This window comes from Rhizobium aethiopicum, from assembly GCF_900094625.1.
Taxonomy (GTDB): Bacteria; Pseudomonadota; Alphaproteobacteria; order Rhizobiales; family Rhizobiaceae; genus Rhizobium; species Rhizobium aethiopicum.
Map to the genome: position 1 here is coordinate 56,691 of NZ_FMAJ01000002.1, position 55,683 is coordinate 112,373.

Below are 55,683 nucleotides of genomic sequence, written 5' to 3' on the forward strand. Positions count from 1 at the left end.
CGGGGCATGCCGGCTACTGAACTCGCTTGAACCGATAAACCTTATTCGCGGGACGGCTTGACGCCGCAGAGCATTTCGCGCTTGCCGGCGAAGCCTTTGCGGCGCTCGACGGCAAAGCCTGCAGCGATGAGGTTGCGGCGCACGAAGCCGGCCGCGGCATAGGTGGCGAAGGTGCCGCCGGCGGCTGTCTTTTCATTGACGCGCCGCATCAGTTCCTCCGACCACATGTCGCTGTTGCGCGATGGGGCGAAACCGTCGAGGTACCAGGCGTCTATGCCAGATCTTGCCGCGGCAACGCCATCGAGCGCGGCGCCGCAGACAACGCTGAGCCGCGTCTGGTCATCGAGGTCGAGCGTGACTGTGCCGGCAGGCGCTTGCGGCCATGCCGCCGCCAGCGCTTCGCGCTCGGCGTCGATCTCCGGCCAGTGCGACAATGCCCGGCCGATTTCCTCGCCGCGCATCGGGTGCAGTTCAAAGGAGATGAAATGCAGCTGCTGGCCGGCTGCGCGATGCAGCTTCCATTGCCGCCAGGTCTCGGCGAAGTTCAGGCCCGTGCCGAAGCCGAGCTCGGCTATGACAAAATCCCGCCGGCCGTTCCAACGCTCCGGCAGGCCGTTGCCGGCGAGGAAGACATGGCCGCATTCCAGCCGGCCATCGGTCTGGCAATAAAAATGATCGCCAAAGACGGTGGAATAGGGCATATCGCCGTCGCGCCATTCGAGCGGCTGCGGCGCGTCCGCGCCAATCTGATCGGGGTTCACGTCTCTCATGGAAAAAGCCGATAGTCCTGCACCGGCGTCCGGTCAATCTTCTTGCGACTTGCTGATCGTTGGCGGCGGCATCATGGGTCTCTGGGCGGCCGTTCATGCCGAACGCTTCGGCATGAACACCATCCTCGCCGACGCCGGCGGCCTGGGCAGCGGCGCGAGCGGCGGCCTGCTCGGCGCGCTGATGCCGCATATGCCGGACCGGTGGTCGGAGAAGAAGCAGTTCCAGTTCGATGCGCTGGTTTCGCTCGAAACCGAAATCGCCGCGCTCGAAGCCGAGACGGGAGTTTCTGCCGGTTACAACAGATCCGGGCGGCTGATCCCGCTGCCGAAGCCGCATCTCAACCGCATCGCCCGCGACCATTCCGAGGATGCCGAACGCCACTGGCGGACCGGAGGGCGCAGCTTTCACTGGCATGTCATCGATAGGTCGCCGGTCGATGGTTGGCCTGACGCGTCCGCCGGCGAGAGCGGCTTCGTGCACGACACGCTCGCCGGCCGCGTTGCCCCCCGCTCATTGATCTCAGCGATCATCGCCTTGCTGCGGCGGGCAAGACACGTGCGCATCATGGAGCATGCGGCCGCCACCGCTCTCGATCCCGATCGCGGCACCGCGCAAATTGGCGGCGAACCCATTGTTTTCGGCCGCTGCATCCTGGCTGCCGGCCATCAGTCCTTTCCAATGCTGCAGGCGGTGACGCCGGGGCCGATGAAGCCGCTCGGCCAGCCCGTGAAGGGGCAGGCGGCGCTGGTGAAAGCCGATATCGACCCGGCGCTGCCGACGATCTTCTTCGATGGGCTCTATGTGGTGGCGCATGAAGGCGGGTACGCGGCAATCGGCAGCACCAGCGAGAACCGCTTTGACGATCCCGGCTCGACCGACGCGCAGCTCGATACGCTGATCGAGGCGGCGCGCGCCATCGCGCCGATCCTTCGCGATGCGCCCGTGGTCGAACGCTGGGCTGGGCTTCGCCCGAAGGCAATCGACCGCGATCCGATGGTCGGCCGCCATCCCGATCACCCGCGCCTGATCGCGTTGACCGGGGGCTTCAAGGTCAGCTTCGGCCTTGCACACCGTCTGGCGGAGGCGGCGATGTGCATCGCAGGCGATGCAGACTGCAGATTTTCGTTGCCGGATAGCTTCGCATTTTCAAGCCACATTGCCGTGGCTTCACGTTAAACGTGAATTAGATACAGCTTCGCTTCGTTATTCTGTCATGCAAATCACCTATTTGCTTGCGCATCGACAGCGCCGAATTTACCGGCGTTCCCTTCCTTTATGGAGGAAAGTGCATGCGCTATGCCATTTGCTTCACGCCTCCGGCGAGCGACCCGTTGTCGCTTGTGGCCGCCAATTGGCTTGGCCGAAACGTGTTTTCGGGCGATATGGTGGAGCCTCCGGCCGTCCGCGGCCTCGGCATTCATGAGATCGCCTTCCATACCGCCGTGCCGCGGCGCTATGGTTTTCACGGCGTTCTGAAGGCGCCTTTCCATCTGTCCGCCGATACGTCCGAGTCGCAACTCCTGCGCGATCTCATGCGTTTTGCCGGAACATACGCACCCTTCCGGATTCCGCGTCTCGAAATCGCCCGGCTCGGCAATTTCTATAGCTTGATGCCGAGCGCCCCCTGCGAGCAGATCCAGTATCTGGCCTCGGCGATCGTTCAGGAGTTCGATCGCTTCCGGGCGCCGCTGAGTGAAGCCGATATCGAACGCAGCGACCCCGATGGGTTGTCGGCGGCGCAATTCGCCAATCTCCATCGTTGGGGCAATCCCTATGTGATGGAGGAGTTCCGCTTCCACATGCCGGTAACAGGGCCTATCAACGCGATCGACATGCCCCGCATCGCGCCGGTGCTGCGAACGGTCTTCGAGCCCGTCTTGAGGGAGCCGGTGATGGTTTCGAACGTGGCGTTGATGATCGAGGAGGGCACCGGCGGTCCCTTTCGCGTCCATTCGCTCCACCCCATGGGCAAGGTCAGCGCGCGCAGGATCGCCTGAGCGCGCGTCAAGCTAAGTTATTGTCTAATAATGATAAATTCCGCTGCGCAGTTTCCGGCTCGACATTCCGGCTGCGGATGATACCGTTCCCCGTCTTTTCAGAAGGTGATTTGATGGTATCCGAGACCTACCCGCGCAATCTCGTCGGCTACGGGCGCCAGACGCCCGATCCGAAGTGGCCGGGCGACGCCCGCGTCGCCGTACAGTTCGTCATCAATTACGAGGAGGGCGGCGAAAGCTGCATCCTCGAAGGCGATCCGGCTTCCGAAAATCTGCTGTCGGAAATCGTCGGTGCTGCCGCCTGGCCGGGGCAGCGCAATCTCAACATGGAATCTATCTACGAATATGGTTCGCGCGCCGGGTTCTGGCGGCTCTGGCGGATGTTCACCAGTCTCAATGTGCAGGCGACCGTCTATGGCGTGACGTTGGCGATGGCGCGCAACCCCGAAGCCGTCGCCGCCATGAAGGAGGCGGGCTGGGAGATCGCCAGCCACGGCTACCGCTGGCTGGAATACAAGGATTTTTCCGAGGATCTGGAGCGCAAGCACATTCTCGAAGCAGTGCGCCTTCATACCGAACTCACGGGTGAGCGGCCTTTCGGGATGTATCAGGGCAAGCCTTCCGACAACACGCTGCGGCTGGTGCAGGAGGAGGGCGGTTTCCTCTACTCCTCCGATTCCTATGCCGACGACCTGCCTTACTGGGTGAAGGGCATCGACGGGAAACCCTTCCTGATCGTTCCATATACGCTTGAAACCAATGACATGCGTTTTGCCACGCCGCAGGGTTTCAACACCGGCGACCAGTTCTTCACCTATCTCAAGGATGCTTTCGACACGCTTTATGAGGAAGGCGAGGCGGGCAGCCCGAAGATGATGTCGGTCGGCCTTCATTGCCGTCTCGTCGGGCGTCCCGGCCGCGCGGCGGCGCTGAAGCGCTTCATCGAATATGTGCTGAAACACGACAAGGTCTGGATTCCGCGCCGCATCGAGATCGCCGAGCACTGGCATAAGCACCATCAGCCGGATGCGCTCTGATGCTGTCGCGCGAGGATTTCGTTTCCCGCTTCGGCGGCGTGTTCGAACATTCGTCTTTCATCGCCGAGCGCGCCTATGACGACGGCGGCGTGAGGGAGCCGTTGACGGCAACTGGAGTGCATGCGGCCCTTGCCGCCGTCTTCCGCACCGCAAGCCATGAGGAGCGCCTTGGTGTGCTGCGCGCCCATCCGGATCTTGCCGGCCGGCTGGCGATAGCAGGCGAACTCACGGAAGACAGCCGCAAGGAGCAGGCCGGCGCCGGCCTCGATCGGCTGAGTGCGGACGAACATGCCCGCTTCACCCAACTTAATTCGGCCTATGTCGAAAAATTCGGCTTTCCCTTCATCATCGCCGTCAAGGGGCTCGGCAAGGACGACATCCTGACGGCCTTCGAAACACGGATCGGCAATGGCCGGGACGAAGAGTTTGCGACCGCGGCCGCGCAGGTCGAGCGGATTGCGCTGCTGCGCCTGACGTCAATGCTGCCGGAGGCCGAATGAAAGAGCGGCGCGCGATCGACTATCTCAATGAGATGTATGAGGCGGCATCGGAAGCACTGTCTTTCGTCGGCGGAATGGATGGGGCGGCATTCGCGGGAGACAAGCTTACCTTCAAGGCGGTTGCCTTTTGCCACTTCATCATCGGTTCCGCGGCGTCCCGTCTGCTGGTGACACATCCGGAATTTGCGACCGAGCATCCCGATCTGCCGTGGACGAAAATCTGCGGCACGGGCAACCGTATTCTCGAAGATGTCTTCGATCTCGATCCCGTCGACATGTGGGAGGCGACATATCGCACACTGCCGGAGCTTCTTTCCGCAATCGACGCCATCCGTAACTGGCATGCCCAAGGCGAGTGAATCCATTGCCCGAATTTCTCGACATTCGCCCGCTTACCAGATCGGCCTTTGCTCCCTTCGGCGAGGTGATCGAAGCCGATCCGGCTTCGATGCGGCTTATAAACGGTGGCACGACCGAACGCTTTCACGCGCTCGCGGCGGCGGAAGCGACGGGCGAAGGCGCACGCGTCATCATCAATCTCTTTCGCGGCCAGCCGCGCAGCTTCCCCTATGATGTCGATATGATGGAGCGCCATCCCTTCGGCAGTCAGAGTTTCTCGCCGGTTTCCGGCCGGCCCTTCCTCGTCGTCGTCTCCGAGGACGAAAGCGGACGTCCGGGCAAGCCGCAGGTATTTTTCGCACGCGGGGATCAGGGCGTGAACTACCGCCGCAATGTCTGGCATCATCCGCTGATGGCGCTCGGCCAGACCTCGGATTTCGTGGTCGTCGACCGCGACGGGCCTGGCAACAATCTGGAGGAATTCTTCTTCAAAACTCCCTATGTCATCAAAGAGCCAGCCACATGACCGGACTCACCACACATGTTCTCGACACTGCCCTCGGCAAGCCGGCCGAGGGTCTCATGATCGATCTTTTCCAGCTTGACGGCGAGATCCGCAGACATCTGAAAACGGTGGAAACCAATGCGGACGGCCGAGTCGATGGTGGCCCGATCCTTGCCGGCGAAAATCTTCACGTCGGCACTTACGAGTTGGTCTTCCACGCCGGCGAGTATCTCAGGGCCTGCGGCACGCCGCTGCCGCATCCGGCCTTCCTCGATCTCGTGCCGATCCGCTTCGGCATTGCCGATGTCACGGCGCACTATCACGTGCCGCTGCTGCTTTCGCCCTATGGCTATTCCACCTATCGGGGCAGCTAGATGCGATTTGCGGCGATCGCCGACATTCACGGCAACTATCTGGCGCTCGAGGCGGTGCTTGCGGATATTCGGGCGCAGGGCATCGAGGAGATCGTCAATCTCGGCGATTTCTTCAGTGGCCCGCTGGAGGCCGGCCGGACGGCTGACATGCTGATACCGCTCGGTCTGACGTCGGTTTGCGGCAATCACGACCGGTATCTGATCGAACAAGACCCGACCTCCATGCACGTCTCGGATGCCGTAGCCTACCGGCAACTGACGCCATCCCACCTCGACTGGCTGCGGGGTCTGCCGTTCGATGCCGTCTATCGCGGCGAGGTCTACCTCTGCCATGCGACTCCGAAAGACGACAATCTCTACTGGCTGGAGTCCGTCTCGCCGGAGGGACATGTCTTCCAGAAGCCGATCGAAGCGATCGAGGCGCTGGCCGAAGGCATCGAGTTGCCGCTGATCCTGTGCGGCCATAGCCATGTGCCTCGCGCCGTCCGTCTCTCCGACGGCCGTCTGATCGTCAATCCCGGCAGCGTCGGCTGCCCTGCCTATGACGACGTACTGCCCTACTATCACAAGGTCGAAGCCGGTCATCCGCTGGCGAGCTATGCCATTCTGGAAAAGACGGCGGCCGGATGGACGTGGCAGTTCCGAACCGTCGCCTATGACCACATGGCGATGTCGGCACTGGCCGCCGAAAGGGGCCGTGCCGACTGGGCGAGCGCACTGGCGACAGGCTGGGTGCGATAGCTCGGACCTGCCTGCGCTGCGATCAATCCTTCTTCGGCGCCTGAGGGGCCATCGGCGTTGCCGGGGCTGCGGCCGATGCTGCGGGCTTTGCCGAAGCCGTGGCCGGAATTGTAGGCCTTGCCGGAGGTGCAGCCGGCTTTGCCGGTTTTGCCCCATCGAGATTGCCAAGGAGGGATGAGATGGCGTTGTCGCCGTCGAAGCCGGCTTCCTTCAACAATTTGTCAAGGATCGGCTTGTTGGCCTGATAGGAGAGCAACTGGCCGGCGAGGCCGTCGCCGAGACCGAGGCCGCTTTCACCGCTCGCGCCGTTTCCGCGGCCGAGCATGCCGCCGGTGTCGAAGATCCTGATATCGGAGATCTTCTCGATCGGTTTGACCGCCTCGGCGAGCGCCTCCGGAATGATGCGGATGCGTTCGCGGGTAATCTCGAACTCGATGATGGTCTGGCTGAGCTTGTTGCGGGCTTCGTTGAGAAGCGCCTCGCTTTCAGCCTGAGCCCGGCCTGTTTCGAGGATGCCCTTGGCCTTGATGATCGCCGCATCCGCTTCGGCGGTCGCAAGCGTCTTGATGGCTTCCGCCTGGTCGATCGCGGCCTGTTTCTCGGCTTCGGCGCCGACGGTGACGGCGGTGGCTTCGGTCTCGGCGGTCTTACGCGCGTCGATCACGGCGATCTGCTTTTCGCGCTCGGCGATTTCGATCGCCTTGGCGGTGCCGACCTTTTCCTCTGCGGCAATCGCCCGGGCGCGGGCCATTTCGGCGGTTGCCTTCGCCTCGGATTCTTCGCGGCTCTTGTTGGCGACGGCAATCGCGCTTTCCTGGGCGACGATCTGAAGGTCGCGCTTGGCTTCGGTATCGCGCTGCTGGACGGCGCGGGCGGCATCGATGTTTGCGCTCTCGCGGGCCTGCTTGGCGGCTGCCTCGCGCTCGGCGATCGCCTGTTCGGAGGCGATGCGGGCCTCCTCCTCGGCACGCTTGGCTGCCTGTTCCTGCTGGGCCGTTTCCGCGCGCGTCGCGGCGGATTTGTTGGCGATGTCACGTTCCTGGTTAAGTTCGGCTTCGCGCTTGGTCCGCTCGATCGCCAGCGACTGCTGACGGGCCTCCAGATCCTTCTGGGCGATGGCGACTTCGGTGTCGCGGACGATTTCGTTTCGCTCCTTCTTGCGGCCCTCGGTGATGCGGGTCAGCGCCGCAAGACCCTGGGCGTCGAAGAAGTTGTTGGCGTTGAAATGCTTGATGTCGGTCTGGTCGAGACGGGTGAGCGACACGGATTCGAGCTCGAGACCGTTGGACTGGAGGTCGGCGCCGACGGCTTCCTGCACGGCCTTGACGAAATCCATTCGCTGCTCCTGCAGCGCGTCGAGGTTCATGGTCGCGGCCACCGAGCGAAGGCCGTCGACGAATTTCGCTTCGATCAGGATGCGGAGCGCCTCGGCATCGTTGGTGCGGCTGCCGAGCGTCTGGGCGGCCAGCGCGATCGAGGAACCGTCGGGTTTGACGCGGACGTAGAACTCGGCGCCGATATCGACGCGCATGCGGTCCTTGGTGATCAGCGCATCGCCTTCGCCGCGCCGAACTTCGAGCCGCAGCGTCTTCAGGTTCACGCGGGCGATCGAATGGAAGATCGGCAGGACGACGGAGCCGCCGTCGAGCACGACCTTCTGGCCGCCGAGGCCGGTGCGCACATAGGCTTCATCACGGCTCGAGCGCGTGTAGAGAGAGGCAAGGACGAAGCCAATGCCGAAAATCAGAACGATGCTAATGCCGGCCGGTAGAATAATGTCGTACATCATTGCTGCTCCCTGAAAGATTGATTGTCCGCTGCGGCGGGATCCGCCAGTGCGGGAATGGCGATAAACACGTCTGCCTTGCGATCGACGAGAAGAACCTCGGTGCCGATCTTCAGAGGGTTCTGGCCTTTGGCAGCCTTGGCTCTCAGCACATGCCAGTTCCCATGCTGGTCCTTGACGCGGACACGCCCCGGCAGTCCCTGGTCGAGCGGGCCGAGCGACACTTCGGCGGTCCTGCCGACCAGCGCGTCGAGATCGACGGCATAGGTCTCGTCGTGCGGCACGATCCGCGCCACCGTCCGGCTTGAGGCCCTGACCATTGGGACTGTGACCAAGATGGCGGGAATGGCGGCGATGGCAGCGGGAAGCGGCGCCCAGAAGGCGTTGGCGACGGCTTGTATGGCAAAACCCGTCATGGCGAAGAAGCCGAGCGCCAGCATGATGAGGATGAGCAGGGGGACGCCGCCTACATTGAGCCAGGACAGATAGCCCGAGAACCCGTCATGGCCATGGAAATCCGGTTTTCCCAGAAATTCCATGATCGAAAAACCCATGACGGTCGCAAGCATTTCGATCGCGGTCAGGCCTGCGAGCACGGCGGCGGCGATAGCGAAGGGAGCACATTCGGGGGCGAAGAAAAGTGCCATCGGCGTTACCGGTTATCCGCCTTGAAGCGTGCGAGACGGGCCTCGATCGCCTGCTCGCGGTGCAATCGGTCGAGTTCGTCCAATTCCGAATTCTGGGTATGGTCGCCTGTAGGAACGCCGGTCATGCGCGAGACCGCCGCGGCGGCGCGGGTCGCACCCGCGCCCGGAGCGGCTCTGCTGTGGCCGGCTACGGCCTCTTCGGGATGCTTGGCGATGCTGCGCTTGAAATCGGCAAGGCGGGCGTCGGCCTCGCGGCGCGTGGCAAGCACGGCCTGCAGGGCTTTCTGGCCTTCGTCCACCTGCTCTTTGGCATCGGCCAACGCCTTGTCGAGCGCGGCGATCTGGGATTCGAGGTCGATCTGGCGGGCGACGCCGGCCTTTGCGAGATCGTCACGCCCTGAGGAAACGGCGAGACGGATCTTTTCATCGAGCGCGTTCATATCCTCGACGATTTCGTCGCGGCGGCTCTGAATGCGGTATTCCTCGGCGCGCGCCTTGCCGAGATCGGTGCGAGCCTCGTCCGCCGCAGCATCGATCTCGCGGATCGCCTGTTCGATGACGGCGATCTTGTTGACGCCTTCCGCTTTGTCGACCGCCGCATTCGCGATGCCCGCGATCAGGCGACCCATGCGTGAAAGAATGCCTTCATTCGTCATGTTTTCCTCCATCTGAGCGGAATTCGGCGTGACGCCGATGTGAATTTCGTAGTGATCCGGGCCGGCAACGAGATAGGCCGGAAAAATGCTTTCCCATCCCCTGGAATAACCGGCGACGTCGAAGGGCACGAAAACGCGTCCATGCACCGTGGCGATCGTCAGGTCGGCGGGCCCCTTGATGGCGAAGAGCTTGTCGTCGAGCGGCAGCTGGGGCGGATTGACGATCATGCCGCGATTTGTTGCGAAATCGCGAAGGCCGAGTGTGACCAGCCGTGCCGGCAGGCCCGTCTCTCCGCGAACGGTTTCATAGGCTAGCTCATGCAGGAGGACGAGATTGGCGCCCGCCTTTTCGTCAACGATTTCGGCGAGGATGTCGATCATCCTGCGATAGGCGGCAATGGTGTCATCAATGGCCTGCCGGGCCTGGTCATCAGGCGCCAGCCTGTAGCGCAGCAGCGATGGGTGAGGTGTCTTACCTGTGTTCGCCATAGGCTAAAACATAAAGCACCGCTTTTGTGCTTTCAAGAGGAGGCGGAAAAAATACAACTTGTGTTTAACATGTGGTTAGGAAGAGGACGGATTGTAAGGAGGGCTTGCTAAACAACTCGCAAGAAACAGCACATTGCGGATGGAAGAACCGCAGCGGATCGGTTCCACATCCTATCGGGGGGCCTTGCGCGCCTCACGAATGCCGGCGCTGATACGGTTGATTGTAGTCCATACGAGAAGCAGAGCCACCGCTGCCCAAAGCCACGACGTCCATGCTGCAAACGTACCGCCAGCGGCGATAAAGATGCCGAGCGCGCCGAATAGCACCGCACGGTCGCTCTTGCCCAGCGGCCCGTCATAACGCCGGCTTGCACCGACCGTTTGACCCAGGACGCCGGCAAATTCCGTCAGAGCCGAGAGGAATATGACGGCCATGACCGGCATCAGATCGTTCGGCTCGATGAGCGCAAACGGCAAATAAAGGGCGGCATCCGACACCACGTCGCCGGTCTCGTTGAGATAGGCGCCCAAAATGCTCTTCTGCCCATGTTCGCGCGCGAGCATGCCGTCAATGGCATTGAGGCCCATGCGCAGGAGAAACCATACAGGCACCAAGAGAAACCAATGCGGAAGCGGGGCGATGCTCAGAAAAAGCCCAAGTGCAACCGAGACGGCGGCAGCAACTGAAGTCACCTGATTGGCGGTAACGCCTCGCGCCGCCAGGGAGCGCACCAGAGGGCGGAGAATATCCTGAAATCGGGACTTCAATTGGTAAACGGACATGCTACCTCAGTGGAGTTTCGTGGCATAGTAATAGTCTATCGGCTCGGACGTGCAGATCGTCGTATTTGTGAGGAAAGTCCCACCTCATGTCGGTCTTCTCAAGGACTTACATTTGCAGCTAGACTTTTGCAATAAAAGCAAATCACTGTTGCCGCCAATGGTTGCAACTCATCCATCGATCAGAATTGGAGAAGACCGTGCTGCAAACTGCCGATAGCGTGCAACCGTCCTCGACGGCCAGACCAGTGCGTGAATCCGAATTTGTCTCGCATGACGGCACTCGACTGTTTTATCGGACGTGGCCTGCGACCGGCGCTGTAGCGAAGGGCGCGATCATTCTTCTCCATCGCGGCCACGAGCACAGCGGCCGCGTCGCCCATCTCGCCACCGAACTCGGCCTCGATGATTTTGCCTTCTACGCATGGGACGCACGCGGCCACGGGCGCTCGCCGGGAGAGCGCGGCTATTCGCCATCCTTTGCGGCCTCGGCGCGTGATCTCGATTGCTTCGTCCGTCATGTCAGCGAGACAAGCGGTACTCCGGTCGAAGACATCGCCGTCATTGCACAGAGCGTCGGCGCGGTGCTGGCCAGCACCTGGGTGCACGATTATGCGCCGCCGATCCGCGCACTCGTGCTGGCCTCACCGGCCTTCAGCGTCAAGCTCTACGTGCCTTTTGCCAGGGAAGGCATTGCGCTTTGGGAAAAGCTCAAGGGAACGTTCTTCGTCAATTCCTATGTCAAGGCGAAGTTTCTGACGCATGATCCCGAGCGCATCGCCTCCTTTGAAGCCGACCCATTGATATCTAGGCCTATTGCCTCCAACATTCTGCTGCAGCTCTATGAGGCGGCAGCCCGTGTCGTCGACGACGCCCGCGCCATCACCGTTCCGACCCAGTTGCTGATCTCGGGCAGTGACTGGGTGGTGCGGCATGCGCCGCAGCACCGGTTTTATGAAAACCTCGGCAGCCGCATCAAGGAACGGCATGTGCTTGCCGGCTTCTACCATGACACGCTTGGCGAAAAGGACCGCGCCATTGCGCTCGCCGAGATCCGCCGTTTCATCGAGGCGCGTTTCGCCGAGCCCCGGGCGCCGGCCGACCTTCACACCGCCCATGTCCAGGGCTATACCAAGGACGAGGCCGACCGGCTTGCGAGCCCTCTGGACGCCACATCCCCACGCGGCATTTATTGGGCGCTCAGCCGTCTCAACATCAGGCTCGGTGCGCTGGTGTCCGAAGGCATAAGGACCGGGGTAAAAACCGGATTTGATTCCGGCTCGACGCTCGATTACGTCTACGAGAACGAGCCGCGGGGGCTCGGTCCCGGCGGGCGATTTATCGACAAGGTGTTCCTCGAGGCGATCGGCTGGCGCGGCATCAGGCAGCGCAAGCTGCATTTGCAGGAACTGATCGATCAAGGGCTCCGGCGCCTGAAGGCGGCCGGCCGCAGTACCCATATGCTCGACATAGCGGCCGGGCACGGCCGTTATGTCCTTGATGCGATCGAGGCGGCTGCCGTGCGTCCCGATAGCGTACGGCTCCAGGATTATTCCCCCATCAACGTCGAGGCCGGCCGCAGCAGCATTGCCGCGCGCGGACTGGGTGATTTCGTGAGCTTCCGCCAGCAGGATGCCTTTGACGGCGAGGGGTTGGCTTCAATCACGCCGGCTCCGGATCTGGCGATCGTCTCCGGCCTATATGAACTCTTTTCCGACAATGCGATGATCGCCGCTTCGCTCGATGGGATCGCCCGCGCGATGCAGCCCGGCGGTTTGCTCGTCTACACCAACCAGCCATGGCATCCGCAACTGGAGATGATCGCTCGCGCGCTCACCTCCCACCGCGGCGGTCAGGCGTGGGTGATGCGGCGGCGCACGCAAGAAGAAATGGACCAGCTTGTCGCTGCGGCTGGTTTCCGCAAGATCGAACAGCGCATCGACCAGTGGGGCATTTTCACCGTCTCGCTGGCGGAGAGGGTTTGAGGGCAAAGCGTTGGGGCAGGCACGTTCTACTCTTTCCCGGACAGCGCCGGTGCAGAAGCGCGCGGCGCTCTGGCTCGCCTTCCTGGCGCCGTTCTTCTATCTGACCTATGGCGGCGCCAATTGGCTGGCATCGCTACGCACCGATGTGCCGAACATCGCCTTCGCATGGGAAGGCGCCGTTCCGTTCCTCGGGTGGACGATCATTCCATATTGGTCGATCAATCTGTTCTACGCACTCTGCCTGTTCATCAACACGACGCCGCGCGATGTGGATATGCTCGCGAGGCGTTACCTGACGATCCAGTTGATAGCCGTCGCGTGCTTCATCGCGTTTCCGCTCGAAGCAACCTTCGTGCGGCCGGCAACCAGTGGCCTGCCCGGTTTCATGTTCGCGGTCCTCGGTGGCTTCGATAAGCCGTTCAACCAGGCGCCGTCGCTGCATATCGCGCTGCTGGTGGTGATCTGGGACCATCTGCGCGGTCGGCTGCCGCGGAAGGCGCGGCTTGCTTGGCACGTCTGGTGCTTCCTGATTGGTGCCTCCGTGCTGACGACGTGGCAGCATCACGTCATGGACATACCGACCGGCGTGCTGCTCGGCCTGTTCGCCGCCTGGCTTTTCCCGCGCAATGCGGCTTCCCCTCTTGCGAATTTTGCTTTGAGCGACGACCCGAAGTCGCGCCGTCTCGGCATCTACTATCTGTGCGGTGCCCTGGCATTTCTCGGCCTTACAGCGCTCTTCACTCCTCGATCGGCCGCAGCGCTTCTGTTGCTCTGGCCGGCCGCTGCGCTGGCAATCGTCGCAGTCGGATATTTCGGCGCCGGCCCGCAGATATTCCTGAAGCGTGCCGATGGCCGGGCCGTGCTTGCCAGCCGCTGGCTACTGGCACCCTATCGGCTGGGCGCTGTCATCAATGTTTGGCTCTGGACCCGGAAAATGCCGCCCTTCGTGGCGATCGCCGACGGCGTCCATCTTGGCCGCTTTCCGCGTCGCCACGAGGCTGACCGTTTTGCCACGGTGATCGACATTACCGGCGAACTTCAGCGCCCAAGCGGGACATCAACGCGCTGGTGCAGCTTTCCGACTCTTGATCTTACAGGCCTCGACAAGATCCAGACGCGAGCCGCGGCGAACCTCATCGAGGTTGCGCGCCACCAGGGGCCGGTTCTCGTCTGCTGTGCGCTCGGTTTCCAACGGAGCGCAGGCGTTATCGTGCGTTGGCTGCTCGTCACCCGACGTTGCGAAAATGCGGCCGAAGCGCTGCGGCTGATCGAAGGGGCCGGGCGGCGTGTTCATCTGCCGGTGGAAAGTATCCATGCGGTGGCGGAGGGCTTGCAATGACGCAGTGGAAAAGCACGGCGGCGGCAGCCGCGCGAAGTCTCGGCCGCAATTCGATCGTCTGCGGCGTGACCGCGCTGCTGACGCTGATTGCCGGCCCGATAACTCAGGGATATCGAGGCTTCGCTCTATCGCCGGGTTGGCTGTCGATGCTCGTTTTCTGCTTGGTCGTCCTTGCGCTGGCGATCCATCTCCTCTTCGATGCGCTGCTGTTTCGCCTCGCGTCGAGCCACGAGACCGAGGCCGCCGGTCTTGCCGCCGTCGACGACCTTTTGTCCCGAATGCAGCTTCGAAAGCCTGACAGGACACCAGCTCGCCTCGAGAGGCGGATTGCCGGATCGCGTCGCATTGTCTGGCAGCAGCGTTTTGCGCTCGCCATCTGTCTCTTGATGTTCGCGGTTCAGTTCACTGCGACGGGTGGCACGCCGTTATGCTGAACAAGGCGGCAGGCGATTGATGCAAGGGCGCGCCGGCCCGGTCGCCTCGATAGGCACACTAGGTCGAGCTCCCGACCATGCCGCACCGAAGGACATCCTGACACCTGCACCTAGGCCGTTGTCCGGTTAGAGCGAGCCTACGGCGAGACGCGGCCATCACAGTGGTTCGCGAGTTGTCACTCTGCGACGGCAGCGCCGGGTATGTTGTCTGGCGGCGTGCCGAACTGCTCCGGAGACCGCGGGAATTTGGCTATCTTATCTTGAGTTCAACCTTGATCTCTTCGATAATCGGCGGGGCGATTTTTGTACCTTCTCGGATGCGCTTGTTTCAACTTCCTGCATGGATGCTCTAACGCAAGCGCCAATAGGGAGCGGTGATGGACACCCACACGAGCCAGCGAGAGAATTCCGCTAAAGCACCGGCGACCGTTGCGTTCATAGATATCGCAGGCTTCAGCGCGATTGCGGACGTTTACGGCGACGCGGCCGCGTTGGACGTGCTCGAGGTATTTGAGAGCATGGTCCGCGACGCCCTCAGCGGCTATGGGCCTCCGATCAAATGGATCGGCGACGAGGCAATGCTCTCGTTTCCTGAGCCCGATACGGCGATCCAGGTACTCGGGACGCTGTTGCAGGCATGCCGTAAAGAGTCGCGGCTGCCACTCACTCGGGCGGGGCTGAACCATGGCCCGGTCATCAACAGAGCAGGCGATCTCTTTGGGTCGACGGTCAACATTGCAGCGCGGCTCGCCGCGCTCGCATCGCCCGGTCAATTGCTTGCCACTCAACCCATTGCCGAGGCGGCTGTTACCAGAGGCATTCTAGTGCGAGACCTCGGAATGGTGGCGCTTAGGTCGGTAGCCGGGGAAGTCCCTCTCTATGAGATCGAGCTTGCTCCGTCGGCCGATCCAGCCTGGATCGATCCGGTGTGTAAGATGCATGCTCCGTATTCATCCTATAGGCGTGCCGGCCTGCAGGGCCCCTGGTTTTGTTCGCCACGTTGTGAAGAAGCATATCGACGGTCACCGCAAACCTATGGGGTGCCCCGGTGACGGTTCAGGACTTTGGCGCGGAACACCTGTTAAACCTGGTCCTCTCCCGCGGATACAAATCTGCTTGAAACTGGATGGATTCGTCGGTTTTCGTTTCGACCCACAACGAAGGCAGTCCCGATCGGGCTTGGACGAGCTGCTTGCGGCCATCCGCGACGCGATTATTCTTCGATCAGACGCTACTTCCCGGCGGGAGCCCTTGCTCGATCAACCTGTCGAGGTAGTCGCGGTAAGGACTGCCCTCATAGAAGGGGTGGGCCGCCGCTCGGACGTATTCCGCATTCAGGTTTGGAAACTTCTTCAACGCATCAGAGATCCAGATCCTCACTTCATCGGTATTGCCCGCCCTGAGGGCGAGCAAGGCTGCCCCAATGAATGGATAATAGGTTGTGCGTTCGAACGATGCGCCTTCCCGTAGATGCATCCGGGCCGTTGAGAGGTCATCGGGCTCGCCTCTCAGCATCAAGCCAATACCGAGTAGTGTCTTGAACGCAAACATAGAGGGATCGTGAGGACTGAGATCGATGGCATTTTGTGCGGCTCTAATCGTCGTATCGGCGTCCCTGAGCCGCACGGCTGCCATTCCGTGTGCGAAATGAAGAAACGCGTAGTTGGGATTTAATGCAAGGCCCTGTTCAGCTACAGGCATGGCCTCAGCCGCTCGCCCGTCCACCGTAAGAAGGAGCGACATCATCGCAAACGCGATATCGCTACGCCTGTCGATTTCCAAGGCCTTCGTGGCGAACGATAGACCTTCCTTGACGGCGACAGGCACGTCTGCGGCACGCCCCCAGAGGACAAGTGCGTATCGGTGGCGAGCCAAATAGGCGTAGGGAAGTGCGAAGTTCGGATCGTGTTCGAGCGCTTGTCGAAGGAACTTTTCGGCAGTGGCTTGTGAACCTGCTTCAAAGGAAAGCAATTCGGCAAGGCCGCGATGGCAAAGTTCCCAAGCAGTAAGGTTGTCCGTCGATTTCGCGAGGGCGAGGCCGCGTTCGTGCGCTCCCAGTTCTGGTTCGATACCCGCGATGATCCGGCGCGTTATCTCGTCCTGCACATCAAAAAAATCGGCGATCGGACGATCCCACCGCTCGGCCCAGATGTGTGCTCCAGACAGCGCGTCGATTAGCTGTACAGTGATCCTCAACCGATCACCGGACCGCCGAACGGATCCTTCCACGACATAACGCACACCAAGTTCCCGGGCGATCTTGCGTACGTCCTTGGCTGTTCCCTTGTAGGCGAAAGTCGAGTTGCGAGCGATCACGAACAACCATCGAAAGCGACTTAACTCCGTGATGACGTCTTCGACCAGTCCGTCTACAAAGTAGTCCTGATCGGGCGTGGCAGACAAATTTTGGAATGGGAGAATCGCGATCGAGGCACGTTCCTGTCCAACGAGCCTAACCGGCCCGGGCGCCGTGCCGTCCAGCTCGACCTGCCACACGTCAATTGGTTCGGGGATGTTTTTAACGGACTGTGGCCCGAGCCACGTCATCCCAGTCTCTATCTTGCCTTTCACATGGTCGTAGATTGCACGAGATATGCAGATGCCTCCGGCCGGTGCGATGGTTTCTAAACGCGCAGTGATGTTGACACAGTCGCCGAGGATGTCGTCCCCATCGACCACCACGTCTCCGAGATGAATACCAATCCGGAAACGCAGCCGTCGGTCTTCGCTTTGAGGAGACTCGCGCGAGGTCAAGTTGCGCTGTATGAGAAGAGCCGCTCTTACCGCTAGCACTGGCGATGGGAAATCGACTAGAAGCCCATCGCCCATGGTTTTGACGATGCGGCCACCGCCTTCCATAATTGCTGGGTCAATCACATAGGTTCGCGCATCGCGCAGCCGCGAAATGGTGCCTTCCTCGTCCGCCGCCATGAGACGAGAATAGCCGACCAAATCAGCAGCCATTATTGTGGTAAGGCGACGTTCCACACTTTCCCCTCCGCCAAGAAAATACAGTATCGCCTGATAAGCAAATGCGGAAGCACTCTGGAACAGGGCGAACCAGAAAAATCCAGAGCGAACGCGCTGATGTTGCACCCCAAGGGATCCGCTTCTCCCTGCGGCTTGCCAATGCCGAACGCGAATTGTGGCGGCTTGGAAAGAGCAGCGACTGCGATGCGTCCACGTTCATCTAGGAATGTCTGCTGAGTGGCCGAATCCGTCACTTGCAATCGGGTGTCGTGAACTTCCGGAGAGGTTGCTTACTACCCGTCCAATTGCCACCCTGATATGATGGACGAGTCTATGTCGTTGATGTCGCGCTTGCCGCATAGCGCCATGGTGATGTCCATCTCCTTGCGGATGATGTCGAGCGCCAATGTGACGCCTTCCTTGCCCATGGCGCCGAGACCATAAAGGAAGGGGCGGCCGATGTAGGTGCCTTTGGCGCCGAGCGCTACGGCCTTCAGCACATCCTGGCCAGAGCGGATGCCGCCGTCGAGATGGACTTCGATGCGGTCGCCGACAGCTTCGACAATCTTCGGCAGCATGCTGATCGAGGAGGGGGCGCCATCAAGCTGGCGGCCGCCGTGATTGGAGACGATGATCGCATCGGCGCCGGTGTCGGCCGCGGCCCTCGCATCCTCCGGATCGAGGATACCCTTGATGATCAGCGGGCCACCCCATTGCTCCTTGATCCAGGCGACATCCGCCCAGGAGAGCCGCGGGTCGAACTGCTCGTGCGCGAAGGTGGGCACCGAGGCGACATTGGCGACATTCTTCGCGTGGCCGACAATATTGCCGAAGTAGCGGCGCTTGGTCTGCAGCATGTCAAGACACCAGAGGGGCCGGGTTGCCATCTGCCAGACATGTTTCGCGGTGAATTTCGGCGGGGCCGAGAGACCGTTGCGCAGGTCCTTATGGCGCTGGCCGAGGATCTGAAGGTCGGCGGTCAGCACCAGCGCCGAGCATTTCGCCGCCTTGGCGCGACAGATGAGGTCGAGGACGAAATCCTTGTCCCTCATCACGTAGAGCTGGAACCAGAAGGGATGCGCCGTCACCGAGGCGACATCCTCGATCGAGCAGATGCTCATCGTCGAGAGCGTAAAGGGAACACCGAATTCTTCCGCCGCGCGCGCCGCCAGCATCTCGCCGTCGGCATGCTGCATCCCGGTCAGGCCCGTCGGCGCGAGCGCCACCGGCATAGACACTTTCTGGCCGATCATCGTCGTTTCGAGCGTGCGGTTGCTCATATCGACCAGCACGCGCTGGCGCAGCTTGATTTGGCTGAAATCGCTTTCGTTGGCCGCATAGGTCGACTCCGTCCAGGCGCCTGAATCCGCATAGTCGAAAAACATCTTTGGAACACGACGCCGTGCCAGCTTCTTCAGGTCGGCGATGGTGAGCGGAGTGGCCATGAATAGAACCTTCTTCACATATGAATGCAACCACCGCCCATAACATGAATTAAAGAAGGCGCGTCATGGAAACTCGAGCCTTCCCGGTACCTCTTTGGGGTAGCCGGTATCGTCAAAGCCCTGCTTTCAACGCGATACCGGCTACGTAGGTCTCCGCAATCGCTCTGTCGTCGCCCAACGTCTGAAGCAGGAACAGTTCCTCGGGGAGCGTCTTCACGGCGTCCATCTTCAGCGCCATGGCCGGCGTCGCTGCCGCATCGAGGACGACGAGGTCGGCGTCGGTGCCGGATTCCAGCGTGCCGATCCGGTCGGCGAGCGACAGCGCCTCGGCATTGCCGCGGGTCATCAGGTAATAGCTTTCCAGCGGGTTCAGCCGTTCGCCGAGCAACTGCTGGATCTTGTAGGCTTCGTCCATGGTTTTAAGCATCGAATAGCTGGAGCCGCCGCCGATATCGGTGGCGACGCCGATGCGGACCGGCTTTTGCCGGCGCGCCAGCGCCTTCAGCGGAAACAGGCCGGAGCCGAGAAAGAGGTTCGAGGTCGGGCAGTGGACCGCGATGGAGCCAGTCTCGCTCATGACATCGGCCTCGCGTTCGGAGAGGTGGATCGCGTGGCCGAAGAGGCTTTTGGGTCCGAGCAGGCCGTAGCGGGCGTAGATGTCGGTATAGTCGATTGCGTCGGGATAGAGTTCGCAGGTGAATTTGATCTCGTCGTGATTTTCCGAAAGATGCGTCTGGATGTGCAGGTCGGGAAATTCGCGGGCCAGCGCCGCTGTCGCCTCCATCTGCGCCGGCGTCGAGGTGATGGCAAAGCGCGGCGTGATGGCGACGTGGTTGCGGCCCTTGCCGTGCCAGTCCGCTATCACCTGGCGAGTTTCGTCGTAACCCATCTCTGGCGTGTCGAGCAGGCCCTGGGGGGCGTTGCGGTCCATCATCACCTTGCCGCCGACCATGCGCATGTTGCGCCTCATCGCCTCGGCGAAGAAGGCGTCGGCCGAGGTCTTGTGCACGGAGCAGTAGGCGACCGCCGTCGTCGTGCCGTGGCGGATCAGCTCGTCATAGAAATGCGTGGCGATCCTTTGCGCGTGCGCGCTTTCGACGAAGCGGCATTCCTCGGGAAAGGTATAGGTGTTCAGCCATTCGAGCAGGTTGGCGGCATAGGAGGCGATCACCTGCATCTGCGGAAAATGCAGGTGCATGTCGATGAAGCCGGGCATTATCAGATGCGGGCGGTGGTCGATCTCGGCCGTGTTTTCAGCGGTTTTCGCCTTGACCTCGGTGTAGGGACCGACTGCTGCGATCAGCCCATCCTCGATCAGCAGGCCACCGTCGTCCTCGTAGAAATAACTCTGGCTGTCGGCGAGACTCAGCGGCGCGCGATGGAAAGAGAGCAGGCGGCCGCGGAGAAGTGTCGTCGTCATTGTTTCTTGCCTTCGACTGCGCTTTCGAACCAGGCGACGAGCAGCCTGCGTTCGTCCGGCGTAATATCGGTCACGTTGCCGGGCGGCATGGCATGGCTGCGGCCCGCCTGTATATAGATTTCTCGGGCATGGGCGGCAATTTCCGCGTCGTTTTCGAGTATCACTCCGTTCGGCGGCCGCACGACGCCCTCATAGGCGGGCTCGGTCGCATGGCACATGGAACAGCGTGTCGAGACCAGTTGCTTGACAGCGGGAAAATGCGGATTTCCGGCGAATTGCTGGAAGGCGGGCGCGACTGCGGCCGCATCCGTGTCGCCCGTCAGCAGCTTCGGCACGGTCGAAAGCCACATGATCAGGATGAAGAGGATGACGGTGACGATCCAGGTCCAGGTCGGCCGGCCTTTCCTGGCATGGGTGGTGTTGAACCAATGGCGGATGGTGACGCCCATCAGGAAGACGAGCGCCGCGATCACCCAGTTGAACGCGGTGCCGAAGGCCAGCGGATAATGGTTCGACAGCATGAAGAAGATGACGGGCAGCGTCAGATAGTTGTTGTGCAGAGAACGCTGCTTGGCGACCTGACCGTATTTCGGATCGGGCGTACGCCCGGCGATGAGATCGGCAACGACGATCTTCTGGTTCGGGATGATGATCATGAAGACGTTGGCCGACATGATCGTCGCGGTGAAGGCGCCGAGATGCAGGAAGGCGGCGCGGCCGGTGAAAAGCTGCGTATAGCCCCAGGCCATGAAGACGAGCACGACGTACAGCACCGCCATCAGTCCCCAGGTGTTGCGGCCAAGCGGCGACTTGCACAGGAGGTCGTAGACGATCCAGCCGAAAGCCAGCGACGCCAATGAGATCAGGATTGCGACGGGCGGAGTGATGTCGAGGACGTGACGGTCGATGAGAAACAGGTCGGCGCCGCCGTAATAGACGATGCAGAGCATGAGGAAGCCGGAGATCCAGGTGAAATAGCTCTCATATTTGAACCAGGTCAGGTGTTCCGGCATCTGAGCCGGCGCCACCAGATATTTTTGGATATGATAGAAGCCGCCGCCATGGACCTGCCATTCCTCGCCATAGGCGCCGGGCGGCAGATGCGGGCGTTTCACCAGTCCGAGGTCGAGCGCGATGAAATAGAAGGACGATCCGATCCACGCGATCGCGGTAACGACATGGAACCAGCGCGCCGCAAAGGCGAGCCATTCCCATGCTATGGCATATTCATACATCGAGTTCCCCTATCTTCCTCCGACTCGTGACATTGCGGAAATTTTGCCGGGGAGGGAAGAGGGGATTGAGTTTCGGCGTTATCGCGGCCGGACTGCGGATCTTCTGTCGCCTGCCTAAAAGCTGCCGAGAAGGCCGTGCATTATCTCCGGCTTATACTGTGCCTGCTAATTCAGCAGATCTTGAAACTAAGATGCCCCGATTACAGTTATGTTGCAGGCCGCCGGAATGAAATAGGAACCGCTAGATCGTCGGCGGCGCATTCATCGACGGAGAAGACGCCCATGCGCAGTATTCTGACGTGTGTGATGATTGCGTATGCGTCGCTGGCCACGGCTCACGACGCACCCAAGGGGTGGAGTTATGACCCCTATTGTTGCAATGGCGACAGTCACAATGGCGATTGTCAGATGATCCCTTCGAAAAGCGTGGCGGTGACGCCGAGCGGATATCGTGTGACACTGCTGCCGGGCGATCACCGGCTGGTCACCCATGCTCACGTCTTCCTGCTGCCGATGACGAAGGCGATGCAATCCGGCGACAACGACTATCATCTCTGTCTGTTCCCCAACGAGAACACGCCGCGCTGTTTCTATGCGCCGGAGATGGGCTATTGACGCCCGGCCACATGCATCGGACCCAGCTGCAGATCGGGTCCGATACATATGGCTTTAGTTTCCGGCTGCTTTGATCTCTTCGAGGATCCAGTTGCGGAAGGCCTTGATCTTCGGCACGTTGCGGCGGTTTTCGGGGTAGGCGAGCCAGTAGGCCTTGCCGTCACTGCGGGTCAGTTCGAAAGGCTGATAGAGCCGGCCGAGCGAAATCTCGGTCGCGTAGAAAGCCGGATTGAGGATGGCGACGCCGTGGCCGGCGACGGCCGCGTCGGCCTCCACCGCCTGCGAGCCGAGCTGGTTGCGCGGGCGTCGGTCGAGATCCGTCTCCGTGACGCCGGCTGCCTCGAACCATTGTTTCCACCAGACATCGCCTGCGTCGAAGAGATCGAATTTCAAAAGATCGCGCGGCTCCCTGATGCCGCCTGCCGATTCCGCCAGCTTCGGGCTCAGCATCGGCGTGAACTCCAGGCCCATCAGCCGGTGCAGCGCCAAGCCAGGCCAGTTGCCGTCGCCCCAGCGGATGCCGACGTCGATCTGTTCGCGGCCGAAATCGATGATGTCGGAGGTTGCCTGAAAGCGAACCGCGATCGCCGGATGCTTCAAATGGAAGGAGCCGAGGCGCGGCGCCAGCCATTTCGAGGCGAAGGTGTGGGTGGAGCTGATGGCGAGCGTGCCTTCGACGCTGTCGCGCGCCGTCGCCATCGCGTCATGCAGCATGGCGAAAGCTTCGGTTACCTTCGGCGCCAGCCGTTCGCCGGTCTCCGTCAGCGCGATCTGGCGGGGGCGGCGTAGGAAAAGCGGCTCGCCGACATTCTCCTCCAGCAGTTTGATCTGATAGCTGACGGCCGTCTGCGTCATGCCGAGCTCGTCGCCCGCCTTGGTGAAACTGCTGAGCCGGGCGGTGGCCTCGAAGACACGTAAAGCATTCAGCGGAAACTGTTTCGAAAGTTTCATGGATAAGTTCTCTTGATGCAGGCAGACGGTCGTTCGATTGGAATTGCAGCATTTTTCCCGGCAAACTGCAACTCATACCATCAAGTCTTACGAGGTGACGTCATGGATTGCCATGTTATCGAAGAACGCCGGCCGCGGCAGGAGGTCGGCATCTTCTCGCGTCTTGCAGGCCGGTTGGCAAGCAGGGCCGATCGATTCCGCCGTTTGCCCCGGCTCGATCTCAATGCGACGCCGGACCGCGTCAAGCGTGATCTCGGTTTCCTTGATGGGCGCGATCCCCATTATGAGGACGAGCGCATGCGGTAGGCCGCAAGCGCCGTCAGGATTTCGGCGGCGGTCATGGCGGCGATGACTTCAGGGCGTTTGTCCCTGACCGCCGCGCCACCGATCGGCAGCGTCAGCCGCTCCATCCAGCTGCGCTCTCCGCCGCCTTCACGGGAAAGCCAGCTTGCCAAGGTGGCGCGCTTGGTCGCCGACCCAATCATGCCGGTATAGGCGAGGTCGGTTCTCGAAAGCGCTTCGCGGGCGATGAGAAAATCGAGCGCGTGATCGTGGGTCAGGATGACGATCACGCCGCCAGGCGGGATATCCTTGACCAACGCTTCCGGCATCGGCACGAGCCGAGTCCTTGTCTCTGGCGGCAGATTGGCGAGCTCCTCCTGCCGTGTCTCGACGACCGTCACTAACAACGGCAGCGGCGCCAGGGCGGCGGCCAGCGCCCGGCCGACATGGCCGGCGCCAAAGAGATAGACTTCCGGCAGGCGCTCGGTTTCACCGGCAAGCCTGGCCTCGAGCTCGTCTTTCACCGCCTGCGTCAGCCGACGAAACCGCAACTGCGTGCGCCCACCGCAGCATTGGCCGATCTCGGGGCCGAGAGGGATGTCCATGATGGCCGTTCCGCCGGTTCCCGCCAGCATCTCCCGTGCATTTGCGATCGCCATGAACTCGAACTGTCCGCCGCCGATCGTGCCCCAGAGCGCTGTTGGAGATACGAGCATGAAGGCGCCGGCCTCGCGGGGGGTGGAGCCCTGCGTGCCGGTGATGTCGACAAGGATTGCGTTGGGGTGTGCAGCGAGGAAGGTGGGGAGGTTGGTCATTGGCGGGAGGCCGGGTATGTGGGCGTGGCACCCCCCTCTGTCCGGCAGGACAGAGGGGGGTGCCACCCGCTCCGCCCATCCTGCTCAAACGACAAATCAGCCGGACGCATTCTACACCCGCTTCATCCGCTCCACCGCCATCAGCACGCGCTCCGGCGTCGCCGGTGCATCGAGCCTCGGGCAGACCTTGTAATCCGCGACGCTGGCGACCGCCATCGACAGCGCTTCCAGCACCGAGATCGCCAGCATGAAGGGCGGTTCGCCGACCGCCTTGGAGCGGCCGATGGTGGCTTCGGCATTCTCCGACCATTCGGCAAGCCGCACGTTAAAGATTTTCGGGCGGTCGGAAGCGAGCGGGATTTTGTACGTCGACGGCGCATGGGTGCGCAGCCGGCCCTTGTCGTCCCACCAGAGCTCTTCTGTCGTCAGCCAGCCCAAGCCCTGCACGAAGGCGCCCTCGACCTGGCCGAGGTCGATTGCCGGATTCAACGAGCGGCCGACGTCGTGGAGGATGTCGGTGCGGTCGATCAGATATTCGCCGGTCAGCGTGTCGATCGAGACCTCGGTGCAGGCGGCGCCATAGGCGAAATAATAGAAGGGCGTGCCGCGGCCGGCCTTGCGGTCCCAGTGGATCTTCGGCGTCTTGTAAAAGCCGGCGGCCGACAGCTGGACGCGGGCGAAATAGGCCTGCTTGACGAAGTCGGGGAAGGCGATCTCAATCCCGCCGACGCGCACCCGGTTCGGCAGGAAGATGACTTCGGAAGGCGCCACCTCCCATTTCTCGGCGGCAAAAGCCACCAGCCGTTCCTTGATCTGGCGGGCAGCATCGAACGCCGCCATGCCGTTCAGGTCCGAGCCTGAGGAGGCGGCGGTGGCCGAGGTGTTCGGCACCTTGGCCGTCGTCGTCGCGGTGATCTTCACCCTGGAGATATCGACCTGGAAGCTGTCGGCCAGCACCTGCGCCACCTTAGTATAGAGGCCCTGGCCCATTTCGGTGCCGCCGTGGTTGAGATGGATCGAACCGTCCTGATAGATATGCACGAGGGCGCCGGCCTGGTTGAAGGCGGTCATGGTGAAGGAGATGCCGAATTTGACCGGCGTCAGGGCGATGCCCTTTCTGATGTAGCGGCTGTCGCGGTTGAAGGCGATGATGGCATTGCGCCGCGCCCGGTAGTCGGCTGTTTCCTCCAGCTCCTCGACGATGCGGGGAATGATGTTGTCCTCGACCTCCTGATGGTAGGGCGTCAGCGTGCGCCCCGAGCCTGGCTGGCCATAAAAATTCAGCTTGCGGATATCGAGCGGATCCTTGCCGAGGGCAAAGGCGATCTCCTCAATGACGCGCTCGGCGCCGAGCATGCCCTGTGGTCCGCCGAAACCGCGGAAGGCGGTGTTAGAAACCGTATGCGTCTTCAAGGGTTTCGACTGCAGATGCACATGCGGGTAGAAATAGCTGGAGTCAGCATGGAAGAGAGCCCGGTCGGTCACCGGGCCTGAGAGGTCGGAGGAGAAGCCGCAACGGGCCGCATACGTAGCATCGACGGCGTGGATACGGCCTTCGGAGTCAAAGCCAACCTCGTAATCGACAAGGAAATCATGGCGTTTGCCGGTGGCGCTCATATCCTCGTCCCGGTCGGGACGGAACTTGATGGCGCGGCCGAGTTTCTTGGCGGCGATCGCCGCAAGGGCTGCGAACTGATTGCCCTGCGTTTCCTTGCCGCCGAAGCCGCCGCCCATGCGGCGCACGTTGACGGTCACGGCGTTGGATGGGATATCGAGCACATGGCCGACGATATGCTGGATCTCACTTGGATGCTGCGTCGATGACCAGACGGTGACCTCGTCGTCCTCGCCGGGAATTGCCACCGCGATATGGCCTTCGAGATAGAAATGCTCTTGGCCGCCGATGCGCATTTGGCCCTTCAGACGCATGGCGGCATTCGGCATTTCCGTTTCCGGCTCGCCGCGCTGGAGCGTCATCGGCGTGATGACCAGCGGGCTGCCATTGGCAAGCGCGCCGTCGATATCGTGCCAGTGCGGCAGGTCGCGATAGTAGATCTTGGCGAGCCGCGCGGCGCGCCGGGCGGCGTCGCGCGTTTCGGCGATGACGGCAAAGATCGGCTGGCCGTGGAACTGAACCAAAGTTTCGGCCAGCAGCGGTTCGTCATGGCTACCGTTGGAGCTGACGTCGTTGACGCCGGGTACGTCCTTGCCGGTGAAGGCCCAGACGACGCCGGGATGGGCGGTGACCTCGGAAAGATCGATGCTGACGATTTCGGCATGCGCCCTGTCGGAGAGGCCGAGCGCGCCGTGCAGCAGTCCTGCGGGTTCAGGAATGTCGTCGATGTAGTCGGCCGTCCCGGTAACGTGTTTATGCGCGGAATCATGGCGCAAGGAACCATGCATCGGGCCTGAGATGACGACTTTGGGGTCTTCGAAGGTGGACTTGTCCATTAGATGGCTCCTTCGAGGGGAGAGGTTGTGACGTGTGGCCCCCTCATCCGCCCTTCGGGCACCTTCTCCCCGAGGGGAGAAGGTGGAAAAGCGACAGCGCGGCACTCCCTTCTCCCCAGCGGGGAGAAGGCGGCGGCAGCCGGATGAGGGGGTTGGCTTGCGCAAACATGAACCGCATTCATCACGCCACCTCCTCGAACCGCTTGAGTTCCGCCGGTGCGCCCACCGTTTCCAGATAGAACCGCGTCAACAGGTTCTTCGCCGTCAGCTGGCGATATTCCGCGCTCGCGCGCCAGTCGGTGAGCGGCTGGAAATCGGTATCGAAGGCAGGGCGGGCGGCCTCGATTGTCGCTTCCGTCCATGGCTTGCCGATCAGTTCGGTCTCGACCGTGCGGGCGCGTTTCGGCGTTGCCGCCATGCCGCCGAAGGCGATGCGGATGTCGGTGACCGTCTCGGCATCGTCGAGTGTGAGCAGGAAGGCCCCGAGCACGGCGGTGATGTCCTCGTCGCGGCGCTTGGTGATCTTGTAGGCGGCAAAGCGGCTGGTTGCCTTGGGGTAGGGCACGAAGACGCTCTCGACGAACTCGCCGGGCTTCCGGTCCTGCTTGCCATAGGCGATGAAGAAATCCTCGAGCGGCATTTTGCGCAGGCCTTCGAGGGAGCGTAGCGTCAGCGTCGCGCCGAGCGCGATCAGCGGCGGCGGGCTGTCGCCGATCGGTGAGCCGTTGGCAATGTTGCCGCCGATCGTGCCCATATTGCGCACCTGTTCGCCGCCGATGCGGTCGATCAGCCGTCCGAGCGCCGGGATTTTTTTCGAGATCGCCGCGAAGGCGCCGGTATAGCTGACGCCGGCGCCGACGGTGATGCCTTCGTCGCTTTCGGTGATCGACTGCAATTCGCTCAAATGATTGATGAAGACGACGGGGTTCAGCCGCCGCATCTGCTTCGTTACCCAGAGGCCGACATCAGTCGAGCCGGCGACGATGATCGCATCAGGTTCCTGCGAGAGAATTTCGGCCAGCGCCTGAACCGATGCCGGCACGATCAGCCGGTCCTCGTCCGTCCCGATCCTGATGGTGCCGTTCGCCTGCATCGCCCAGAGCCGCGCGACGATTTCCGAGCGCGTCCGCTCCAGCGGATCGAAGAGGGCGCTCGGCCGCATCTGGCTCACCTCCTCGGCCGCCTTGACGATCGGCTCATAACCGGTGCAGCGACAGAGATTGCCTTGCAACGCCTTTTCGATCTCGCGGCGACTCGGTTTTTCCGTGGTGAGCCACAACCCGTAGAGCGACATGACGAAGCCCGGGGTGCAGAAACCGCATTGCGAGCCGTGGCAATCGACCAGCGCCTGCTGAACCGGATGCAGCGCGCCGTCCCTGCCAGCGAGATGCTCGACTGTCACCACGTGGGTGGCGTGCAGCGAGCCCATGAAGCGGATGCAGGCATTGACGGATTCATAGGCGAGCTTGCCGTCCGCGAGCCGGCCGACGAGCACGGTGCAGGCGCCGCAATCGCCCTCGGCGCATCCTTCCTTGGTGCCGGTCAGGCGACGCTTCAACCGCAGAAAATCGAGAAGCGTCTCGGTCGGCCCGACCTCGGAAAGTTCGATGTCTTCACCATTCAGGATGAAGCGAATGCTGTCGTTCATGATATTCCCGGTTGTTTTTCCAATGGTTAAGCCGCCGTCCAGCCCCCGTCAATTGAGATATGCGTTCCGGTCACCTGCCGGGCGGCGTCGCTCGCGAGATAGAGCGACAGCGCGCCGATCTCCTCGGCCTTGACGAACTCGCGCGTCGGCTGCGCCTTGAGAATGACCTCGCTCTTCACCTGCTCCTCTGTCATGCCGCGCGCCCTGGCGGTATCGGGTATCTGCTTTTCGACGAGCGGCGTCAGCACATAGCCAGGGCAGATGGCGTTAACGGTCACGCCGAATTCGGCAAGCTCAAGTGCTGCTGTCTTCGTGAGGCCTAATATACCATGTTTTGCCGCCACATAGGCGGATTTGAAGGGGGATGCGACGAGCCCGTGGGCCGAGGCGATGTTGATGATGCGGCCATACTTCTTCGCCTTCATCAGCGGAATGGCAGCGCGCATCGTGTGAAATGAGCTCGACAGATTGATGGCGATGATCTGGTCCCACTTCTCGATCGGGAAATCCTCGATCTTCTCGACGTGCTGAATGCCGGCATTGTTGACCAGGACATCGACGCCGCCGAAGGTCTTCGCCGCCGTCTCGATTAGATCGGCGATCTCGGCGGGCTTGGTCATGTCGGCCGGATGGTAGATCGCCCGGCCCTTCGATACTGATTCAAGCCGCTCGACCATCGCCTTGATTTCATCTGTATTTCCGAACCCGTTGATGACGACGTTGTCGCCGGTTTCGGCGAAGGCGGTGGCGATCGCAAGGCCGATGCCGCTGGTGGAACCGGTGACGACGACTGATCTGCTCATGCTGTTCTCCTGACATCGCGATGTTGGCAGCGAGGTTATGCCCAAAGCCGGCTGGCTGGCAATTGCGCTTTATTCGCTTTTCTCTCCCGCATCCCTGTCCTATTGATTTGTTACGATAATCATATGCTTGAGGAGGATTTCATGGGTGGATATGTCCTGGCGATCGATCAGGGGACGACCTCGACACGAGCGATCGTCTTCGATGGTGACATGCGTGTCGCCGGCAAGGGCCAGAAGGAATTCACCCAGATCTATCCGCGCTCCGGCTGGGTCGAGCACGATCCCGAAGAGATTTGGGATTCGGTCGTTTCCACCGTCCATATGGCGCTGCGCGACGCCGGCATCGCGGCCAAGGATGTTGCCGCGCTAGGCATCACCAACCAGCGGGAGACGGTCGTCGTCTGGGAGCGCGAGACCGGCCGACCGATCCAGAATGCCATCGTCTGGCAGGACCGGCGCACGGCGAGCTATTGCGACAACCTGAAAAGGCAGGATCTCGAGCGGCTGTTCACCAAGAAGACCGGCTTGATCCTCGATCCCTATTTTTCCGGCACCAAGCTTTCCTGGATGCTCGCCAATGTGAAGGGCGCAAGGGCGCGTGCCGCAAGAGGCGATCTCTGCTTCGGCACGATCGACACCTTTCTGATCTGGCGGCTGACGGGCGGCAAGAGCTTCGTGACCGACGCCACCAACGCCTCGCGCACGCTGATGTACAACATTGCCGAAAACGCTTGGGACGAGGATCTGCTCGACATTCTGAGAGTGCCGGCCGCCATGCTGCCGGAGGTGAAGGATTGCGCCGCCGATTTCGGCACGGTCGAGGCGGATATTTTTGGCGCCGAGATCCCTATTCTCGGCGTCGCAGGCGACCAGCAGGCGGCGACCATCGGTCAGGCGTGCTTTGCGCCCGGCATGCTGAAATCAACCTACGGCACCGGCTGCTTCGCCCTGCTCAATACCGGCCCCGACATGGTGCGTTCGAAAAACCGGCTGCTGACGACCATCGCCTATCGTCTGAACGGCGAGACGACCTATGCGCTCGAGGGATCGATTTTCATCGCAGGTGCGGCCGTGCAGTGGCTGCGCGACGGGCTCGGCGTCATCGGCAGCGCCGCCGACACCAATGCGCTTGCCGAAAAGGCCGATCCGACTCAGGAGGTCTATCTCGTGCCTGCCTTCACGGGGCTCGGCGCGCCATATTGGGATGCCCAGGCGCGCGGCGCGATTTTTGGGCTGACGCGCAACAGCGGCCCTGCGGAGCTTTCCCGGGCGGCGCTCGAAGCCGTCTGCTACCAGACGCGCGACCTGCTCGACGCCATGCAGAAGGACTGGAAGAACGGTGCCGAGGATACGGTGCTCCGCGTCGACGGCGGCATGGTCGCCTCCGACTGGACGATGCAGCGCCTCGCTGACCTGCTCGATGCCCCTGTCGACCGCCCGGTGATCCTGGAGACTACCGCGCTGGGTGCGGCCTGGCTCGCCGGCAGCCGGGCGGGGGTGTGGCCGGACAGAGGCGGGTTTTCGGCGAGGTGGAAACGCGACCGGCGTTTCGAGCCCGACATGGACGAGAAGATGCGGGCGGCGAAGCTCAAGGGCTGGAAGAATGCGGTTAAGCGGACGCTGAGCGAGGGCTAGCCTTCGATCCGGTTTTTCCTGCAATCGCCGCTGACCCCGGATAATTTTTTGATGCGGCCTGTCGGCTAAGCGGTTACTCCTTCGTCATTCGGAAAGAGGAGTGACCGATGCTTTATGCAATCCTTTGTTACGCCCATGAGGAAACCGTCTTCGCCTGGAGCAAGGAGGAAGAGGCTGCCGTCATGGAAAAGCTTTACGCCGTGCAGGAGCCGCTTGCCAAGGCTGGCAAGCTCGGCCCGGTCGGCCGACTGATGCCCACGACGGCAGCGACCACCGTGCGCAAGGGCAAGGACGAGGCTCTGGTCATCGATGGGCCTTTCGCGGAAACGAAAGAGGCGCTTCTCGGCTTTTATGTGGTTGACTGCGAGACGCTGGAGGAGGCGGTCGCCTTCTCGAAACAGCTATCGGCGGTCAATCCCGGCTCCACCTCTTACGAAATTCGGCCTTTCTACGTGTTCAGACCGGGAGATGCTGCATCATGACCGATATTGCCTGGATCGACCTCGCGCTTGCCTCTGCCCGCCCGAAGGCGCTCGGCGCGCTGCTGCGTTATTTCCGCGATCTCGATACCGCGGAAGAGGCGTTCCAGGAGGCATGCCTCAGGGCGATCCGGACTTGGCCGGAAAAAGGCCCGCCGCGCGATCCGACGGCCTGGCTGATCTTCGTCGGTCGCAACAGCGGCATCGATGCCGTTCGCAAACGATCTAAGCTTCTGGCGCTGCCGGACGAGGATGTCATTTCCGATACCGAGGACGCCGAAAGCGATATCGCCGAGCGGCTTGATGATTCCAATTATCGCGACGATATCCTGCGGCTGCTCTTCATCTGCTGCCATCCCGATCTGCCGGCGACCCAGCAGATCGCGCTGGCGCTTCGGATCGTCTCCGGTCTTTCGGTGACGCAGATCGCTCGGGCATTCCTGGTCTCCGAAAGCGCCATGGAGCAACGCATCACCCGGGCTAAGGCGCGTGTCGCCAAGGCGGGCGTGCCTTTTGAAACGCCAAGCCCGCAGGAACGGGCCGAACGCCTCTCGATCGTCAGCACGATGATCTACCTCATCTTCAACGAAGGCTACAGCCAGGCCGACCCCAGGCATGAGGCGGCCGCCTTCAGTGACGAAGCGATTCGGCTGGGACGCCTGATGCTGCACATCTTTCCGTCCGAACCGGAATTGATGGGCCTGCTTGCGCTCATGCTTCTGCAGATATCTCGCCGCCCGGCGCGCTTCAGCGCCGAAGGCGAGATCGTGCTGCTTGAAGATCAGGACCGCTCTCTCTGGAACCAGCTTTTCATCAATGAGGCGCTAGCGCTGCTCGACAAGGCGCTGCGCCACCGCCAGCCCGCTCCCTACCAGCTTCAGGCAGCCATCGCCGCCATCCATTCCCGCGCAAAACGTGCCGAAGACACCGATTGGATGGAAATCGATCTGCTTTACCGCGCGCTGGAGCGTGTTCAGCCTTCGCCTGTGGTAACGCTCAATCGAGCAGTCGTCGTTTCCAAGCTGCGCGGGCCGCAGGAGGCGCTGGATCTCATCGAACCGCTTGGCGAGAAGCTCGGTGGCTACTTCTACTATCACGGTCTGCGGGGCGGGCTGTTGAAGCAGCTTGGCTTGACCAGCCAGGCGCGCGAAGCCTTCGATCATGCCATCGCACTTGCCCATTCCGCGGCGGAAGCCGCTCATATCCGCCGGCAGATCGACAAGATGCAGGAACAGGCGGCGCAGCCGGTTGCAAATTAATTTCGGCGTGCTGTCGGAACGGCGAACTTTGACACGTCCTTGTAACAACCTGATACGAAACAGGGTTTCATTCAAACGGAGAGATGTTGAAATGACCGCCAGCACGCAACGTGAACTCGTCCTCACCCGGGAATTCGACGCCCCGCGCGATAAGATCTTCAAGGCATGGACCGATCCGGATCTCGTCAAGCAGTGGTTCGTCCCGCGCCCGTGGAGTGTGGCAGAGGCGACGCTCGATGTGCGCCCCGGCGGCGCCAGCGTCGTCGTCATGCAGGATCCCGAGGGCAATCGGTATCCCAACCATGGCGTCTATCTCGAGATCGTCGAGAACGAGAAGATCGTCTTCACCGATGCCTATACCAGCGCCTGGGTGCCTGCAGAAAAGCCTTTCTTCACCGGTGTTATCCTGCTCGAAGACCTCGGCAACGGCAGGACGAAATACACGGCCAGGGCGCTGCACTGGCGCGCCGAGGACAAGGAAGCGCACGAGAAGATGGGTTTCCATGAGGGATGGGGAAAGGCCGCAGATCAGTTGGCTGAACTGCTGACGAAGATGTGAGTGTTGGGGACGGCGCGGCGAAGGCGGCGCCGTCCCGATGCTCAAGTGCGGTGCGAGGTCGCTTGGAAGATGATTCCGCCGAGGCTTCGAAGTCGTTGAATTCACATTCGATTCGGAGTTCGGACTGCGGTCGCGGCTCCAGTGGCTTTGACGCCGCCTCTGCCCCCATGCCTGTGGTCGCCGGCTATCAAGATTCTCGAACAATCCGTTCCAGAATTTGTATTTGCGCTCCATCCCCACCATCCTTATCTCCGGGCGGAATTCAACAGGATGCCGACGATGGAACTTGGCCTTTACACCTTCGCGGATGTCAATCCCAATCCCTCCCGCAGCAGAGGCGTCGAAGGGGCCGAACGGCTGAAGCATCTGATCGAGGAGATCGAACTTGCCGATCAGGTGGGGCTTGATGTCTTCGGGCTCGGGGAACATCACCGACCGGATTATGCGGCATCCGCTCCCGCGGTGGCGTTGGCGGCGGCGGCCGTGAAAACGAAGAACATCCGGCTGACCAGCGCCGTCACCGTACTCTCCTCCGATGATCCGGTGCGCGTCTTCCAGCAGTTTTCGACGCTCGATCTCATTTCCAACGGCCGGGCCGAAATCATGGCCGGGCGCGGCTCCTTCATCGAATCCTTCCCGCTATTCGGCTACAACCTCGAGGATTATGACCAGCTTTTCGAGGAGAAGCTCGATCTGCTGCTGGCGTTGCGCGACAGCGAGACGGTCGATTGGAATGGCGAGCTTCGTGCGCCGATCCGCGGGCGCGGTGTCTATCCCAGGCCGCTGCAGGATCCGCTGCCGCTCTGGGTCGCTGTCGGCGGCACGCCGCAGTCGGTGGCGCGTGCCGGTGCTCTCGGTCTTCCGGTGGCGCTCGCAATCATCGGCGGCGAGCCGCGCCGTTTCGCGCCGCTCTTCGATCTCTATCGCGAGGCGGCGCACCGGGCAGGGCAAGATCAGGCGAAGCTGAAGACCAGCATCAACGTTCATGGCTTCATCGCCGACACGACGCAAGCGGCGGCCGACCAGTTCTACGGGCCACAGGCCGAGGTGATGAACCGGATCGGCCGCGAGCGGGGCTGGGGGCCGACCAGCCAGGTGCATTTCGACATGTCACGAGGGCCGAACGGTGCACCCTTCGTCGGCGATCCCGAGGCAGTCGCGGACAAGATCCTCGCCCATCATACGCTGTTCAAGAACGACCGCTTCCTGCTGCAGATGGCGATCGGTTTGATGCCGCATGATCAGATCATGCGCGGCATCGAGCTCTACGGGACGAAAGTGGCACCGATCGTCAGAAAGGCATTGACTGAGAAGGGCGAAGGGGCGAAAGCCACAGCTTGAGGTGGCCGCGGCTGCCCGTGCCAGCCCGGAACAGACGTATGGTTATCGCAAACGACGACGAACTGGTGAAGCTCAAAGAGATCGGCCGCATCTGCGCCAACGCCGTCCAGGTGATGGCGGCGGCGATGGAGCCCGGTATGACGACGCTGGAGCTCGACCAGGTCGGCCGCAAGGTGCTCGAGGAGTCGGGTGCGCGCTCGGCGCCGGAATTCTGCTACCAGTTTCCGGGTGCGACCTGCATCAGTATCAACGAGGAGATCGCCCACGGCATTCCTGGCGCGCGGGTCATTCGCGCCGGCGATCTCATCAATATCGACGTCTCGGCCGAGAAGGACGGTTTCTTCGCCGATACCGGCGCCTCCTTCGCGGTGCCGCCGGTCAAGCCGAAGATCGAGCGGCTCTGCCGCGACGGCAAGCGGGCGCTCTGGGTCGGGCTCAATCAGGTGAAATCGGGCGAGCCGCTGGCGAAGATCGGCACCGCCGTCGGCGCCTTTGCCCAGAAGAACCGCTATACGCTGGTCGCCAACCTCGCGAGCCACGGCGTCGGCCGCTCGCTGCACGAGGAGCCGGCCGAGCTTTCGACCTGGCCGGATCCTTCCGAAAAGCGTGTGATGACGGATGGCTTGGTGTTCACGGTCGAACCGTTCCTTTCGCTCGGCGCGACCTGGGCCGAAGGCGGCGACGATGCCTGGACGCTCTATGCCGATCCGAAGGCGCCGACCGTGCAATTTGAGCACACGGTGGTTGCGACGCGGAATGGGCCGGTGATTTTGACGTTGCCGGATGTGCAGGGGTAGAGCAGCGTCCGGTTTTAGGGGAGCCTCGCTTGTGCGGAGCGCTCACTGAGCTTGGCGGCCAGCTTTCCTCTTCACCCGTGTTTCTGACCTGCGCCCTAGATATATCGTTCGAAAGCGAAGGCAAAATCGGATCTTTCGCAGGATTGATCGATCGATCAGAAATACTCGTTTGTGGCGACCGCGCTGCAGCGCGATAAGCGCAGCATGCTTTCCCGTCCGCCTCTTTCCGCGCTGAACCTCGTTGCCACCGCTGCTGCCGGCGCCGTCGCCATGGCGGCGGCCATGGGCTTCGGGCGCTTCTCCTACACGCCGATCCTGCCCGGCATGATGAGCGGCGTGCCGCTTTCGGCGGCGGATGCCGGCTTTATCGCGTCGGCAAATTTTGTCGGCTATCTCGTCGGCGCCGTGCTTTCGGCCTATGGCTGGGCGGCGGGGAGGGAGCGGCTGGTGGCGCTGCTGGCGCTCTTCGCCACCGCAATCCTGCTTGCCGCAATGGCGGCCACCAATTCCGTCGCGGTCTTTGCCGTCATCCGCTTCCTTGCCGGCCTCGCCAGCGCCTTTGCGATGGTCTTCACCTCGTCGATCGTGCTCAGTCACGGGGCTGCCGCCGGTAATGACCACGTGCAGGCGGCGCATTTCGGCGGCCCGGGGGCGGGCATTGCGCTTTCCTCCATCATGGTGCTTCTGATCGGGCTTGGCTTTCACGACGGGCCGGGCGGCTGGCGCGCCGACTGGATCGGCGGGGCGCTCTATTGCGCGGCAAGCCTCGTCATCGTCTGGTGGCTCTTGCCAACGGCGCCGGCACAATCGGCGCAAACGGGCAAGGAGCCGGCGCTTATCTGGAACAGGCCGATGGTGCTTGTTACACTGTCCTACGGTCTGTTCGGCTTCGGCTATATCATTACGGCGACCTTCCTGGTTACCATCGCACGGATGGCGGCGACGGGAGCTTTCGTGGAATTTCTCTGCTGGTTCATTGCCGGTGTGACCTCAGCGGTGGCGCTGTTTGCCTGGAAGCCGCTGGTGCGGCCGCTCGGGCTCGGCGGCGTCTATATCGCTGCCCTTTTCGTCGAAGCCGCCGGCGTGCTTGCGACGGTGGCGCTGCCGCCGTCTGTCGCGCCGCTGATCGGCGGTGCGCTGTTCGGGGCGACGTTCCTGGCGATCACCGCTTACGGGCTGCAGATCGGGCGCAAGCTTGCGCCCGAGAGCCCGCGGCGCATCCTGGCGATGATGACGGCCGCCTTCGGCGTCGGCCAGATCGTCGGACCGGTCGTCGCGGGCTGGATCGCCGAACGCTCGGGGAGTTTTACCGTGCCGACGGTGATCGCCGCCGCCGCACTTCTCGTCTGCGCGGCGCTCGTCATGCCGATCATCAGGAAAATCGTCTAACCGGTTACATCTGCGTAACAATCGGCCAAACCCATTGCTGCTTCCTTCGAACTGCCTTAGTTTCCGGGCAACAAACGTCTGCTGATACTCCCGAAATTCCAGTTCAGGAAAGCGCTCCCTAGTGTTTCATTCCTTCTTCCCTAAGCCGAAACTTTTCTTCACTTCGCTTGCAGTATGGACGCTCCTATGTATCGCGTTGTGGTACACCGTTGGCGAACGAATTGGCGTGTCATTGGGTTACGGACCCTTAGGCCCAGACCAGCAACCGCCAATCGGTCTGGATTTCTTTCTCCTTCGCGATAATCTTTTCTTTTATGCATTTTTTCTAATATGCGTTGTGCTCTTTTGCGGTGCTTGGCATGTCGTCGCGGCGAGCCATCCCTGGAAAATTTGGTCAATCTGGGGTTCCGCGTTGATCATCCTGACGACATATTTTGGCGTTCAGATCTCCGTCGCGATTAACAACTGGCGTCGCCCTTTCGGAGATACGCTTCAAAATGCTCTCGATAAGTCAGGGGGTATAACAGTATGGAACTTCTACAGTCTCATGCTGGTATTTGCGCAAATCGCTTTTCTAAGCATGTTCGTCTCCATTCTCGCGGACTTCTTCACCAGCCACTACGTCTTTCGTTGGCGGACGGCTATGAACGACTTCTATATGTCGCAATGGAAAAAGCTTCGACACATCGAGGGCGCGTCTCAGCGTGTGCAAGAAGATACGATGCGATTTGCGAATATCCTGGAAGGTCTGGGAGTGAGTTTGATCAACTCCGTGATGACCTTGATCGTCTTCCTTCCAATTCTTCTATCGCTATCGAGCTATGTGAAAGAACTGCCGGTTATCGGCGAGGTGTCGGACAGCTTGTTCTGGCTGGCTCTTTTTTGGTCCATCTTCGGAACCGTGCTTCTTGCGGTCGCGGGTATTAAGCTTCCCGGGCTGAATTTCAAGAACCAGCGCGTCGAAGCAGCTTATCGAAAAGAGCTAGTTTATGGCGAGGATCATGAAGAACGCGCATCTGCTCCGGTTGTGAGGGATCTATTTGGAAATGTTCGCCGAAACTACTTCAGGCTGTATTTTCACTACCTGTACTTCAATGTAGCACGATATTTCTATATCCAAGCGGATGCGCTTTTCGTTACGTTCATGCTGGTCCCGACAATCGTGGCAGGCACTATAACCTTCGGCATTTATCAGCAGATTCTGACTGCCTTCGGACAAGTCAGTAACTCGTTCCAGTATCTCGTGAATTCTTGGACGACGATCATCGAGCTGCTGTCTATCCATAAACGCCTCAAGGCCTTCGAGGCAGCCATCGATGATGAACCGTTGCCGGAGATCGATCAGCGTTATCTAGAGCGAGAAGCGGCGGGCGTTGCACACGTTGACGGTTGATGCGTGAGTTTGGCCTAGTGGGGCCTGGAATTCAGATGCTGGCGCCCATTAGTCGGAGTGAGGGGGCAAACGGCACCTCCCTCACTCCTAACTCACTATCAGAGACCCGATGTCCGCTGCAGTTTCCCACGCGCCTCGATCAGTGGAATCGCTTCTGAATAGCTTACACAGGCCACGTCGGCCTTATGACAGACGTCCGTGACCAGGCGCTCCAGCGCGCGCCAGTAGGCGCCGCCGTTCATTTCGACGAAGTGAAAGCCGAGTTGGAGGGGGATGCGGTCGCCGTTATATTGGCGGTCGAAGGCCCGGGAGAAGGCAGCGTAGGCGCGGTCCTCGAATTCCTTCGAATCCGCGCTGTCCTCTTCACCCTTGGAGTGGCGGACGAAGAGATTGTAGTCCATGCCGATGATCGGCTTTTCGTTGGGCCCCTCGGGGATAAGGGGGAGGCCGAAGCGGATGACGCCGTCTTCCTCGACGGGCATGGCCGGCCCTTTGGTCACGAGGCTGGCATCATAGGTGAATCCCGCCTTCTTCTCGGCGGCGATCATGTCTGCACCCGCGGTCGCGGAAAGATAGGGAGCGCGAAAGCCCTTGATGCCGTGATCGATCAGATCCTGCCAACCGGCCGGCTCGTCGAGGCCGACTCTCTTCCAGGCGTTTTTCAACGTCGCATGAAAAGTCGCGTATTCAGCCGACCAGTCGCCCTCGCTCCAGAGGCGGCCGTCGAAATGGCCGCAGGCATGGCTCGATATGTCGTGGCCTTCGAGATGGGCGTGCCAGATATTGCCGAGGCGTTCGCGGATCTCGTCGTCGCTCTGGGCGAAGCCGACATTGGATTTTCCGCGTTTCTGATGCGGCGCCTGGTAGGCCTTTTTCGCCGCCTCGTTCATCAGGAAGGTGCAGGAGAGAAAATAGGTGAAGTGGGCGCCATTCTTGGCGGCCATCTCGCGGCTCTTCAGCCAGAGTGCATTATCGTGGGCGCCGTCAAAGGAAATGATGACGAGTTGTTTCGGCCGGTCGTCCGCCTCTGCCGTGACGGGAAGAAGGAACGAGGCAGCCAGACAAGTGGCCAGAAGAAGACGAGACATAAGCACCGCGACAATTTGTTCGCGATTTCCCTCCAATAGAATTGCGGCGAAGCTGCGGTCTTGCTGGCATTTTTTCGCGTCAAGCTCTAAGCCATGACAAACAGCACGGAAGGGATGCGCAATGACGTTACTTATCGTCGGAATCATACTTTTTCTCGGGGTGCATCTGGTGCGGGTGTTGGCTCCGGACCTGCGCCGCTCGATGATCGCAAGCCTCGGCGAAAGGGGCTGGCGGGCCGGCTATTCGATCGCGAGCATCCTCACGCTGATCCTGTTGATCTACGGTTTCGGGCAGGCCCGGCAGGTGACCGGCATGCTCTACAACCCGCCTGTCTGGACGGCGCACGTCGCCATCACGCTGATGCTGATCGCGATGATCTGTCTCGTCGCTTCGCTATTGCCGGCGGGCCATATTGCGACGAAGACGAAACATCCAATGGTGCTGTCGGTGAAGGTCTGGGCCCTGGCGCACCTGCTCGCCAATGGCGAGACGTCGTCGGTGTTGCTGTTTGCGGCCTTTCTCGCCTGGGGCGTGATCGTGCGCATTTCGCTCAAACGGCGGCAGTGGGCGGGCGAGATCACGCTCCGGCCTTTCGTCTCGGCGAAATACGACCTCTATGCCGTCGTCATCGGCATCGTCGTCTGGGCGCTGATCATCTGGAAGCTGCACGAATGGTTGATGGGGGTTTCGCCGCTCGTTGTGTAGTGAATCTTTCAGATCCCCCTTACAACGGCCGTAAAATGGGGTAGAAGGCCCGCAATATGCATCATGCATAGTGTGAGTATTTCCGCGGCCGGAGACGAGAATGGCATTCAACGACGACAGCTTCATCCGTGAAGTCAATGAGGAATTGCGATCCGACCAGATGAAGGGCGTCTGGCGCCGCTTCGGCCGCTATATCATCGTCGTCGCCATCCTGATCGTCGTCGGTACCGCCGGCAAGGTGCTCTACGAGTACTGGGACGAAAACCGCTCCTCCGGCGCCGGCGACCAATTCCTGGCGGCGATGAAGCTTGCCGACGAGAACAAGAACGATGAGGCGCTGGCCGCGCTCGACAAGCTGGAGAAGGAAGGTCATGGCGCCTATCCGGTGCTGGCGCGCATGCGGGCCGCGACCGTCCAGGTCCAGAAGGGTGATGCTGCCGCGGCGATCGCCGCCTTCAATGAGATCGGCAAAGACAACGGCGTTCCGGCTGTCGTGCGCGATGTCGCCAGAATGCGCGCGGGCTGGCTGCTGATCGAAAACGGCTCCTATGAGCAGGTTTCGGCCGCGGTCGAAGAAATGGCGGTGCCGAGTAACGCCTTCCGCCATTCGGCGCGCGAAGCACTCGGGCTGGCCGCCTACAAGGCCGGCAACATGGCGCAGGCGCGGCAATGGTTCCAGTCGATTGCCGACGACACCGGCAGCCCGCGCCCTGTTGCCAATCGCGCTCAGATGATGCTTGATCTTATTACCGCATCCGGCAAGGCGCCCGCCGCGCAGGGCTGAGTTTTAAGGAAAAAGAATGAGTTTCACGGTCGCCATCGTCGGTCGCCCGAATGTCGGCAAGTCGACGCTATTCAACCGCCTGGTGGGCAAGAAGCTTGCGCTCGTCGACGATACCCCCGGGGTGACGCGCGACCGTCGGCCGGGTGACGCGCGGCTGATGGGCCTGACCTTTACGATTATCGACACGGCCGGCCTCGAAGAGGCGGATGAGGAAAGCCTGCAGGGCCGCATGCGCGCGCAGACGGAAGCGGCGATCGACGAGGCCGATCTGTCACTGTTCGTCGTCGATGCCAAGAACGGGCTGACGCCTGTCGATACTGCGCTCGCGGAAATGCTGCGCAGGCGCGGCAAGCCGGTGGTGCTCGTCGCCAACAAATCCGAAGCGCGTGGCTCCGATAGCGGCTTCTATGATGCCTATACGCTCGGCCTCGGCGAGCCGACGCCGATTTCGGCCGAACACGGGCAGGGCATGCTCGATCTGCGCGACGCGATCGTCGAGGCGATCGGCAAGGACCGGGCTTACGCCAAGGAAGACGTTGCCGTCACTGATGTCGATATCCCTCACACGGCTGATGAGGGTGAGGACGAGGACGAAGAACCCGCCTATGACGAGAGCAAGCCGCTCCGAGTGGCGATCGTCGGCCGTCCGAATGCCGGCAAATCGACGCTGATCAACCGTTTTCTCGGCGAGGACCGGCTGCTGACCGGGCCGGAGGCAGGCATTACCCGCGATTCCATCTCGGTGGAGTGGGACTGGCGCGGCCGCACGATCAAGATGTTCGATACTGCGGGCATGCGCCGCAAAGCGCGGGTGACGGAGAAGCTGGAAAAGCTCTCGGTTGCCGATGCGCTGCGCGCCATCCGCTTCGCCGAAACCGTCGTCATCGTTTTCGATGCGACGATCCCTTTCGAAAAGCAGGACCTGCAGATCGTCGACCTCGTGCTGCGCGAGGGCCGGGCGGCCGTGCTTGCCTTCAACAAGTGGGATATGATCGAGGACCGTCAGGCGGTGCTTGCGGATCTGCGTGAAAAGACCGACCGGCTGCTGCCGCAGGCGCGCGGCATTCGTGCCGTGCCGATCTCCGGCCAGACCGGCTGGGGCCTCGACAAGCTGATGCAGTCGATCATCGACACCGACAGGGTCTGGAACAAACGCATCTCGACGGCGAGGCTCAATCGCTGGCTGGAGACGCAGCAGATCCAGCATCCGCCACCGGCCGTCTCCGGCCGCCGGATCAAGCTGAAATACATGACGCAGGTCAAGGCCCGCCCGCCCGCCTTCATGATCTCCTGCACCCGCTCGGACGCGCTGCCGGAATCCTATACGCGCTACCTGATCAACGGGCTGCGCAACGATTTCGACATGCCGAGCGTGCCGATCCGCATCCATTTCCGCTCGCCGGATAATCCGTACGAGTCGAAGAAGAGGCGGACGTAGGGTTAAGGGCGTTGGCTGCGGTGTCACGCGGCATTGTTGCGCCGTCGTGCGGCACCCCCTCTGTCCTGCCGGGCATCTCCCCCACAAGGAGGGAGATTGGCTGGGCGTGATGGCTTCCCCAAACAACTGGCCGTCACATGTATCGTAAAATTAGGGCGAGGCATGGCTTCTTGCCAATCTCCACCCTGGTGGGGGAGATGCCCGGCAGGGCAGGGGGGTGGCCACACGGCACAACCGTTCTCCCGCTCGTCTAACGCCTAAGCCACACTCTTGTTCAGCGCCTCGCGCAGCGCCACGATCTCCGCCTGTAGCCGGGTGAGGTCGACTGCATCGCGGCCGCTGGCTGCGGCGATGCAGCCGGGGATGCCGGTCGCTTTTTCCTTGAGGCGCTTGCCTTCGTCGGTCAGCCGAAGCACGACGACGCGTTCGTCCTCGCGGCTGCGCTCGCGCCTGATATAGCCGGCGCTTTCCAGCCTTTTGAGCAGGGGCGTCAGTGTGCTCGATTCCAGGAAGAGTTTTTCGCCGAGGCCGCCGACGGTCTGGCCATCCTCACCCCACAGCGCGACCATAGCGAGATATTGCGGATAGGTGAGGCCGAGCGTGTCGAGAAGCGGCTTATAAACCCGGTTGAAAGCGTGGCTTGCCGTATAGACGGCGAAGCAGATGAAATCGTCGAGCTTCAACTGATCCTGCATGGTCATCTCCTGAACTGATCAATATTATATCGTGCCATAAATAATCGGAAGCGATTTTCTGTATGGCTGCCATGCGGTAATTTGCATTGCTCGTTAAACAATCGTGCGCGATATAAATAACGTGCTCATAACGAACACTGAACCCGAGAGGACAAGACAATGTCGACCATCAAGACCGCAGTTTCCGCAGCAGCACTCCTGGCAGCCTCCGCTGTCGGCGCGTTTGCCGATCCGGTGCTCGAACCGACAACGCAGAAATTCATCGACGGGCTTGCCGGCGGCAAGCCGATCTACACGCTGTCGCCGGCGGATGCCCGTGATGTTCTGGCCGGCGCGCAGAAGGGCGACGTCAAGAAGCTAGCCGCGCAGGAGGAGAACAGGGTCATCAAGGCGGGCCCGACGGGCAGCATCAAGCTGCGCATCGTCCGTCCGGAACACGCCAAGGGCACGCTGCCCGTCATTCTCTATTTCCATGGCGGCGGCTGGGTGCTGGGTGATGCCGATACGCATGACCGGCTGGTGCGCGAAATCGCCAACGGCGCCGATGCCGCCGTCGTCTTCGTCGATTACGACCGCTCGCCGGAAGCCCGTTATCCCATTGCGATCGAACAAGCCTACGCCGCGACCAAATATGTCGCGGAGCATTCCAATGAGTTCAAGGTAGATGCCTCCAGGCTCGCGGTCGCAGGCGACAGCGTCGGTGGCAATATGGCGGCCGTGGTGACTTTGCTTGCCAAGGAACGCGGCTGTCCTGCCATCGATCAACAGGTTCTGTTCTACCCGGTCACCGACGCCAATTTCGACAATGGTTCCTATAACCAATTCGCCAATGGGCCGTGGCTGACGAAGGAAGCTATGAAGTGGTTCTGGAACGCTTACCTGCCGGACGAGGCCAAGCGCAAGGAGCCGACGGCTTCGCCGCTGCAGGCATCGCTCGAGCAGCTTAACGGCCTGCCGCCGGCGCTTATCATCACCGATGAAAACGACGTGCTGCGCGACGAAGGCGAAGCCTATGGCCGCAAGCTCAGCCAAGCCGGCGTCAATGTCACTTCGATCCGCTACAACGGTACGATCCACGATTTCGTGCTGTTGAATGCGATTGCCGAAACGCCGGCCGTCCGCAGCGCCATCGCGGTTGCGAACGACACGCTTCGCAACGCACTGCATAAGTAAGATCGGTCAATCTCGGGACGGGAGAGGCCCGGCGGTTTCACCGGGCTTTCTGCTTCTCGGAAGTGACTTGGCAAATTGCCAGGCCTTCCTCCATTTCGGCGTGATAACCCCATTGGCAGCGCGAATATTGTTGATGAATTGCTGCGTCGCCGCTTCCCAGGAATATTGCATGGCAAGCTCACGCGCCTTAATGCGCGAGGCGGAGAGGGCCGCCAGGCAGGCGGCCTCCAGGTCGGCGTCGAGTGCTCCGACCTCGCTGTCCCCACCGATGATATCGAGCGGACCGGTGACGGGGTAAGCGGCGACCGGCACACCCGATGCCAAAGCTTCTAGAATGGTGTTGCCGAAAGTGTCGGTGAGCGAGGGGAAGACGAAGACATCGGCCTGGGCATAGATTTTCGCCAGATCCTCGCCGAATTTCACACCGGTAAAATGAACGTTCGGATAACGCTGCTCCAGCTCGGCGCGCGCCGGACCATCGCCGACGACGACCTTGGAGCCCGGCAGGTCGAGATCGAGAAAGGCCGGCAGGTTCTTTTCCAAGGCCACCCGGCCGACGGTCATGAAAATCGGGCGAGGCAGGCCAAGAGGCTCCGGCTCAAGCGGCATCGGATGGAACTGGGTGGCGTCGATGCCGCGGGTCCAGGGCATCAGGTTCTTGATGCCTCTGGCCGACAATTCGCGTGCAAGGCTCGGCGTTGCCACCATGCAGCCGGCGCCGCCATTGTGGAACCAACGCACGAAGGCGTAGAGCCAGCTCTCCGGGATCGGCAGGCGGGCGGAAACATATTCCGGAAAACGTGTGTGATAGCTGGTGGAGAAAGGCATGCGCTTGCGCAGGCACCAGCGGCGGGCGGTCAATCCCAGCGGACCTTCGGTGGCAATATGCACATAGGTTGGATTGTGCTTTTCGATCTCGCGCGCGACACGGCGATAATTGGCGATCGACAGGCGGATCTCAGGATAGGTCGGGCAGGGGATGCTGTGGAAGCGCTCGGGCGTCACCATCGAAACATCGACACCCATTTTCGCCAGTTCGCGGTTGGTGTTCTCGATCGAACGGACGACCCCGTTGACCTGGGGATGCCAGGCGTCGGTGACGATTACCAGCCGTTCCGGCAGGTTGCCGGCGGAAGCGGCATTGGCCCAGCTCTCGCCGCTGTAAGTATTTGCCGGACGTTGCAGCATGTCGCGATTTCCATCCGCGTTGCAGTGATCTGTCAACGCTCAACCCCAAAGCGGGGTTCCGGAACGGCGATTCCCGCTTGCTTATTTTGAGGCATGACCATGATGGAAATATTACAGCCGCTTGCCAGTGTTTTCAGTCTTCTAGCGGCTCGATCGCCGCGAATATGTCAGCGGCCGATCGCAGTTTTCAGGCAGAAAGAATGACGGCGCCGGTCGGGACCGGCGCCGCTTGGGAGCCTTAGAGCGCCGTGCGTCCTTTCGGACGCACAAAGGACGCTCTTACATTTGAAGCTACGCATCGTGCTTTCCGAAAACCGACTTAGATTTTCGGGCCGATGCGCTATGCGGCAGCGGAAGCCGAACCGGCGAGCGGAACTTCCGAGATCGTCTTCAGAACCTGCGAAGCGATCTGGTAGGGGCAGCCCTGCGAATTCGGGCGGCGATCTTCCAGATAGCCCTTGTAGTCGTTCTTGATGAAGGAGTGCGGCACGCGGATCGAAGCGCCACGGTCGGCAACGCCGTAGGAGAACTTGTTCCACGGAGCCGTCTCGTGCTTGCCGGTCAGGCGCTTGTCGTTGTCGGGACCGTAAACGTTGATGTGGTCCATCAGGTTCTTCTCGAACTGTGCCATCAGCGCTTCGAAATAGGCCTTGCCGCCGACTTCGCGCATGTACTTGGTCGAGAAGTTGCAGTGCATTCCCGAGCCGTTCCAGTCGGTGTCGCCGAGCGGCTTGCAGTGATACTCGATGTCGATGCCATATTTTTCGGTCAGGCGCTGCAGCAGGTAGCGTGCCATCCAGATCTGGTCGGCAGCCTTCTTGGAGCCCTTGCCGAAGATCTGGAATTCCCACTGACCCTTGGCCACTTCGGCATTGATGCCTTCGTGGTTGATGCCGGCAGCGAGGCAGAGATCGAGATGTTCTTCGACGATTTCGCGGGCAACCGAGCCGACGTTCGAATAGCCGACGCCGGTGTAGTAGGGGCCCTGCGGAGCCGGGTAGCCGGACTCGGGGAAGCCGAGCGGACGGCCGTTTTCGTAGAAGAAGTATTCCTGCTCGAAGCCGAACCAGGCATCTTCATCGTCAAGAATGGTGGCGCGGGCGTTGCTCGGGTGCGGCGTGACGCCATCGGGCATCATGACTTCGCACATGACGAGCACGCCGTTGGTACGGGCCGGGTCGGGATAGATGGCGACGGGCTTCAGCACGCAATCGGAGCTGCGGCCTTCGGCCTGCATGGTCGACGAACCGTCGAAGCCCCAGAGCGGAAGCTGTTCCAGCGTCGGGAATGCGTCGAATTCCTTGATCTGCGTCTTGCCACGCAGGTTCGGTACCGGGGTGTACCCATCGAGCCAAATATACTCGAGCTTATATTTTGTCATCGTGACTCTCTCAATGCGACGAAGGTGAGCAAACCCGGAGACGATCTCGGCGCATAAACGCATCCGACCGCCAGGGGATGCACCTAGTGAAGCACGTAGCGTGCCAGTTTGATCGCCGGCGAAAGAAAATTCTTAAATGGGTCGCTCGATCTGCGCTTTTCCTTTCTCGAGAGAAGTCCGTTTGAACGATCGAAGGCTGATTCATCAGGAGGATAAGAGATTTCCTGCCTTGGAACCGGATGAAAATTTGGGCGTTTGTTCGAAATGGTGAAGTGTTGAACAAATAGGCGGAAGCTTCTGGCGTAGACAGCATATGGATCAATCATAGTAGCTGTGTGCATATATTTTATGCAATTTGCATAAACTATGTGCATCATGCTATGGTCGCGGTCCTGATATCGATGCGCCGAACTGAAGGGAGGCGATCTCATGCCCACTGGTTTCCATCGTGAATCCGCAACCATCTACCAGTTTCCGGTCAAGCCCACGCGGGTCGTCAGCCGGTTCGAGCGCACCAGGCTGATGGAGCGTGAGGCGGCCGATGTTTGCGACGCGGCGCTCGACAGCTGCTGGTATCATGACGAGGCGGTTCGCGAGCCCGATCGGCCGATCAAGTCCTGATTTCCGACCCCTCAACGGTGTGAAGATCCCGACAGGGCGCGGAGCGCCGGCGTCGCCTAATATTCTATCGTCAGGCGCGGGCCGAAATAAGTCGCGATTTTCAAAGCCGCTATACAGTTTTGCGCGACATGCGCTAGCCGCCATTCAGCCCAAGTTTTTCCTTCGCCACCAATGCGCCGTGTTCACTGACCACCCGGGCGGCGACGCCTGCGGCGAAGCGGGCGGCGGCGGTGGCATCCCCTGATTCCAGATAGGATGCGAGGAAGGCGCCGTTGAAACTGTCGCCGGCACTTGTCGTATCGACCACCGTCTCGACCTTTTCGGCCGGAACGAAGGTCTCATCGCCGGCGAAGTTCAACCTGACGCCGTCGGCGCCGTTCTTGACCACGATATTGATAGCGCCGAGTGCGAGATAGCGATGGATCGTCGCCTCGATGGAATCGTCGCCGAAATGGGCGGCCTCGTCGTCGAAACTCGGCATGACGAGCACGGAGGAGCGGGCGCCCTCGCTGATCGTCGCATGCATCACGTCGTAACTCGACCACAGGCGGGGACGGATGTTCGGGTCGAACACCACGAGCTTGCCGACGGCCTTGGCGCGGCGGATTTCGGCCAGCAGCGTTGCGGCATCCTCCTGCGGCAGGATGGCAAGGGTGATGCCGGAGAAATATATGACATCAGCGCTTTCCACTGCTTCGCGCAGATGGTCCGGATCGGCAGCCAGGCTGCGGGCGGCCGAACTGTCGCGCCAATAGCTGAAGGAGCGTTCGCCGTTCTTGAGGTTGATCATGTAGAGGCCCGGCGTCTTGCCCTTGATGTGGCGGATGAGGCTCGTGCCGATCCCCGCCCTGGCGATGAAGGCCGCCATCTCCTCAGACAGGGCGTCGTCGCCGAGAGCCGTGAGGTAATCGACCGACCAGTCGGGTCCAAGGCAAGCGCGGGCATACCAGGCGGTGTTGAAGGTATCGCCGGCAAAACCCTTGCGCAACAGGCCGTCGCCGGCCTGCGAGAGCTCCACCATGCATTCACCGATCGATAGAAACCGTCTTCCGCTCACCTGATCCTCCCGGCAACGGAGCGCCGCTGATCAACAGGACGCTCTATGGCTTTGAATTGACGCTTCATCCGCTGATACGCGGAGCCGGGCGGGGTGACAAGCGCCGATATTGCGAGCGCCGATCCGATAGAATCAAAAGCCCGCCTTTGGCCAAGCGAAGGCGGGCGCCGGCGAAGGGTGCTTATTCGTGGATGGTGTAGCTGCCGAGCGCGCAAAGATCCTGCGTGTCTTCGGTGGTGTCGAGATTCGAGTTTTCATCGAATTCGAAGCGCATGTCGTATTTGCAGACGGTGCGACCATCGGCGATGGTGATATTCACGCTTTCGCCCGGATTGAGAACATCCTCGCCGAAGACGTCCTCTTCCCAGCTGTCCACGCCCGCCGGCGAGCTGTAGAAACGAGTCAGCACAGACTTGGTTCCGTTGGTGAGTTGGAACTTCAGATCTTCGGCACGTGACGGCATGGCGGAGGCGGAGACGATCGCAGCTGCGAGTGCGATAGATCCCAATAGTTTCGATTTCATGTAATGCGTCCCCGGCCCATGATTAGGCGGAATCTGGATAGCACATGCTCCTATAACTCTTTCTTATCGGAGACTTTAGATTGCAAAATAAGTCCGCTGCTCCGTTGCGATGCCGACCGTCGGGGAGGTGAAGGCCGCTTCAGGCAGCCATCATTCCATTCATGGCCTGTCCATATGGTAGCAGGCAGCCTTCTGGCCGGGGCGGACTTCCTCGGTCGGCGGCATTTCCGTGCGACAGATATCGGTCGCCTTCCAGCAGCGGGGAGAGAAGACGCAGCCCTTCGGCGGGTTGAGCGGCGAGGGCGGATCACCCTGCAGGCGGATGCGGGTACGCAGCCGCGCGAGCTTCGGGTCCGGGATCGGCGCTGCCGAGAAGAGCGCCTGGGTATAGGGATGGGCGGGATGATCGAAGACGGTGGCGCAGTCGCCCGATTCCACCACGCGGCCAAGATAGAGCACCAGCACATCGTCGGAGATCAGGCGCACGACGGAGAGATCGTGGCTGATGAAGATCAGCGTCAGGCCGAATTCCTTGCGCAGCTTGCGCAGCAGCGTGATCACCTGGCCCTGTATCGAGACGTCGAGAGCCGAAACCGGCTCGTCGCAGATGATGAGCTTCGGTCTGGTGATGACTGCGCGGGCAATGCCGATGCGTTGCGCCTGGCCGCCGGAGAATTCGTGCGGATAGCGGTTGATCATCTCCGGCACCAGGCCGACGGCGCCCATGATCTCGCGGACACGGTCGGTGCGCTCGGCCTTCGACAGCTTCGGCTCGAAGACGGTGAGCGGCTCGGCGATGATATCTCCGACCGTCATGCGCGGGTCGAGCGAGGCGATCGGATCCTGGAAGATGATCTGCATGTCGCGGCGGGCGGCGCGCATTTCCTCCTCCGTGAGATCGAGAAGATTGCGGCCCTGCCAGAGAATCCGACCTTTCTGCGATTTCAGGAGCCGCAGGATGGAGCGGCCGAGCGTCGATTTGCCGCAGCCGGATTCGCCGACGACGCCGAGCGTGCGGCCTTCGGCGAGGTCGAAGCTGACATTGTTGACGGCGGTGAGGAAGACCGGCGGTTTGAACAAGCCTTTCGCCGGCAGTTCGAACTGGGTCGTCAGGTTCTCGACCCTCAGAAGCGATCGGTCAGCCATGGTTCAGCAACTCCTCACGACGCGGGAAGGGATGGTAACAGGCGGCACAGTGGCGCGGCGCCAGGGTTTCGAGGGCGGGCGGACGATCGATGCAATCGTCCTGGACCTGCGAACAGCGCGGCGAGAAATTGCAGCCCTTCGGCAGGTGCTGCAGGTTCGGCGGCCGGCCGGGGATGACGACGAGGTCGTCGACATCTTGGTCCGGGCGCGGGATCGAGGCATGCAGCGCCGCCGTATAGGGGTGGGCCGGATTGTCGAAGAGTTCGTCGACGGGCGCCTCCTCGACGATGCGGCCGGCATACATGACGGCGACGCGGTCGGCTAGGCCGGCGACGACACCGAGATCATGGGTGATCATGATGAGCGCTGTGTTCATCTCCGCCGTCAGATCGTTGAAGAGATCGAGGATCTGCGCCTGGATGGTGACGTCGAGCGCGGTCGTCGGCTCGTCGGCAATCAGCAGCTTCGGCTTGGTGAGCAGCGCCATGGCGATGACGATGCGCTGGCGCATGCCGCCTGACAGTTCGTGCGGATAGAGATGGAAGCGCCGCGTCGGGTCGGGGATGCCGACGCGCTTGAGCATGTCGAGGGCGGCGTCGGAAGCCGCGCGCGCCGTCAGGCCGCGGTGAACCTCGAGCTGTTCCGTCAGCTGCCGGGAAATCTTCAGCGACGGGTTCAAGGCGGTCATTGGGTCCTGGAAGACCATGGCCATGTCCTTGCCGCGGATCTGATCGAGCTCGCGCGGTTTCAGCGACAGCACGTCCTTGCCTTCGAGCAGCGCCTGTCCTGCCGTCCTGCCGTTCTTGGCGATGAGGCCCATGATGCCGAGGAAGGTCTGGCTTTTGCCGGAGCCGGACTCGCCGACGATGGCAATGCGCTCGCCGCGCCGGATGGTGAGGTTCATGTTGGAAACCGCCTTCACCTCGCCGTCTGGCGTCGCGAAGGTGATCGAGTAATCCTTGAGTTCGAGGAGGATGTCTTTTTCTTGAAGCATTTTATCGATCCTTCGGGTCGAACGCGTCGCGCAGGCCGTCGCCAATGAAGAGCAGGCTGAGCAGCAGGGCGACGAGGAAGCTTGCCGGGAAGATCAAAAGCCAGGGCATGCTTTCCATGGCGTCGGTGCCCTCGGCGATCAAAGTGCCGAGCGAGGTCAGCGGTTCCTGCACGCCGAAGCCGAGATAGGAGAGGAAGCTTTCCGTGGCGATGATTTCAGGCACCGTCAGCGCCGCGAAGATAACCACCGGGCCAACGAGGTTCGGGATGATGTGCTTGATGATGATCTTGAACGGCCGCTGCCCGGATGCGCGGGCCGCTTCGATGAACTCGCGATGCTTGATCGACAGCGTCTGGCCGCGCACGATGCGGGCCATGGTCAGCCATTCCAGCGCGCCGATCGCGGCAAAGAGCAGGTAGACGTTGCGGCCGAAGATCACCATCAGCAGGATGACGAAGAGGATATAGGGAAGCGCATACATGATATCGACGAAGCGCATCATGATCGCATCCAGCCTGCCGCCGATATAGCCCGAGATTGCGCCGTAGAGGACGCCGATGACGACGGAGACGACGGTTGCCGTCAGCGCCACGGCAAGCGAGACGCGGGTGCCGTAGAGCACGCGGGCGAGAAGGTCGCGGCCGTTCGGGTCGGTGCCGAAATAATGACCGGTCTCGATCGAGGGCGGGATGCGGAAGGCTGCCCAGTCCGGATCCTCGTAGTTGAAGGGAATGAACCAGGGGCCGAGGAAGGCGGCGAGGATCAGGAGCCCCAGGACGGCGATCGAGAGCACGGCAGCCTTGTTGCGCGCCAGGCGGCGCAACGCATCCCTGGTGAGCGAACGGCCTTCGGGTGCCAGACCCTCCGCCTCCAGAAGCTCCTGCGCGAGCAGCTCGCGTTTTGCGGGGTTGAGGATCATCGGTTTCTCACTTTCGGATCGAGCCACGCATAGGCGATATCGACGAGAAGGTTCAGGAACACGATCAGCACCATGTAGAAGATGACCGTACCGAGAACCATGCCGTAATCGCGGTTCAAGGCCGCATTGACGAAGTAGCGGCCGATGCCGGGCAATCCGAAGATGCTTTCGACAACAAGCGAGCCGGTGAGAAGGTAGCTTGCCGCCGGACCCAGATAGGAAACGACCGGCATCATGGCGGGTTTCAGCGCGTGGCGCATCACCGTCAGGCGTGGACCGATGCCCTTGGCCTTGGCGGTACGGATGAAGTTCTGGTTCATCACCTCGATCATCGAGCCGCGGGTGATGCGCGAGATGCGGCCCGCATGCGGCAGGGCCAGAACGACGATCGGCAGGATCAGGAATTTGATCGATCCGTCACCCCAGCCGCCAACCGGAAACCAGGCGAGGTGAATGCCGAAGATGAGCTGCAGGATCGGCGCGATCAGGAAGTTGGGCAAGACGACGCCGACCAGGATGAGCGCACCGAGAATGTAATCGGGCGCCTTGTTCTGATACAGCGCCCCAAGACAGCCGACGCCTACACCGACGATGATGGCAATCAGAAAGGCAGCCGTGCCGATGGTGAAAGTATAGGGCAGGCCGATCATGATCTGCTGAGCGACGGTGAAATCCTCGCTGGCGAAGGAGGGGCCGAGATCGCCCCGCAGCAGGTCGCCGACATAGATCAGGTATTGCTGGATCAGCGGCTTGTCGAGGTTGTAGTGAGCCGCAAGGTTTTTCAGGATCACCGGCGGCAATGGCCTTTCGCCATCGAACGGGCCGCCGGGGGCAAGGCGCAAAACAAAAAAGCAGGCTGTGACGGCGATCCACAGAACAGGGATCGTCGATAGCAGGCGACGGAGGGCGTATCTGATCATGGTCGTGGGCCGGTCCTTTCCGCACCGCGCGGAAAGGACCGTTTTCCCTTACTCTTTCATCGACAGCCAGCGCGTGCGGTGGATGTCCTGGATGTTGTCAACGAAGCCTTCGATCTTCGGCGAAACGACGTTCTTCGAGACATAGTAGTAGATCGGCAGGGCGGCGGATTCATCCAGCGCCAGCTTCTCTGCCTTCTTGAAGATTTCGGCGCGCTTCTTCAGGTCCGTTTCGGCGTTGCCTTCCTTGATCAACTTGTCGTAATCGGGATTGGACCAGCGGCCGTAATTCATCTGCACGCCCGTTACCAGCAGGTTCAGGAAGTTATCCGGGTCGTTGTAGTCGGCGAGCCAGCCGGCGCGGCCGATTTCCACCTGACCGCGCTGCATCTGGTCGTAATGCACCTTGGTTTCGGCATTGACGAGCTCGACATTGACGCCGAGCGGCTTCCACATGGAAGCGATCGCCACGGCGATGCGCTTGTGGTTGTCGTTAGTGTTGTAGCTGAGGACCGCATGCAGCGGCTTGTCGGGACCGAAGCCGGCGTCGGCGAGCAGCTTTTTGGCTTCCGCGACCTTCTCGTTATAGGGCAGGTCCTTCCAGCTGACATAGGCCGGTTCGCCGTAGTTCGCCGTGCCCGGTGGAACCCAGGAATAGGCCGGCAGTTCGCCGGTGCCAAGGATCTGCGGGCCGATCACTTCGCGGTTGATCGCCATCGACAGCGCCTGACGGACGCGCTTGTCGCTGAAAGGCGGCTTCTGCGAGTTGACGACGTAATAATAGAGGCCGGAGAAGGGGGCGACATGCGCCTGACCCGGTAGGTTCTTCTTCATCCATTCATACTGGTCGGTCGGGAAGTCGGTGAGGATGTCGAATTCGCCGGCGCGGTAACGTTTCAGTGCGGCTTCCTGATCCTCTAGCACGAAAAATTTGGCGCCGTCGATCTTCAGGTCCTTGGTGCCGTACCACTGGTCGTTCTTGACGGTGGTGACATGCGAGCCCGGTACCCACTCGGTCGGCTTGTAGGGGCCGTTGGTAACGATATTGCCGATCTTGACCCAGTCCTGACCCTTCGCCTCAACGACATGCTTCGGCAACGGATAGGCGGTGTAATGCATCAGCGCATTGATGAAGTAGGGGGTCGGGTTTTCCAGGGTGATTTCGAGCGTCTTGTCGTCGATGGCCTTAACGCCGAGCTGGTTGAGATCGGTGATCTCGCCCTTATTGATCTTTTCGGCGTTCTTGATGGTGAACTGCAGGTAGGCGTAGTCGGCGGCGCTCTTCGGGTCGACGAGGCGCTGGAAGGCGAAGACGAAGTCTCCTGCCGTTACCGGCTGGCCATCGGACCACTTGATGCCGTCGCGAAGCTTGAAGGTGTAGACCTTGCCATCCGGCGAGATGGTCCAGCTTTCGGCCTGGCCGGGGATCGGATTATCCTTCGCATCCTCGGTGACGAGGCCTTCGAAAATGTCGCCGGCGATACGATTCTCCCAGTCGCCAGAGAGCTTTTGCGGATCAAGCGATTGCGGATCGCCACCATTGTGGATGTTGAGCGTAGCCGCATGCGCCGAAAATGCCAGCAATGTGCCAAACATTGCGGAGGCGAGAAATTTTTTCGTGAACTGGTTCATGATGGGTCCACCTTTCTAGGCTTTGCGCCTTTATTAGACATTTGTTCCCAGATCTTTGACCTCTTACGTGCAGGTCAGCGCGCACCTTATCGCAAAGGCTTTGCGTTGCAACCCCAAATCCGGAGGCTGGTTTTCGGTTGTGGACAAGCCTATATACGTCTTTCTCGTGTTGCATCGCGACCAAGCGTCGCGGCGGTTTCAGCTCCATTCATACAGCCTCGCATGGTTGTCTTTTGTTCCGTCCGCTTTAGTGTGTCGAGCGCAAACGAGGCAGGAGATGTAGCTGATGGCATTGCAGGCAGGCGGGAATGCGGACTGGTGGCGCGGCGCGGTAATCTATCAGGTCTATCCGCGTTCGTTTCAGGACACCAACAGCGACGGGCTCGGCGACCTCAAGGGAATTACCCGGCGGCTGCCACATATCGCCAGCCTCGGCGTCGATGCCATCTGGCTCTCACCCTTCTTCAAGTCTCCCATGGCCGACATGGGCTACGACGTTGCCGACTATTGCGACGTCGACCCAATTTTTGGCACGCTGGCCGATTTCGACGAGATGATGGCCGAGGCGCACAGGCTCGGCATTAAGGTCGTCATCGACCAGGTGATCTCGCACACGTCAGACCGGCATCCCTGGTTCGTCGAGAGCCGGGCGAGCCGGACCAATCCAAAGGCGGACTGGTATGTCTGGGCCGATCCGAAGCCTGACGGGACCGCGCCGAACAACTGGCTGTCGATCTTCGGCGGGCCGGGATGGGAATGGGACGGCGTGCGCCGGCAATATTATCAGCACAATTTCCTGACCTCGCAGCCGGATCTCAATTTCCACAGCGAAGAAGTGCAGGATGCGGTGCTGCAGACGGTGAAGTTCTGGCTCGACCGTGGCGTCGACGGCTTCCGGCTGGATACGGTCAATTATTATTTCTGCGACAAGCAGCTCAGAAGCAACCCGCCGCACGAGCCCGATACCAGTGACGGAGGCCTCGATGCGCCCGACACCAATCCTTACGGCATGCAGAACCACCTTTACGACAAGACGCAGCCGGAGAATATCGGCTTCCTCAAGCGCTTCCGGGCGCTGCTCGACCGGTATGAGGATCGCACGACCGTCGGCGAAGTCGGCGACGGCGCGCGCTCGCTGAAGACGGTGGCGGCCTATACGAGCGGCGATGACAAGCTGCACATGTGCTACACCTTCGACCTGCTGGGGCCGGAATTCACCGCCGCGCATATTCGCGGCTGCGTCGAGGCTTTTCAGAAGGTCGTCACGGACGGCTGGGTCTGCTGGGCTTTCTCCAATCACGACGTCATGCGCCATGTCAGCCGGTTCGCGCTGACGGAGGAGGAGCGACCCTTCATCGCCAAGCTCGCAATCTCGGTGCTTGCGGCGTTGCGCGGCTCGATCTGCCTCTATCAGGGCGAGGAGCTCGGCCTGCCGGAGGCGGAACTCGCCTTTGAGGATTTGCGCGACCCCTATGGCATCCGCTTCTGGCCGGCCTTCAAGGGTCGTGACGGATGCCGCACGCCGATGCCTTGGGAAGCCGGCAAGGCGCATGC

54 protein-coding genes (2 of these 54 running past the window's edge) are annotated in these 55,683 nt (G+C 61.3%); 29 read left to right on the plus strand and 25 right to left on the minus strand.

Annotation, left to right across the window (positions count from 1 at the left end; translation table 11 throughout):
• On the plus strand, positions 1 to 20 hold the 3' end of the coding sequence (locus GA0061105_RS04580) for a response regulator (RefSeq protein ID WP_208601623.1). The gene continues 3,388 nt to the left of window position 1, outside the view; 20 of the gene's 3,408 nt are visible here — the last part of the coding sequence; its start codon lies beyond the left edge, outside the window; it ends in the stop codon at positions 18 to 20.
• A gap of 21 nt (positions 21 to 41) precedes the next feature.
• Here the strand turns inward: GA0061105_RS04580 and mnmC2 are convergent, their stop codons facing one another.
• Positions 42 to 770 carry a tRNA (5-methylaminomethyl-2-thiouridine)(34)-methyltransferase MnmC2 gene (gene mnmC2, locus GA0061105_RS04585; protein WP_092748403.1) on the minus strand — a complete coding sequence of 243 codons (729 nt, stop codon included), beginning with the start codon at positions 768 to 770 and terminating at the stop codon, positions 42 to 44.
• On the opposite strand from mnmC2, the gene GA0061105_RS04590 reads away from it, so the two are divergent.
• The 8 genes from GA0061105_RS04590 to GA0061105_RS04625 all read left to right on the plus strand — a co-directional run bounded on the left by GA0061105_RS04590 (position 769) and on the right by GA0061105_RS04625 (position 6,264).
• Positions 769 to 1,947 carry an NAD(P)/FAD-dependent oxidoreductase gene (locus tag GA0061105_RS04590; protein ID WP_092748404.1) on the plus strand — a complete coding sequence of 393 codons (1,179 nt, stop codon included), beginning with the start codon at positions 769 to 771 and terminating at the stop codon, positions 1,945 to 1,947. The genes mnmC2 and GA0061105_RS04590 overlap by 2 nt on opposite strands.
• 113 nt (positions 1,948 to 2,060) lie before the next feature.
• Positions 2,061 to 2,768: a DUF1045 domain-containing protein gene (locus GA0061105_RS04595; protein WP_064695337.1), complete on the plus strand. Its 708-nt coding sequence runs from the start codon at positions 2,061 to 2,063 to the stop codon at positions 2,766 to 2,768.
• A gap of 113 nt (positions 2,769 to 2,881) precedes the next feature.
• Entirely contained in the window at positions 2,882 to 3,805 is a 924-nt protein-coding gene (gene puuE, locus GA0061105_RS04600; RefSeq protein ID WP_092748405.1) for an allantoinase PuuE, read from the plus strand.
• Positions 3,805 to 4,305 (plus strand): 2-oxo-4-hydroxy-4-carboxy-5-ureidoimidazoline decarboxylase, encoded by a 501-nt coding sequence (gene uraD / locus GA0061105_RS04605; RefSeq protein WP_092748407.1) that lies wholly within the window; start codon positions 3,805 to 3,807, stop codon positions 4,303 to 4,305. Before puuE ends, uraD begins: the two co-directional genes overlap by 1 nt.
• A complete protein-coding gene (locus GA0061105_RS04610) occupies positions 4,302 to 4,664 on the plus strand; it encodes a HepT-like ribonuclease domain-containing protein (RefSeq protein ID WP_064695334.1) in 363 nt (120 codons plus the stop codon). Before uraD ends, GA0061105_RS04610 begins: the two co-directional genes overlap by 4 nt.
• Before the next feature lie 5 nt (positions 4,665 to 4,669).
• Positions 4,670 to 5,170, plus strand: a complete 501-nt coding sequence (locus GA0061105_RS04615; RefSeq protein WP_092748409.1) for an ureidoglycolate lyase — start codon at positions 4,670 to 4,672, stop codon at positions 5,168 to 5,170.
• The gene (gene uraH / locus GA0061105_RS04620) at positions 5,167 to 5,523 is read left to right on the plus strand and encodes a hydroxyisourate hydrolase (protein ID WP_092748411.1); all 357 of its coding nucleotides are present in this window, start codon (positions 5,167 to 5,169) and stop codon (positions 5,521 to 5,523) included. Before GA0061105_RS04615 ends, uraH begins: the two co-directional genes overlap by 4 nt.
• Positions 5,524 to 6,264 carry a metallophosphoesterase family protein gene (locus tag GA0061105_RS04625; protein ID WP_092748413.1) on the plus strand — a complete coding sequence of 247 codons (741 nt, stop codon included), beginning with the start codon at positions 5,524 to 5,526 and terminating at the stop codon, positions 6,262 to 6,264. It abuts the gene before it with no gap.
• Positions 6,265 to 6,286: 22 nt separating this feature from the next.
• Here the strand turns inward: GA0061105_RS04625 and GA0061105_RS04630 are convergent, their stop codons facing one another.
• From GA0061105_RS04630 to GA0061105_RS04645, 4 genes are all read right to left on the minus strand, one after another.
• A complete protein-coding gene (locus GA0061105_RS04630; protein WP_092748414.1) occupies positions 6,287 to 8,053 on the minus strand; it encodes a flotillin family protein in 1,767 nt (588 codons plus the stop codon).
• On the minus strand, positions 8,050 to 8,697 hold the full coding sequence (locus GA0061105_RS04635; RefSeq protein ID WP_092748416.1) for an OB-fold-containig protein: 648 nt from the start codon (positions 8,695 to 8,697) through the stop codon (positions 8,050 to 8,052). Before GA0061105_RS04635 ends, GA0061105_RS04630 begins: the two co-directional genes overlap by 4 nt.
• A gap of 5 nt (positions 8,698 to 8,702) precedes the next feature.
• Positions 8,703 to 9,842, minus strand: a complete 1,140-nt coding sequence (locus tag GA0061105_RS04640; protein WP_092748418.1) for a PspA/IM30 family protein — start codon at positions 9,840 to 9,842, stop codon at positions 8,703 to 8,705.
• A 171-nt stretch (positions 9,843 to 10,013) separates the two neighbouring features.
• A complete protein-coding gene (locus tag GA0061105_RS04645) occupies positions 10,014 to 10,625 on the minus strand; it encodes a CDP-alcohol phosphatidyltransferase family protein (protein WP_064695327.1) in 612 nt (203 codons plus the stop codon).
• A 197-nt stretch (positions 10,626 to 10,822) separates the two neighbouring features.
• Between GA0061105_RS04645 and GA0061105_RS04650 the strand changes: the two genes are divergently transcribed.
• The 4 genes from GA0061105_RS04650 to GA0061105_RS04665 all read left to right on the plus strand — a co-directional run bounded on the left by GA0061105_RS04650 (position 10,823) and on the right by GA0061105_RS04665 (position 15,432).
• Positions 10,823 to 12,607 carry a bifunctional alpha/beta hydrolase/class I SAM-dependent methyltransferase gene (locus GA0061105_RS04650; protein WP_092748420.1) on the plus strand — a complete coding sequence of 595 codons (1,785 nt, stop codon included), beginning with the start codon at positions 10,823 to 10,825 and terminating at the stop codon, positions 12,605 to 12,607.
• Positions 12,608 to 12,617: 10 nt separating this feature from the next.
• Positions 12,618 to 13,946 carry a phosphatase PAP2/dual specificity phosphatase family protein gene (locus GA0061105_RS04655; RefSeq protein WP_064695325.1) on the plus strand — a complete coding sequence of 443 codons (1,329 nt, stop codon included), beginning with the start codon at positions 12,618 to 12,620 and terminating at the stop codon, positions 13,944 to 13,946.
• Positions 13,943 to 14,380, plus strand: coding sequence for a hypothetical protein (locus GA0061105_RS04660; RefSeq protein ID WP_064695324.1), 438 nt, complete (start codon positions 13,943 to 13,945; stop codon positions 14,378 to 14,380). The genes GA0061105_RS04655 and GA0061105_RS04660 overlap by 4 nt, the downstream gene beginning before the upstream one ends.
• A 377-nt stretch (positions 14,381 to 14,757) precedes the next feature.
• Positions 14,758 to 15,432 carry an adenylate/guanylate cyclase domain-containing protein gene (locus GA0061105_RS04665; protein ID WP_064695323.1) on the plus strand — a complete coding sequence of 225 codons (675 nt, stop codon included), beginning with the start codon at positions 14,758 to 14,760 and terminating at the stop codon, positions 15,430 to 15,432.
• Between the two features lie 172 nt (positions 15,433 to 15,604).
• Here the strand turns inward: GA0061105_RS04665 and GA0061105_RS04670 are convergent, their stop codons facing one another.
• The 4 genes from GA0061105_RS04670 to GA0061105_RS04685 all read right to left on the minus strand — a co-directional run bounded on the left by GA0061105_RS04670 (position 15,605) and on the right by GA0061105_RS04685 (position 21,450).
• Complete coding sequence (locus GA0061105_RS04670) at positions 15,605 to 17,476, minus strand: adenylate/guanylate cyclase domain-containing protein (RefSeq protein ID WP_245304217.1); 1,872 nt, start codon at positions 17,474 to 17,476, stop codon at positions 15,605 to 15,607.
• Between the two features lie 167 nt (positions 17,477 to 17,643).
• Positions 17,644 to 18,795 (minus strand): alpha-hydroxy acid oxidase, encoded by a 1,152-nt coding sequence (locus GA0061105_RS04675; RefSeq protein ID WP_092748422.1) that lies wholly within the window; start codon positions 18,793 to 18,795, stop codon positions 17,644 to 17,646.
• 112 nt (positions 18,796 to 18,907) lie between these two features.
• On the minus strand, positions 18,908 to 20,215 hold the full coding sequence (gene guaD, locus GA0061105_RS04680; RefSeq protein ID WP_064695772.1) for a guanine deaminase: 1,308 nt from the start codon (positions 20,213 to 20,215) through the stop codon (positions 18,908 to 18,910).
• Positions 20,212 to 21,450, minus strand: a complete 1,239-nt coding sequence (locus tag GA0061105_RS04685; RefSeq protein WP_064695773.1) for a urate hydroxylase PuuD — start codon at positions 21,448 to 21,450, stop codon at positions 20,212 to 20,214. The genes guaD and GA0061105_RS04685 overlap by 4 nt, the downstream gene beginning before the upstream one ends.
• 282 nt (positions 21,451 to 21,732) lie before the next feature.
• On the opposite strand from GA0061105_RS04685, the gene GA0061105_RS04690 reads away from it, so the two are divergent.
• Positions 21,733 to 22,065, plus strand: coding sequence for a hypothetical protein (locus tag GA0061105_RS04690; protein ID WP_064695774.1), 333 nt, complete (start codon positions 21,733 to 21,735; stop codon positions 22,063 to 22,065).
• A 54-nt stretch (positions 22,066 to 22,119) separates the two neighbouring features.
• Here GA0061105_RS04690 and GA0061105_RS04695 read toward each other — a convergent pair whose 3' ends face one another.
• Positions 22,120 to 23,016, minus strand: a complete 897-nt coding sequence (locus GA0061105_RS04695; RefSeq protein ID WP_064695775.1) for a LysR substrate-binding domain-containing protein — start codon at positions 23,014 to 23,016, stop codon at positions 22,120 to 22,122.
• Positions 23,017 to 23,118: 102 nt separating this feature from the next.
• Here GA0061105_RS04695 and GA0061105_RS04700 point away from each other — a divergent pair, with 102 nt between their 5' ends.
• Entirely contained in the window at positions 23,119 to 23,322 is a 204-nt protein-coding gene (locus tag GA0061105_RS04700) for a hypothetical protein (protein WP_092748424.1), read from the plus strand.
• On the opposite strand, the gene xdhC is transcribed toward GA0061105_RS04700, so the two are convergent.
• The 4 genes from xdhC to GA0061105_RS04720 form a co-directional block, all read right to left on the minus strand.
• Positions 23,298 to 24,113 carry a xanthine dehydrogenase accessory protein XdhC gene (gene xdhC / locus GA0061105_RS04705; protein ID WP_092748426.1) on the minus strand — a complete coding sequence of 272 codons (816 nt, stop codon included), beginning with the start codon at positions 24,111 to 24,113 and terminating at the stop codon, positions 23,298 to 23,300. The genes GA0061105_RS04700 and xdhC overlap by 25 nt on opposite strands.
• Before the next feature lie 111 nt (positions 24,114 to 24,224).
• Positions 24,225 to 26,564, minus strand: coding sequence for a xanthine dehydrogenase molybdopterin binding subunit (gene xdhB / locus GA0061105_RS04710; protein WP_092748428.1), 2,340 nt, complete (start codon positions 26,562 to 26,564; stop codon positions 24,225 to 24,227).
• 181 nt (positions 26,565 to 26,745) lie between these two features.
• Positions 26,746 to 28,212 (minus strand): xanthine dehydrogenase small subunit, encoded by a 1,467-nt coding sequence (xdhA, locus tag GA0061105_RS04715; protein WP_092748430.1) that lies wholly within the window; start codon positions 28,210 to 28,212, stop codon positions 26,746 to 26,748.
• A 26-nt stretch (positions 28,213 to 28,238) separates the two neighbouring features.
• Positions 28,239 to 29,015, minus strand: a complete 777-nt coding sequence (locus GA0061105_RS04720; RefSeq protein WP_092748432.1) for a 3-hydroxybutyrate dehydrogenase — start codon at positions 29,013 to 29,015, stop codon at positions 28,239 to 28,241.
• A gap of 141 nt (positions 29,016 to 29,156) precedes the next feature.
• Between GA0061105_RS04720 and glpK the strand changes: the two genes are divergently transcribed.
• The 8 genes from glpK (at position 29,157) to sbmA (ending at position 37,867) form a co-directional block, all read left to right on the plus strand.
• Positions 29,157 to 30,650, plus strand: a complete 1,494-nt coding sequence (gene glpK, locus GA0061105_RS04725; protein ID WP_064695941.1) for a glycerol kinase GlpK — start codon at positions 29,157 to 29,159, stop codon at positions 30,648 to 30,650.
• Between the two features lie 107 nt (positions 30,651 to 30,757).
• Positions 30,758 to 31,132: a YciI family protein gene (locus tag GA0061105_RS04730; protein WP_064695781.1), complete on the plus strand. Its 375-nt coding sequence runs from the start codon at positions 30,758 to 30,760 to the stop codon at positions 31,130 to 31,132.
• The gene (locus GA0061105_RS04735; protein ID WP_092748434.1) at positions 31,129 to 32,388 is read left to right on the plus strand and encodes an RNA polymerase sigma factor; all 1,260 of its coding nucleotides are present in this window, start codon (positions 31,129 to 31,131) and stop codon (positions 32,386 to 32,388) included. The genes GA0061105_RS04730 and GA0061105_RS04735 overlap by 4 nt, the downstream gene beginning before the upstream one ends.
• Before the next feature lie 91 nt (positions 32,389 to 32,479).
• Positions 32,480 to 32,947 carry an SRPBCC family protein gene (locus tag GA0061105_RS04740; protein ID WP_092748436.1) on the plus strand — a complete coding sequence of 156 codons (468 nt, stop codon included), beginning with the start codon at positions 32,480 to 32,482 and terminating at the stop codon, positions 32,945 to 32,947.
• 279 nt (positions 32,948 to 33,226) lie between these two features.
• A complete protein-coding gene (locus GA0061105_RS04745) occupies positions 33,227 to 34,288 on the plus strand; it encodes an LLM class flavin-dependent oxidoreductase (RefSeq protein WP_092749021.1) in 1,062 nt (353 codons plus the stop codon).
• Positions 34,289 to 34,326: 38 nt separating this feature from the next.
• Positions 34,327 to 35,085: a type I methionyl aminopeptidase gene (map, locus tag GA0061105_RS04750; RefSeq protein WP_092748438.1), complete on the plus strand. Its 759-nt coding sequence runs from the start codon at positions 34,327 to 34,329 to the stop codon at positions 35,083 to 35,085.
• Between the two features lie 204 nt (positions 35,086 to 35,289).
• On the plus strand, positions 35,290 to 36,474 hold the full coding sequence (locus GA0061105_RS04755; RefSeq protein WP_092749023.1) for a YbfB/YjiJ family MFS transporter: 1,185 nt from the start codon (positions 35,290 to 35,292) through the stop codon (positions 36,472 to 36,474).
• Between the two features lie 121 nt (positions 36,475 to 36,595).
• Positions 36,596 to 37,867: a peptide antibiotic transporter SbmA gene (sbmA, locus tag GA0061105_RS04760; RefSeq protein ID WP_092748440.1), complete on the plus strand. Its 1,272-nt coding sequence runs from the start codon at positions 36,596 to 36,598 to the stop codon at positions 37,865 to 37,867.
• Between the two features lie 98 nt (positions 37,868 to 37,965).
• On the opposite strand, the gene GA0061105_RS04765 is transcribed toward sbmA, so the two are convergent.
• On the minus strand, positions 37,966 to 38,955 hold the full coding sequence (locus GA0061105_RS04765) for a polysaccharide deacetylase family protein (protein WP_092748442.1): 990 nt from the start codon (positions 38,953 to 38,955) through the stop codon (positions 37,966 to 37,968).
• 121 nt (positions 38,956 to 39,076) lie between these two features.
• Here GA0061105_RS04765 and GA0061105_RS04770 point away from each other — a divergent pair, with 121 nt between their 5' ends.
• The 3 genes from GA0061105_RS04770 (at position 39,077) to der (ending at position 41,883) form a co-directional block, all read left to right on the plus strand.
• Complete coding sequence (locus GA0061105_RS04770) at positions 39,077 to 39,661, plus strand: NnrU family protein (protein ID WP_092748444.1); 585 nt, start codon at positions 39,077 to 39,079, stop codon at positions 39,659 to 39,661.
• A gap of 100 nt (positions 39,662 to 39,761) precedes the next feature.
• The gene (locus GA0061105_RS04775; RefSeq protein ID WP_064695789.1) at positions 39,762 to 40,445 is read left to right on the plus strand and encodes a tetratricopeptide repeat protein; all 684 of its coding nucleotides are present in this window, start codon (positions 39,762 to 39,764) and stop codon (positions 40,443 to 40,445) included.
• A 16-nt stretch (positions 40,446 to 40,461) separates the two neighbouring features.
• Complete coding sequence (der, locus tag GA0061105_RS04780; RefSeq protein WP_092748446.1) at positions 40,462 to 41,883, plus strand: ribosome biogenesis GTPase Der; 1,422 nt, start codon at positions 40,462 to 40,464, stop codon at positions 41,881 to 41,883.
• A 257-nt stretch (positions 41,884 to 42,140) separates the two neighbouring features.
• On the opposite strand, the gene GA0061105_RS04785 is transcribed toward der, so the two are convergent.
• A complete protein-coding gene (locus GA0061105_RS04785) occupies positions 42,141 to 42,578 on the minus strand; it encodes a MarR family winged helix-turn-helix transcriptional regulator (protein ID WP_092748448.1) in 438 nt (145 codons plus the stop codon).
• A gap of 159 nt (positions 42,579 to 42,737) precedes the next feature.
• Between GA0061105_RS04785 and GA0061105_RS04790 the strand changes: the two genes are divergently transcribed.
• Positions 42,738 to 43,751 (plus strand): alpha/beta hydrolase, encoded by a 1,014-nt coding sequence (locus tag GA0061105_RS04790; protein WP_092748450.1) that lies wholly within the window; start codon positions 42,738 to 42,740, stop codon positions 43,749 to 43,751.
• 6 nt (positions 43,752 to 43,757) lie between these two features.
• On the opposite strand, the gene GA0061105_RS04795 is transcribed toward GA0061105_RS04790, so the two are convergent.
• Entirely contained in the window at positions 43,758 to 44,939 is a 1,182-nt protein-coding gene (locus GA0061105_RS04795) for a glycosyltransferase family 4 protein (RefSeq protein WP_092748452.1), read from the minus strand.
• A gap of 340 nt (positions 44,940 to 45,279) precedes the next feature.
• Positions 45,280 to 46,320 carry a glutamine synthetase beta-grasp domain-containing protein gene (locus GA0061105_RS04800; RefSeq protein ID WP_064695794.1) on the minus strand — a complete coding sequence of 347 codons (1,041 nt, stop codon included), beginning with the start codon at positions 46,318 to 46,320 and terminating at the stop codon, positions 45,280 to 45,282.
• A 429-nt stretch (positions 46,321 to 46,749) separates the two neighbouring features.
• Between GA0061105_RS04800 and gstI the strand changes: the two genes are divergently transcribed.
• A complete protein-coding gene (gene gstI / locus GA0061105_RS04805) occupies positions 46,750 to 46,941 on the plus strand; it encodes a glutamine synthetase translation inhibitor GstI (protein ID WP_092748454.1) in 192 nt (63 codons plus the stop codon).
• Between the two features lie 133 nt (positions 46,942 to 47,074).
• Here the strand turns inward: gstI and GA0061105_RS04810 are convergent, their stop codons facing one another.
• The 7 genes from GA0061105_RS04810 to GA0061105_RS04840 all read right to left on the minus strand — a co-directional run bounded on the left by GA0061105_RS04810 (position 47,075) and on the right by GA0061105_RS04840 (position 54,129).
• Positions 47,075 to 47,998 (minus strand): sugar kinase, encoded by a 924-nt coding sequence (locus GA0061105_RS04810; RefSeq protein ID WP_092748456.1) that lies wholly within the window; start codon positions 47,996 to 47,998, stop codon positions 47,075 to 47,077.
• A 181-nt stretch (positions 47,999 to 48,179) separates the two neighbouring features.
• Complete coding sequence (locus tag GA0061105_RS04815) at positions 48,180 to 48,521, minus strand: hypothetical protein (protein ID WP_092748458.1); 342 nt, start codon at positions 48,519 to 48,521, stop codon at positions 48,180 to 48,182.
• 159 nt (positions 48,522 to 48,680) lie between these two features.
• On the minus strand, positions 48,681 to 49,667 hold the full coding sequence (locus GA0061105_RS04820; RefSeq protein ID WP_092748460.1) for an ABC transporter ATP-binding protein: 987 nt from the start codon (positions 49,665 to 49,667) through the stop codon (positions 48,681 to 48,683).
• Entirely contained in the window at positions 49,660 to 50,661 is a 1,002-nt protein-coding gene (locus tag GA0061105_RS04825; protein WP_092748462.1) for an ABC transporter ATP-binding protein, read from the minus strand. Before GA0061105_RS04825 ends, GA0061105_RS04820 begins: the two co-directional genes overlap by 8 nt.
• Position 50,662: 1 nt before the next feature.
• Positions 50,663 to 51,580 carry an ABC transporter permease gene (locus tag GA0061105_RS04830; RefSeq protein ID WP_092748464.1) on the minus strand — a complete coding sequence of 306 codons (918 nt, stop codon included), beginning with the start codon at positions 51,578 to 51,580 and terminating at the stop codon, positions 50,663 to 50,665.
• Positions 51,577 to 52,500 (minus strand): ABC transporter permease subunit, encoded by a 924-nt coding sequence (locus GA0061105_RS04835; protein WP_064695802.1) that lies wholly within the window; start codon positions 52,498 to 52,500, stop codon positions 51,577 to 51,579. The genes GA0061105_RS04830 and GA0061105_RS04835 overlap by 4 nt, the downstream gene beginning before the upstream one ends.
• Before the next feature lie 48 nt (positions 52,501 to 52,548).
• A complete protein-coding gene (locus GA0061105_RS04840) occupies positions 52,549 to 54,129 on the minus strand; it encodes a peptide ABC transporter substrate-binding protein (protein WP_092748466.1) in 1,581 nt (526 codons plus the stop codon).
• Between the two features lie 286 nt (positions 54,130 to 54,415).
• On the opposite strand from GA0061105_RS04840, the gene bglA reads away from it, so the two are divergent.
• A protein-coding gene (gene bglA / locus GA0061105_RS04845) for a beta-galactosidase BglA (protein ID WP_092748468.1) crosses the window boundary here: on the plus strand, positions 54,416 to 55,683 show its 5' portion. Its footprint extends 478 nt past the window's final position; only the first 1,268 of its 1,746 coding nucleotides appear in the window; it begins with the start codon at positions 54,416 to 54,418; the stop codon falls past the right edge of the window.

What these genes read in the sequence shown, in the direction of transcription:
- GA0061105_RS04685 (WP_064695773.1), bottom strand. Translation starts at nt 21,450, where the DNA reads ATGTATGAATATGCCATAGCATGGGAATGGCTCGCCTTTGCGGCGCGC.
- GA0061105_RS04735 (WP_092748434.1), top strand. Translation starts at nt 31,129, where the DNA reads ATGACCGATATTGCCTGGATCGACCTCGCGCTTGCCTCTGCCCGCCCG.
- GA0061105_RS04840 (WP_092748466.1), bottom strand. Translation starts at nt 54,129, where the DNA reads ATGAACCAGTTCACGAAAAAATTTCTCGCCTCCGCAATGTTTGGCACA.
- GA0061105_RS04745 (WP_092749021.1), top strand. Translation starts at nt 33,227, where the DNA reads ATGGAACTTGGCCTTTACACCTTCGCGGATGTCAATCCCAATCCCTCC.
- GA0061105_RS04785 (WP_092748448.1), bottom strand. Translation starts at nt 42,578, where the DNA reads ATGCAGGATCAGTTGAAGCTCGACGATTTCATCTGCTTCGCCGTCTAT.
- GA0061105_RS04675 (WP_092748422.1), bottom strand. Translation starts at nt 18,795, where the DNA reads ATGGCCACTCCGCTCACCATCGCCGACCTGAAGAAGCTGGCACGGCGT.
- map (WP_092748438.1), top strand. Translation starts at nt 34,327, where the DNA reads ATGGTTATCGCAAACGACGACGAACTGGTGAAGCTCAAAGAGATCGGC.
- GA0061105_RS04720 (WP_092748432.1), bottom strand. Translation starts at nt 29,015, where the DNA reads ATGAGCAGATCAGTCGTCGTCACCGGTTCCACCAGCGGCATCGGCCTT.
- GA0061105_RS04660 (WP_064695324.1), top strand. Translation starts at nt 13,943, where the DNA reads ATGACGCAGTGGAAAAGCACGGCGGCGGCAGCCGCGCGAAGTCTCGGC.
- GA0061105_RS04790 (WP_092748450.1), top strand. Translation starts at nt 42,738, where the DNA reads ATGTCGACCATCAAGACCGCAGTTTCCGCAGCAGCACTCCTGGCAGCC.
- gstI (WP_092748454.1), top strand. Translation starts at nt 46,750, where the DNA reads ATGCCCACTGGTTTCCATCGTGAATCCGCAACCATCTACCAGTTTCCG.
- der (WP_092748446.1), top strand. Translation starts at nt 40,462, where the DNA reads ATGAGTTTCACGGTCGCCATCGTCGGTCGCCCGAATGTCGGCAAGTCG.
- xdhA (WP_092748430.1), bottom strand. Translation starts at nt 28,212, where the DNA reads ATGAACGACAGCATTCGCTTCATCCTGAATGGTGAAGACATCGAACTT.
- GA0061105_RS04830 (WP_092748464.1), bottom strand. Translation starts at nt 51,580, where the DNA reads ATGATCCTCAACCCCGCAAAACGCGAGCTGCTCGCGCAGGAGCTTCTG.
- puuE (WP_092748405.1), top strand. Translation starts at nt 2,882, where the DNA reads ATGGTATCCGAGACCTACCCGCGCAATCTCGTCGGCTACGGGCGCCAG.
- GA0061105_RS04795 (WP_092748452.1), bottom strand. Translation starts at nt 44,939, where the DNA reads ATGCTGCAACGTCCGGCAAATACTTACAGCGGCGAGAGCTGGGCCAAT.
- GA0061105_RS04765 (WP_092748442.1), bottom strand. Translation starts at nt 38,955, where the DNA reads ATGTCTCGTCTTCTTCTGGCCACTTGTCTGGCTGCCTCGTTCCTTCTT.
- xdhC (WP_092748426.1), bottom strand. Translation starts at nt 24,113, where the DNA reads ATGACCAACCTCCCCACCTTCCTCGCTGCACACCCCAACGCAATCCTT.
- uraD (WP_092748407.1), top strand. Translation starts at nt 3,805, where the DNA reads ATGCTGTCGCGCGAGGATTTCGTTTCCCGCTTCGGCGGCGTGTTCGAA.
- GA0061105_RS04590 (WP_092748404.1), top strand. Translation starts at nt 769, where the DNA reads ATGGAAAAAGCCGATAGTCCTGCACCGGCGTCCGGTCAATCTTCTTGC.
- GA0061105_RS04740 (WP_092748436.1), top strand. Translation starts at nt 32,480, where the DNA reads ATGACCGCCAGCACGCAACGTGAACTCGTCCTCACCCGGGAATTCGAC.
- guaD (WP_064695772.1), bottom strand. Translation starts at nt 20,215, where the DNA reads ATGACGACGACACTTCTCCGCGGCCGCCTGCTCTCTTTCCATCGCGCG.
- xdhB (WP_092748428.1), bottom strand. Translation starts at nt 26,564, where the DNA reads ATGGACAAGTCCACCTTCGAAGACCCCAAAGTCGTCATCTCAGGCCCG.
- GA0061105_RS04700 (WP_092748424.1), top strand. Translation starts at nt 23,119, where the DNA reads ATGGATTGCCATGTTATCGAAGAACGCCGGCCGCGGCAGGAGGTCGGC.
- glpK (WP_064695941.1), top strand. Translation starts at nt 29,157, where the DNA reads ATGGGTGGATATGTCCTGGCGATCGATCAGGGGACGACCTCGACACGA.
- GA0061105_RS04630 (WP_092748414.1), bottom strand. Translation starts at nt 8,053, where the DNA reads ATGATGTACGACATTATTCTACCGGCCGGCATTAGCATCGTTCTGATT.
- GA0061105_RS04625 (WP_092748413.1), top strand. Translation starts at nt 5,524, where the DNA reads ATGCGATTTGCGGCGATCGCCGACATTCACGGCAACTATCTGGCGCTC.
- GA0061105_RS04835 (WP_064695802.1), bottom strand. Translation starts at nt 52,500, where the DNA reads ATGATCAGATACGCCCTCCGTCGCCTGCTATCGACGATCCCTGTTCTG.
- GA0061105_RS04665 (WP_064695323.1), top strand. Translation starts at nt 14,758, where the DNA reads ATGGACACCCACACGAGCCAGCGAGAGAATTCCGCTAAAGCACCGGCG.
- GA0061105_RS04690 (WP_064695774.1), top strand. Translation starts at nt 21,733, where the DNA reads ATGCGCAGTATTCTGACGTGTGTGATGATTGCGTATGCGTCGCTGGCC.
- GA0061105_RS04825 (WP_092748462.1), bottom strand. Translation starts at nt 50,661, where the DNA reads ATGCTTCAAGAAAAAGACATCCTCCTCGAACTCAAGGATTACTCGATC.
- GA0061105_RS04755 (WP_092749023.1), top strand. Translation starts at nt 35,290, where the DNA reads ATGCTTTCCCGTCCGCCTCTTTCCGCGCTGAACCTCGTTGCCACCGCT.
- GA0061105_RS04815 (WP_092748458.1), bottom strand. Translation starts at nt 48,521, where the DNA reads ATGAAATCGAAACTATTGGGATCTATCGCACTCGCAGCTGCGATCGTC.
- GA0061105_RS04730 (WP_064695781.1), top strand. Translation starts at nt 30,758, where the DNA reads ATGCTTTATGCAATCCTTTGTTACGCCCATGAGGAAACCGTCTTCGCC.
- GA0061105_RS04800 (WP_064695794.1), bottom strand. Translation starts at nt 46,320, where the DNA reads ATGACAAAATATAAGCTCGAGTATATTTGGCTCGATGGGTACACCCCG.
- GA0061105_RS04610 (WP_064695334.1), top strand. Translation starts at nt 4,302, where the DNA reads ATGAAAGAGCGGCGCGCGATCGACTATCTCAATGAGATGTATGAGGCG.
- GA0061105_RS04645 (WP_064695327.1), bottom strand. Translation starts at nt 10,625, where the DNA reads ATGTCCGTTTACCAATTGAAGTCCCGATTTCAGGATATTCTCCGCCCT.
- uraH (WP_092748411.1), top strand. Translation starts at nt 5,167, where the DNA reads ATGACCGGACTCACCACACATGTTCTCGACACTGCCCTCGGCAAGCCG.
- GA0061105_RS04640 (WP_092748418.1), bottom strand. Translation starts at nt 9,842, where the DNA reads ATGGCGAACACAGGTAAGACACCTCACCCATCGCTGCTGCGCTACAGG.
- GA0061105_RS04770 (WP_092748444.1), top strand. Translation starts at nt 39,077, where the DNA reads ATGACGTTACTTATCGTCGGAATCATACTTTTTCTCGGGGTGCATCTG.
- GA0061105_RS04695 (WP_064695775.1), bottom strand. Translation starts at nt 23,016, where the DNA reads ATGAAACTTTCGAAACAGTTTCCGCTGAATGCTTTACGTGTCTTCGAG.
- GA0061105_RS04820 (WP_092748460.1), bottom strand. Translation starts at nt 49,667, where the DNA reads ATGGCTGACCGATCGCTTCTGAGGGTCGAGAACCTGACGACCCAGTTC.
- GA0061105_RS04595 (WP_064695337.1), top strand. Translation starts at nt 2,061, where the DNA reads ATGCGCTATGCCATTTGCTTCACGCCTCCGGCGAGCGACCCGTTGTCG.
- GA0061105_RS04775 (WP_064695789.1), top strand. Translation starts at nt 39,762, where the DNA reads ATGGCATTCAACGACGACAGCTTCATCCGTGAAGTCAATGAGGAATTG.
- mnmC2 (WP_092748403.1), bottom strand. Translation starts at nt 770, where the DNA reads ATGAGAGACGTGAACCCCGATCAGATTGGCGCGGACGCGCCGCAGCCG.
- GA0061105_RS04635 (WP_092748416.1), bottom strand. Translation starts at nt 8,697, where the DNA reads ATGGCACTTTTCTTCGCCCCCGAATGTGCTCCCTTCGCTATCGCCGCC.